Origin of the sequence: Burkholderia sp. USMB20 (assembly GCF_000949135.2) — a bacterium.
Lineage (GTDB): Bacteria > Pseudomonadota > Gammaproteobacteria > Burkholderiales > Burkholderiaceae > Burkholderia.
The window spans coordinates 401980-458107 of sequence record NZ_JTAN02000017.1 but is presented as its reverse complement, the minus strand read 5'-3'; the positions used below and the strand labels follow the sequence as shown (position 1 = coordinate 458107).

The 56128-nt window shown below is 62.4% G+C and carries 39 protein-coding genes and 2 pseudogenes (1 of these 41 cut by a window edge); 22 read left to right on the top strand and 19 right to left on the bottom strand.

The annotated features are described in order from the left end of the window. Positions 1-231: pseudogene (locus PL79_RS37220) on the bottom strand (hypothetical protein); the annotation flags it as partial. Between the two features lie 12 nt (positions 232-243). Beyond that, positions 244-546 carry a GNAT family N-acetyltransferase gene (locus PL79_RS22240; RefSeq protein WP_442861566.1) on the bottom strand — a complete coding sequence of 101 codons (303 nt, stop codon included), beginning with the start codon at positions 544-546 and terminating at the stop codon, positions 244-246. Between the two features lie 441 nt (positions 547-987). Between PL79_RS22240 and PL79_RS22235 the strand changes: the two genes are divergently transcribed. From PL79_RS22235 to PL79_RS22210, 7 genes are all read left to right on the top strand, one after another. Further along, complete coding sequence (locus PL79_RS22235; RefSeq protein ID WP_235879312.1) at positions 988-9267, top strand: two-partner secretion domain-containing protein; 8280 nt, start codon at positions 988-990, stop codon at positions 9265-9267. After that, on the top strand, positions 9227-9658 hold the full coding sequence (locus tag PL79_RS22230; protein ID WP_135801121.1) for a hypothetical protein: 432 nt from the start codon (positions 9227-9229) through the stop codon (positions 9656-9658). The genes PL79_RS22235 and PL79_RS22230 overlap by 41 nt, the downstream gene beginning before the upstream one ends. A gap of 148 nt (positions 9659-9806) precedes the next feature. Beyond that, positions 9807-10664 (top strand): hypothetical protein, encoded by an 858-nt coding sequence (locus tag PL79_RS22225; RefSeq protein ID WP_135801120.1) that lies wholly within the window; start codon positions 9807-9809, stop codon positions 10662-10664. 77 nt (positions 10665-10741) lie between these two features. Further along, positions 10742-12778 carry a two-partner secretion domain-containing protein gene (locus tag PL79_RS22220; RefSeq protein ID WP_052664776.1) on the top strand — a complete coding sequence of 679 codons (2037 nt, stop codon included), beginning with the start codon at positions 10742-10744 and terminating at the stop codon, positions 12776-12778. 4 nt (positions 12779-12782) lie between these two features. After that, positions 12783-12923, top strand: coding sequence for a hypothetical protein (locus tag PL79_RS36220; RefSeq protein ID WP_193759866.1), 141 nt, complete (start codon positions 12783-12785; stop codon positions 12921-12923). A 62-nt stretch (positions 12924-12985) separates the two neighbouring features. Further along, complete coding sequence (locus PL79_RS22215; protein ID WP_044847201.1) at positions 12986-14719, top strand: ShlB/FhaC/HecB family hemolysin secretion/activation protein; 1734 nt, start codon at positions 12986-12988, stop codon at positions 14717-14719. 96 nt (positions 14720-14815) lie between these two features. Continuing rightward, positions 14816-15664: a peptidylprolyl isomerase gene (locus tag PL79_RS22210; RefSeq protein ID WP_044847202.1), complete on the top strand. Its 849-nt coding sequence runs from the start codon at positions 14816-14818 to the stop codon at positions 15662-15664. A 57-nt stretch (positions 15665-15721) separates the two neighbouring features. On the opposite strand, the pseudogene PL79_RS22205 reads toward PL79_RS22210, so the two are convergent. Together PL79_RS22205 and PL79_RS22200 are read right to left on the bottom strand one after the other, a co-directional pair. Continuing rightward, a pseudogene (locus PL79_RS22205) lies at positions 15722-15966 on the bottom strand (hypothetical protein); the annotation flags it as partial. A gap of 348 nt (positions 15967-16314) precedes the next feature. Further along, positions 16315-17319, bottom strand: a complete 1005-nt coding sequence (locus PL79_RS22200; protein WP_044847203.1) for an AraC family transcriptional regulator — start codon at positions 17317-17319, stop codon at positions 16315-16317. A gap of 136 nt (positions 17320-17455) precedes the next feature. On the opposite strand from PL79_RS22200, the gene PL79_RS22190 reads away from it, so the two are divergent. From PL79_RS22190 to PL79_RS22180, 3 genes are read left to right on the top strand one after another with little or no spacing between them, the layout of a single operon-like run. Then, positions 17456-19129 carry an acyl-CoA synthetase gene (locus tag PL79_RS22190; protein ID WP_044847204.1) on the top strand — a complete coding sequence of 558 codons (1674 nt, stop codon included), beginning with the start codon at positions 17456-17458 and terminating at the stop codon, positions 19127-19129. A gap of 27 nt (positions 19130-19156) precedes the next feature. Next, positions 19157-19924 carry a 3-hydroxyacyl-CoA dehydrogenase gene (locus PL79_RS22185; RefSeq protein ID WP_044847205.1) on the top strand — a complete coding sequence of 256 codons (768 nt, stop codon included), beginning with the start codon at positions 19157-19159 and terminating at the stop codon, positions 19922-19924. An 18-nt stretch (positions 19925-19942) separates the two neighbouring features. Continuing rightward, a complete protein-coding gene (locus tag PL79_RS22180) occupies positions 19943-21133 on the top strand; it encodes an acetyl-CoA C-acetyltransferase (protein ID WP_044847206.1) in 1191 nt (396 codons plus the stop codon). A 120-nt stretch (positions 21134-21253) separates the two neighbouring features. Here PL79_RS22180 and PL79_RS22175 read toward each other — a convergent pair whose 3' ends face one another. Beyond that, the gene (locus PL79_RS22175; RefSeq protein ID WP_044847207.1) at positions 21254-21946 is read right to left on the bottom strand and encodes a TetR/AcrR family transcriptional regulator; all 693 of its coding nucleotides are present in this window, start codon (positions 21944-21946) and stop codon (positions 21254-21256) included. Between the two features lie 131 nt (positions 21947-22077). Further along, the gene (locus PL79_RS36215) at positions 22078-22284 is read right to left on the bottom strand and encodes a hypothetical protein (RefSeq protein ID WP_185640908.1); all 207 of its coding nucleotides are present in this window, start codon (positions 22282-22284) and stop codon (positions 22078-22080) included. A gap of 25 nt (positions 22285-22309) precedes the next feature. Here PL79_RS36215 and PL79_RS22165 point away from each other — a divergent pair, with 25 nt between their 5' ends. The 5 genes from PL79_RS22165 (at position 22310) to hydA (ending at position 29559) form a co-directional block, all read left to right on the top strand. Then, positions 22310-23590, top strand: a complete 1281-nt coding sequence (locus PL79_RS22165) for a Zn-dependent hydrolase (RefSeq protein ID WP_044847208.1) — start codon at positions 22310-22312, stop codon at positions 23588-23590. Between the two features lie 129 nt (positions 23591-23719). Then, positions 23720-25057, top strand: a complete 1338-nt coding sequence (locus PL79_RS22160) for an NAD(P)-dependent oxidoreductase (RefSeq protein WP_044847209.1) — start codon at positions 23720-23722, stop codon at positions 25055-25057. A gap of 73 nt (positions 25058-25130) precedes the next feature. Next, a complete protein-coding gene (preA, locus tag PL79_RS22155) occupies positions 25131-26447 on the top strand; it encodes an NAD-dependent dihydropyrimidine dehydrogenase subunit PreA (protein ID WP_044847210.1) in 1317 nt (438 codons plus the stop codon). Between the two features lie 99 nt (positions 26448-26546). Beyond that, positions 26547-28055 (top strand): NCS1 family nucleobase:cation symporter-1, encoded by a 1509-nt coding sequence (locus PL79_RS22150; RefSeq protein ID WP_044847211.1) that lies wholly within the window; start codon positions 26547-26549, stop codon positions 28053-28055. A 46-nt stretch (positions 28056-28101) separates the two neighbouring features. Continuing rightward, positions 28102-29559, top strand: a complete 1458-nt coding sequence (gene hydA, locus PL79_RS22145) for a dihydropyrimidinase (RefSeq protein ID WP_044847212.1) — start codon at positions 28102-28104, stop codon at positions 29557-29559. 65 nt (positions 29560-29624) lie between these two features. Here the strand turns inward: hydA and PL79_RS22140 are convergent, their stop codons facing one another. The 4 genes from PL79_RS22140 to msrB all read right to left on the bottom strand — a co-directional run bounded on the left by PL79_RS22140 (position 29625) and on the right by msrB (position 34224). Next, positions 29625-30746: an aromatic ring-hydroxylating oxygenase subunit alpha gene (locus PL79_RS22140; RefSeq protein WP_044847213.1), complete on the bottom strand. Its 1122-nt coding sequence runs from the start codon at positions 30744-30746 to the stop codon at positions 29625-29627. Positions 30747-30948: 202 nt separating this feature from the next. Further along, positions 30949-31692: a peptide-methionine (S)-S-oxide reductase MsrA gene (gene msrA / locus PL79_RS22135; protein ID WP_044847214.1), complete on the bottom strand. Its 744-nt coding sequence runs from the start codon at positions 31690-31692 to the stop codon at positions 30949-30951. Between the two features lie 92 nt (positions 31693-31784). Further along, complete coding sequence (locus tag PL79_RS22130; protein ID WP_044847215.1) at positions 31785-33656, bottom strand: cytochrome c biogenesis protein DipZ; 1872 nt, start codon at positions 33654-33656, stop codon at positions 31785-31787. 37 nt (positions 33657-33693) lie between these two features. After that, positions 33694-34224, bottom strand: coding sequence for a peptide-methionine (R)-S-oxide reductase MsrB (msrB, locus tag PL79_RS22125; protein WP_044847216.1), 531 nt, complete (start codon positions 34222-34224; stop codon positions 33694-33696). Between the two features lie 869 nt (positions 34225-35093). On the opposite strand from msrB, the gene PL79_RS36700 reads away from it, so the two are divergent. After that, the gene (locus tag PL79_RS36700; protein WP_220497932.1) at positions 35094-35258 is read left to right on the top strand and encodes a hypothetical protein; all 165 of its coding nucleotides are present in this window, start codon (positions 35094-35096) and stop codon (positions 35256-35258) included. 545 nt (positions 35259-35803) lie between these two features. Here PL79_RS36700 and PL79_RS22115 read toward each other — a convergent pair. Continuing rightward, positions 35804-36724 (bottom strand): hypothetical protein, encoded by a 921-nt coding sequence (locus PL79_RS22115; RefSeq protein ID WP_044847217.1) that lies wholly within the window; start codon positions 36722-36724, stop codon positions 35804-35806. Beyond that, positions 36725-37849 carry a type IV toxin-antitoxin system AbiEi family antitoxin gene (locus tag PL79_RS22110; protein ID WP_044847218.1) on the bottom strand — a complete coding sequence of 375 codons (1125 nt, stop codon included), beginning with the start codon at positions 37847-37849 and terminating at the stop codon, positions 36725-36727. Positions 37850-38688: 839 nt separating this feature from the next. Here PL79_RS22110 and PL79_RS22105 point away from each other — a divergent pair. From PL79_RS22105 to PL79_RS22095, 3 genes are read left to right on the top strand one after another with little or no spacing between them, the layout of a single operon-like run. Then, entirely contained in the window at positions 38689-40029 is a 1341-nt protein-coding gene (locus PL79_RS22105; RefSeq protein ID WP_207671179.1) for an ABC-three component system protein, read from the top strand. Further along, positions 40019-40684 carry an ABC-three component system middle component 1 gene (locus PL79_RS22100; protein WP_044847219.1) on the top strand — a complete coding sequence of 222 codons (666 nt, stop codon included), beginning with the start codon at positions 40019-40021 and terminating at the stop codon, positions 40682-40684. Before PL79_RS22105 ends, PL79_RS22100 begins: the two co-directional genes overlap by 11 nt. Further along, positions 40659-42986 (top strand): AAA family ATPase, encoded by a 2328-nt coding sequence (locus tag PL79_RS22095; protein WP_044847220.1) that lies wholly within the window; start codon positions 40659-40661, stop codon positions 42984-42986. The genes PL79_RS22100 and PL79_RS22095 overlap by 26 nt, the downstream gene beginning before the upstream one ends. A 275-nt stretch (positions 42987-43261) precedes the next feature. Here PL79_RS22095 and PL79_RS22090 read toward each other — a convergent pair whose 3' ends face one another. The 7 genes from PL79_RS22090 to PL79_RS22060 all read right to left on the bottom strand — a co-directional run bounded on the left by PL79_RS22090 (position 43262) and on the right by PL79_RS22060 (position 53827). Then, positions 43262-45574: an ATP-binding protein gene (locus PL79_RS22090; RefSeq protein ID WP_052664778.1), complete on the bottom strand. Its 2313-nt coding sequence runs from the start codon at positions 45572-45574 to the stop codon at positions 43262-43264. A 23-nt stretch (positions 45575-45597) separates the two neighbouring features. Then, positions 45598-45870 (bottom strand): hypothetical protein, encoded by a 273-nt coding sequence (locus PL79_RS22085; RefSeq protein WP_135801119.1) that lies wholly within the window; start codon positions 45868-45870, stop codon positions 45598-45600. 365 nt (positions 45871-46235) lie between these two features. Further along, complete coding sequence (locus PL79_RS22080) at positions 46236-47423, bottom strand: Wadjet anti-phage system protein JetD domain-containing protein (RefSeq protein ID WP_052664780.1); 1188 nt, start codon at positions 47421-47423, stop codon at positions 46236-46238. Continuing rightward, the gene (locus PL79_RS22075; protein ID WP_052664782.1) at positions 47420-50863 is read right to left on the bottom strand and encodes an SbcC/MukB-like Walker B domain-containing protein; all 3444 of its coding nucleotides are present in this window, start codon (positions 50861-50863) and stop codon (positions 47420-47422) included. Before PL79_RS22075 ends, PL79_RS22080 begins: the two co-directional genes overlap by 4 nt. Continuing rightward, the gene (locus PL79_RS22070) at positions 50860-51522 is read right to left on the bottom strand and encodes a DUF4194 domain-containing protein (RefSeq protein ID WP_052664784.1); all 663 of its coding nucleotides are present in this window, start codon (positions 51520-51522) and stop codon (positions 50860-50862) included. The genes PL79_RS22075 and PL79_RS22070 overlap by 4 nt, the downstream gene beginning before the upstream one ends. Next, positions 51519-53012, bottom strand: a complete 1494-nt coding sequence (locus PL79_RS22065; RefSeq protein ID WP_052664786.1) for a Wadjet anti-phage system protein JetA family protein — start codon at positions 53010-53012, stop codon at positions 51519-51521. Before PL79_RS22065 ends, PL79_RS22070 begins: the two co-directional genes overlap by 4 nt. Next, positions 52994-53827, bottom strand: a complete 834-nt coding sequence (locus PL79_RS22060) for a WYL domain-containing protein (RefSeq protein WP_082088681.1) — start codon at positions 53825-53827, stop codon at positions 52994-52996. The genes PL79_RS22065 and PL79_RS22060 overlap by 19 nt, the downstream gene beginning before the upstream one ends. 215 nt (positions 53828-54042) lie before the next feature. Here PL79_RS22060 and PL79_RS22055 point away from each other — a divergent pair, with 215 nt between their 5' ends. From PL79_RS22055 to PL79_RS22045, 3 genes are all read left to right on the top strand, one after another. Next, on the top strand, positions 54043-54288 hold the full coding sequence (locus tag PL79_RS22055; protein WP_044847221.1) for an AbrB/MazE/SpoVT family DNA-binding domain-containing protein: 246 nt from the start codon (positions 54043-54045) through the stop codon (positions 54286-54288). Next, positions 54285-54680 carry a PIN domain-containing protein gene (locus tag PL79_RS22050; RefSeq protein WP_044847222.1) on the top strand — a complete coding sequence of 132 codons (396 nt, stop codon included), beginning with the start codon at positions 54285-54287 and terminating at the stop codon, positions 54678-54680. Before PL79_RS22055 ends, PL79_RS22050 begins: the two co-directional genes overlap by 4 nt. Before the next feature lie 595 nt (positions 54681-55275). After that, positions 55276-56128 carry the 5' portion of a DNA alkylation repair protein gene (locus PL79_RS22045; protein WP_328592068.1) on the top strand. Its footprint extends 473 nt past the window's final position, so the window shows 853 of its 1326 coding nt (coding positions 1-853); the start codon lies at positions 55276-55278; its stop codon lies off the right edge, out of view.

Sequence of the window (56128 nt, the reverse complement as noted above, 5' to 3'; positions counted from 1 at the left end):
CGGATTCCCGTGTGAAAGTAGGTAATCGTCAGGCTCCCTAAGCCAAAAACCCCCGCCCGAAAGGCGGGGGTTTTTGCATTTGCAGCGACGAAAATGCGCGTGCAGCGAGGCATCCGGATTTCCGATCGATCGGAAAGATTTTGCCAGCAGCACGCTCGACTCCTTTTCACCGATTTTCTCGGCCCCGAGCATCAGACAGAACAGAACGGCATTCGGATCCGCTTGGATCACGAAGCTTCTGATCTATCTCCTTGCCGCTTCCTTCCGGATATCCTCCCATAGCGCGCGGGCGATGCGCCGCCCCATATGCTCCGGGTGGACGAATAGCCAACCGGGCGTCGGGCGATCTGAATCCGCTGGCGTCCGGATCCAGAATCCGATGACCGTTCCTTCGGCTTCGGCGACGTAGCCGATCGATCCTTCTATTACCTCCGGTGAGATCTCGAGATCCTGTTGCCACAAGTCGAGCCATTTCTCCGGATAGCCTGGATGCGGCTCCGAGCGAAATTCAAGTCTGAGTTGATAGAACCCAACGCAGCACCTCATAAAAATTGCAGGTGTCGTGTGAATCAACTGACACCACATATGCGTGTTACCCCCGCTGCCGCGAAAAGCCATTGCCTCTCAATACTCTCAATAGAGAGGTATCTGTCGAGTAGATTTTAGTTAACTGAAACCTTTTCTAACCTTTCTATCCGATTCTGAGGCGCTGTATGGCCGATGTGGCTCGGCATGAAGGCCACGACAGGCAGGGGCGTGCGGCGTTCCAGTCGAGAGCTTCTTTTTTCGAATAAATCAATCTCAAAAATAACCAAGCAATTTCATGTTTATCATGCTGCGGATCGTTTAAGGTTCTATGCCTTAATCGTCGTGAAGGCGCTTTGTAATAACGACGCGTCTAATGGCAGGTAATGTTATGACAATTGTTGACCATCCTTCGGTTTTGCCTGTGCGAACATCTGCGGAAAATACCGAGTGAGACCAACCATGCGCCGACTGATGCGCGAAATAGAAGCTCGGCACGTTCAACGGGGAACGGCCAAACAGAAAATTATCTTCGACCAAGCTTCGCTGAAAAGCGAAGAGCATGCGCTTTGGGTCAAGGCGACCGCATGGGTCATGTCGGTCGTGATGTATCTCAGCCCCGCAGCGCTTTTGATCGACCAAACTGCGCATGCTGCGCCGATCATCGATCCACGCGCGCCGATCCCGTTTCAGTCGACGGTGACCGCGACTAGCTCGGGCGTCCCCGCTATCAATATCCCGGCGCCGAACTCCAATGGTGTGAGTCTCGGACAGTATCAGTCGTTCAACGTGGGACCCGAAGGCCTCGTGCTGAATAACAGCACGATTCCGGGTACGCCTCTGCTGGGCGGTACGCTTGGCCCGAACCCGAATCTGAACGGTCGACCTGCGTCGTTGATCATCAACCAGGTCACGTCGAACAATATCGCGGTACTGAACGGACCGCTCGAGACCTTCGGTGCTGCGGCGCCGATCGTGATCGCGGCTCCCGGCGGGATATCGACAAACGGGTTGTCGCTGACGAATATCCCGAATCTCACGCTGACGACCGGCACGCCACAATTCATCACAGGCATCGGTGGCACACCGACCGATTTCGCACATGCGGGTGCGGTCGCGTACGACGTTCGATCCGGCAACATTTCGATCAACGGACCGGCAGGCGTAAACGGCCCGGGAACAGGGATCGAAGGGACTGTCGGGAATATCGACCTGATCGGGCAAACGGTGACGTTGGCGGCCCCGATCCGCGCGGATCAACGCATCAACGTCGTGACAGGCAACCAGCTCGTCACTCCGACCACAACGGGCAATACCGGCACCGCATACGGTACTGCAGCTAACGGCTTACCGAACAACGTCACGGCCATTCAGACGCCGAACGGCTTGGCGATCGACGCGAACCAGTTTGGATCGGTCACCGCCGGGCAAGTTTATATCGTTCAAACTGCGGCTGGTCTTGGCGCCAACATGCAAGGTCCGTTGACCGCGACGGCGGGGAACGTCGTCGTCAATTCGAATGGCGACGTCACGGTCGGTCAAACGTTTGCCAACCAGAACGTGAAGCTGACGAGCGCGGGCAACACAACGATCAACGGCACCGCGCTCGCAAACCAGAATTACACGGTCAACGCGAACGGCGACATCAATGCGCCGGGTTCGGTGTCGGCCGGGCAGAACGTCGCGTTGACCGCAGGCGGCAATCTGAATGCCGCCTCCGTTGCCGCACACGGAGAGGCCAATCTCACGGCGGGCCAGTCGATGTCGATCGGTTCGCTCTCCGCGCATGATATCGCGCTGCAGACGACCAACGGAGACCTCACGGTAGGCGGCTTGAGTGCACCGGGCGCGGTATCGGCGACGGCCGGGCGAGACCTGACGGTCAACGGTGCGGTGCAGGGCGGCAGCACGGTCGCGCTGGCGGGCGCACGTAACGCGACCGTCAACGGCCAGGTATCGGGCGTGGGCGACACCACGATTGCCGCGCAGAGAGGTTCGGCGACCGTGAATGGCAACGCGCTGTCGAATGGAGCGCTGTTGGTGACGGCAGGCCAGAATGCGGCCGTGGGCGGCACGGTGCAGGCTCTGGGGCCGGTATCGATTGCGGCGCAAGCCGGCTCGATTACGGGTCAAGGGAACGTCACGTCGTCGCAGGGCGCAGTGAACCTGAATGCCGGTCAGTCGATCGGGCTGAATGGCGCGGTGCAGAGCGGCAGCACGGTCAACGCGACGGCCGGTACGAACGCGGGTTTCGGCGGGACGGTATCCGCACCGGGCGCGGTGACGATTCAGGCCGGGCAGGATACGACGCTCGGCGGCGACATTACGAGCGGCGCAAATCTGAGCGTGACGTCGGGCGGCAATACGAACGTGCAGGGCACGGCCGCGTCGGTCGGAGACATGACGCTCGCGGCCAACGGCGGATCGCTCTCGACGACCGGCAGCATCGTGTCACTCGGTGCATTCAACGCCAGCGGCAAGGAGGGCGTCCGCTTGGGCGGTACGGTCTACAGCGGCGGCAACGCAACGATCGGATCGAGCGTGGGCAGCGTCTCGGTCGCGGGTGCGGTGTCGACGCCAGGCGCGGTGAACATCAATGCCGGGCAGGACGCGACCGTCGCGGGTAGCCTCCAGAGCGGTCAGAGCACGACGATCGCCGCTGTGCGCGATGCAAACCTGAACGGTGGTCTCGCGGTCAGCAATACCGGTAACGCCAGCGTGACGGCGGGCCGTGACATCAATGGCACGGGCGGTCTCAGCGTCGCGAACGACACGACGCTCAATGCCGGCAACAACATCGCGATCTCCGGCGCGATTCAGACCGGCAACAATCTGAGTGCGACGGCCGGTCAAGACCTGTCGGTCGGTGCGACGACGGCGGTCGGTACCAGCACGCTGACGGCGACCAACGGCAGCGCGACGATCGCTGAAGATGCCCTTTCGGGCGGGGCGACGACGATCACTGCGGGCACGGACCTCAACGCACAAGGCAGCGTCAAGAGCCTGGGCGATCTGAGCGCCAATGCGAAGGCGGGCAATCTGACGGTGGCCGGTCCGGTCTCGACGGCTGGGAAGGCGACGCTAAACGCCGGTCAGAACCTCACGCTCAACGGCCAGACGACCGCTTCGAAGGATGCGAGCCTGACGGCGACGAACATCACGACGCAGGGCGTCGCGGTCGGCGGGAATCTGACCGCAACAGCGACGAATAATCTCGACACGTCGGCGGGGCAGCTCAATCAACCCTTCAGCGCAACGGCACCGGCGTTGTCGGTGGGCGGTAACGCGACCCTGTCGGGCGCGAACGTCACGACCGCGAACGCCGTGGTGGGTGGCACGACGCAGATCACTGGCACGCAGAGCGTGACGACGGGTGGCACCGCAGCGTTCAAGGGTGACGCGACGGTCGCCGGTGGCACGGTAACGAACGTCGGCACGCAGATGGCGGCCGGCAATCTGAGTGTATTGGGCACGACCGTCACAAACATGGGCAGCCTGTCATCGCTGCAGGCGGCGACCGTCACTGCGGCAAACCTCAACAACTCGGGAACAATCTACGGGCCGACCGCAAATTTCAGCGTGTCGGGCGCGACGATCAACTGGGGTGGTTTGCTCGCGACGAATGCGCTGAATCTGACGACCGGCAGCTTGAGCAACGGGAACGGCCTCATTTACTCGGGCGACGTCAACAATCCGAACACCGCAGTCGGCAATACGACCGTGACGGTCACGGGCGGCAATGGTTCGTTCGACAATACAAACGGCCGGATTCTCGGGCAGAACGTCGCGACGCTAAACCTGCCGAACCAGACGCTTGATCCGTCGGTAGCCAGCTATGGGACCGTTAACGGCGGCAACGGGCTGAACCTGTCCGCCCAGTCGGTAAGCAATTCGGGTACGTGGACGCTGCCGGGAACGGCCGTTACGGTCTCGTCGGCCAACGGCATCAACAACGTCGGCACGATCAACCAAGGTACGGGTTCACTGACGCTGAACGGCGCGGTGGGCAACACGGGTGCAATCAATGGCAACGACCTGACGATCAACGGAACGCTCGCCAACGCGGCGAGCGGTACGGTCACGGCTAATGAGGCGTTCACGCTGAACGGTTCGGGCACGAATGCCGGAACGGTGCAAGCGGCCAATACGCTGACGATCACCGGTTCGAGCTATGACAATTCAGGAGGTACGACGAAGGCGGGCAATGGCAATAGCCCGGCCGGCAGCGGTAACGCGACGATCAACCTGGGTGGTGACCTTGGGAACGCAGGCGGCACGCTGACTGCGACGAACGATCTGTCGATCACGGCAAACAATATCAACAATACTGCCGCAGCGTCGGTCACGACCACCACGACCACGAAGACGGTCGACAACGCGGGGCTATTGATGGCCACGCAGATCGGCACCGAAACGATCTATGCGATCTATAACCTCGGCAAGGACGGCGGAACACTGACCCTTTCGCAGGCAACGCTGCCGGCCACGCTCGGCGGGCTCTTGTCGACTGGGGGCGAGCAGCCGACCAACACGACCGTTTGGTCGACACAGGTCAACCGTCTGACCTATCAGGGTTGGGGGGATCCGTCGTCACCGGTTGCGACGTCGGGATCGGTCCAGTTCGCACTCGTGCCCACGAGCAATGCTCCTCGCGGCGCCATGTGGGTGATCCAGTCGCCGTCGACGCCGGTTTCGGGCGCAACGGCGGTCCAGACCTTGGCTTTGCCGACGGTCACCGAGACCACCACTACGACCGGCGCGACCGTCACGCCTTCGATCATTGCGGCTGGCCGCGACCTCACGCTGACCGCCAATACGCTTAACAACCAGAGCGGGACCGTAAGCGCTGGCCGCGATGCCAACGTGGATGTGCAGCAGCTCCAGAATGGCGGTTCGAGTTTCACATCGTCGGTGACGGACACGGTTGATGCTGCTTCTCTGAATGCGTTCCTGACGTCGTTGCAGACATTGCAGAAATCCGGACCGATTGGCGTGGCTGGCACGGCGAATCCGGATGGCACGTACCAGTGCGTTGGGGGAAGCTGTCTGGTTGGCACGCCGACACCACCGGCCACATACACGATCGGTGCGCCGGGTACGGTGCAACTGAAAACAGTCTCGTCGAGCACTACGACGCAAGGAGCCGTCGGGCAGATCCTTGCCGGTAATAATCTGAATCTGTCAGGCGGAAACCTGACCAATGCCGGTACGCTGTCTGCGGCCAATGATGTGAACGTGAAGGCAACCAGCTTCACGAATCAAGGCTCGAACGTCGGCTCGAAGACCGTCACGGCGGGATGTGCCTCCGGCTTTTCCAACGCAGGCTGTTCGTCACTGATCACGACTAATCCGAACTCGGAGACATACAGCTACCAGCAGACCAACAGTAACGTAACGGCAGGTCACGACATCGTCATTGCAGCGACTCAAGTCAACAACACGTATGGCAATCTGGTCGCTGCACACGACGTCGTGATCGGTGGCGCGGGCACGACGGCTAATGCTACGACGCAAGCATCGAGCGTCAGCAACACCTCGGGTGCGATCGAGGCGGGTAACAACGTCACTCTCAACGCCGCGGTAGTCACGAACACGATTGCCGCGCCAGTCACGGTTCATCAGAACTACGGCACCGCTTCGCCATACACGGGATGCGGGCAGAACTGCGAAGCATATATCGAAGTACAGTCCGCCAAGCCGTCGACGATCACCGCGAACAACAACCTGTCGATCACGGCGGGCGTGTTCAGCAATACGGGTAGTCTTGTCACGGCGCTGAATACCGCGACGATCAACGCCAGCTCGAGCGCGTCCAGCGACAACCAGTATCTGCGCGCGTACTGGACGGGCAATCCGGCCGGTATTCGCACGTGGGGCTGCCAAGGTTCAGCCGCGACCTGCCAGAACCTGTACGGCGGTGCTTTCAGCCTCGGCGATGCGCAGGCTGTCCCTGGCTTGCCGTCGAACGTCGGTATGTCGGATTTCGTGCCGGCTACGATTCAAGCGGGCAACTCGCTGTCGATGAATTCGCCGACGCTCACCAACACCGGTAACGTGATCGGTCAGACCATCGCGCTGACTGGCTCGCAGCTCGTCAACGGCATCACGAATCCGAACGTCTTTACACCGCCGCCTGTCGTGTCGGGACAGGTGATTTCGTTGGGGCCGGTAACGACACCGAGCGGCTTGGCGACGTCCGTCAACGCGTTCGGACGGGTCGTCGACGCTAATGGTCAGCCGACGTCGGTGACGGGTGCAACCGGTTTGCCGGTGAACACACCAATCGGCACACGGACCGTCGGCACGCCGGTAGCGCCGATCGTCACGCAGGCGACTACGCCGCTGAGCGCGACCGTCAAGACGATCTCGGGCCAATCCACGACGGTCACGTACTTGACGAACAACCCGGCTGTGCAGGTCGTGGACACGGTTTCGTCAGCGTCGCTGATTGCCAATCTGCCGGCGAATCTGCAGCCGGGCAATGTCCCGTTCTACTACGACCCGTACACGGAGAATCAGCAGATCGAGCAGGCGGCGCTGCAGGCGACCGGCAAGAGCAGTTTCTATAGCACGACGAGCGCCACGGACAGCACGAGTCAGGCGTCGATCGCAAATCAGGACAAGGCGGCACTTTACGGTGCGGCACTGGAGTACGCGAAGGACCACAACATCGCGCTCGGCACGCATTTGTCGGACGCACAGCTGGCGATGGTCGATCATCCGATGCTCTGGTATGTCGAGCAGTCGGTGCCGGAGCCAGGTTGCAGCACGACCGGTGGCGCGACGTGCCCGACGGTGCAGGCGTTGATGCCGGAAGTGCTGTTGCCGAAGAACTTCGCGGTGGTGAACGCTGACGGTGAAATCACCGGCACCAACGTCACGCTCAACTATGCGAACAGCATCCTGAATACGGGGACCGTCACGGCGCAGAACCTGACGGTCAACACGAATTCGCTGACCAACGAGCAACGTTCGACGAACGTCGGCACGATTTCTCAGACCGGGCAGGACGGTGTGCTCCTGCAAACCACGGGCACCGTAGTGCAACAAGGCGGCTTCATGTCGGCCGCCAACTATCAGCTCAATGCGCAGTCGATCGCGCAGATCGGTGGGGCCCTGCAGCAGGTCAATGCCGACGGTAGCGTGAATCAGGCCGCAACGCAGCAGATGCTGTCGGACCTGAAGACGAAGCTCGGCGGGAATTTTACGCAGCAGACGGTCACCGATAACCTGCACACGGACGTTGTCGACGGTGACGCGTGGTACGACCAGCTCTTCATGACAGCGGTCATTACCGGCCTCTCGATCATGTCGGGGATGGCGGCATCGGCTGCGATCGGGGCGATGGCGTCTGCTGCGTCGGGGACGGCATTTGCTGCGGCGGTGCCGGCGAGCACATCGACGATCGCGATTGGCGCGACCGAAGTGACTGTGACGACGGCGGCGGTTGATGCGGGAACGGCCAACGTCGCGTTGTCGGCCGCTTTCGCCGGCATGATGAACAGCACGATGAGCCAGCTGAATGCCGGTGGCGCATTCAGTGTCGGGAAGATGCTTGAAACCGGGGGCGTTGCTGGGCTCACGGCCGGCCTGACGAACGGCATTACGTTCAAAGGCGGCACCCCGGGCTGGTCATGGAGTGCTTCGCCGAACAGTCTCGCGTCGCTGGCGGGCGTTCAGTCGGTAGGCAATACGCTCGTGCCGCAAGCTGGTGCAGCAACGGGTTCATTACCGACCACAGTCGGTGCGCTTGCCGCCGAGTCGGTGCTACAGGCCGGCGTGCAGACGGCGATTGAGGGCGGCAGTTTCCTGACCAATCTGCGCAACAGTGCAGTATCGAACGTAGCGGCAGCCGCGGCGTTCGCGATCGGCAATGCGGCAAGCGTACAAGGGTCTCCGTTCGAGGTCGGCACGCCAGGTTACTGGCTTGCTCACGCCGCGCTTGGTTGTGCTGCTGGAGCCGCATCGGGACAGGGCTGTGGTGGTGGTGCGATTGGTGGAGCAGTCAGTGCAGCACTTTCTCCGACTATCGTGGCGGCGTTGGGTGGCGCGGGCAACCTTGATGGTGGTGGGATGGCGATGCTTGCGACTATCGCCGGTTTTACCGGAGGGGGGCTGGCGGGAATAGCGGGCCAGAATGCGCTGGGTGGCGCTACTGCGGCACAGAATGAAGCGCTCAACAACTCTGCTGGCAAGCATTCGGATGAAATCGGCGGCAAGCCCGGCATGCAAATCGATGCCGAGAAGCAGACAAAGCCAATCGTTCCAGGCAATGGCGCAGGTGCTGCTGGGTTCCCGGCAGGTGCTGAACCGGTAGCGCAGACGGTTCAAGGGGGGCCGCTAGCAGCGGGCGCTGCAGGTAATGTGTCGGCTGGTAGTGCAGATGGACCGGCTTACAATCCTCAAGGAGCCGCGCGAGCTACAGCTAATAGTGGTAATTGGTCAAGTGGGTCACTCGGGCAAACGGTTCAGAATGTTGTCGGAGCAAATCCCGTCGTGACATACACGACGTCTGGCAAAACCATCTACTCGAACTCAACGACGGGCATGTCCGTGGTGTATGACAACGCGGGGAACTATTATCGGGTGCAGAATTCTGCGGGGCAGTATCTGGACCAGAGTGGCAACGCGATTCCCAACAATGTACCGCTGATCGGCCCAAACAAGACGACGCAGACAGGTATTCCGAATGGTGTACGAAATGGACTTACCCATTTCAACAATACCGATCCAGCAAAGTAAGGGGTATGTGATGCGAATGCACGAATCTCGAGTGTCAATAGCTGATGGATCAAGCGAGTTGCGGTTGTCCGGGACGTTGTCTGAGTGGCTGTTCTCGTCAAATTTTTGGTCAAACTTCAACGCGAAAAACGGTACAACATTTGATCAATTTGAAGAGGATGAAGTTGATGTGTCGATAGTGTCGGAAGTTATCGAGGCTCTCGAGGTGCGGATTCATGAATTGCAACGGAACGGAAATTGTAACATTGAATTTGTATATCGTTGGACCGCTGAAAAGCAGCCGCTTACAATTAAAGTATTGGCGGAAACGCTCATTTTGGAGTTGGAGAGTTTTCGAGGGTTTCTTGGTGCTGCTTTAAATAAAAATATTGGGGTTATATTTTCCCTCTGAATAAAAAATGAATCGACAGGAATCTATTTGGTGTTGAGGATCAATTTCAGAGTATTAATGTAGTGTCGCGAGCGGCGGGGGTTGTTTGGGTGAAACTGGCGATTCGACAGTGGCCGATAACGGTGGGTGAAAAATGAAAAATATTGGGATGAAAGCGAGAATTCAGATTCGTGGCTCCATTGCGATTGCCGTGCTGAGTTTGCTACTTGGTGCGTGCGCATCGAAACCCTCTTACGATTTCGATGCGCAAAAAATGTCAACGGTCAAGACTATTGCGGTCGATGTGTCGAGGCCCACGGCGTATTTTGCCGTTACGGCCGGGGGGCCGGTATTCGTTCCGATTCCTGGCGTGGGCCTGTTGGCTGCGGCTGTCGGCGGGGCAATCGCCGGCGGGGCGGCGGCCGTATCGACTCGTGCCAACAAGGATTTCAACGATCTCGTCAAGAGTGAGCTTGGCGATACCGGACTGAACCGCAAGTACATCGAGGCACTGGAGGCCGAGCTACGAGCGCAAGGCTACCAAGTGAAGGAAGTCAACCTTGCTCAGGCTGGCATGCCCAAAATTGCAGGAGATTGGTTGCATCCGACATTGAAGGGTGACGCGTATTCGGGAGCGGATGCGATTTTAATTGCGCCGGCTACCACCGGTTATGGCGCACAAGGGCTGGGTTGGCCATATGTTCGATCGGTTAATAGCCAAATTCGAATTTTTTCGGCGGCAACGTTTGAACCAATTTTCTCGCAGAATATATTTTTCCCGATTCCCACTCATCTAAATCCGACTTCCGGTGGTGGCGGCGTCAATAAAAATACCGGCTCTAACTCCGCCTCGAATGTCAAGGACAATGGTCCTTTTGTCTATCCTTTTTATGCCGACTTGGTGAAGGATCTGCCCAACGCCATCAAGGGAATCGATGAGGCGCTCATGAGCTTCGTGCCACTGTTCCGCACCGCGTTACTAACCGGCCGCGGAATAACGCAATCCGCCAGCGCAAGCCAGAAGTAAGAAGACGCCGGGGTGACATGATGAAAGTCAACGAAATCGGGCGATTCGTGCACGCCAAGCATTTCTCAATACTACTAATGATGTCATATCCGGTTTGGCAGAATGCTGTATTCGCCGGAACCATCGTTCCAGACGGTGGTACGGCGACGTCTGTTTCGGCGGGCGCGGGTGGTCGCCAAACGGTCAATATTGCTCCTTCGGTCGGCGGTGTCTCGAACAATACCTACTCGTCTTTCAACGTCTCGAAAGCCGGTGCCGATCTGAACAACGTCGGCATCAACGCGCGCACGATCGTCAACCAGGTCACGAGCACAAACCCGTCGCTAATCCAGGGCAACATCAACGTCCTCGGACCGCGCGCGAACGTCATTCTGGCCAATCCGAACGGCGTGACGGTAGACGGCGGAAGCTTCACGAACACTGGCCACGTCGTGCTGTCGACGGGCCAGGTGAGCTTCGCCGATGTGACGCTCGCGCCCGGCACGGTGCAGCGCAACGTCGTGCTGAACACGGATCGCGGCACAATCACGATCGGTGCTGGCGGCCTGACGGGCAATCTCATCGGTCTCGATCTGGTCGCAAAGCAACTGGCCGTGAACGGACCGGTGACGAATACTTACGACAACAAGACCGGTGTGCCCAGTTTTGTCCGCGGCACAGTCGGCAGCAGCACCACGAGCTGGAACGGGGGCATGTCGCCAACCGATAACGGCCACGACTGGCTGATCGGTATGACCTCCCCCGGAGCGGCAAGCGACTCGCTCGCGGTCGACATCACGGCCGCCGGCGGACTCACGGCCGGCCGAGTGGAACTGATCATCACCGATCAGGGCGCCGGCGTGCGCAGCCTCGGCAAGCTCTACGCGAACGCGGGCGATGCCGTGGTCACGTCTACCGGCGACGTAAAGATTGCCGACAACCAGTTTTTCGGTGCACACGACGCGTCGATCGCGACGACCGGCGCGGTAACGCTACAGGGCGCCCAACTGAGCGCCGGGATCAATGCGACGGTCCACGCCAGCTCGATTACGCTTTCGGACGATGCGGCCGGCCCGTCGACGCTGAGTGCAAACAACGCCGTCAACCTGACGAGCAGCGGCACCATTACGAACGTCGGCAGCGTGATTCAGGCGGGTACGACGGCAAACGGCACACCTTCCGGGGGCGACCTGACGCTAAGCGCGGCGGGCGATATTCTCAACGGATCGAGCGACGGCAATCAGGGCATCATTTTCTCGGCCAACGGCAAGACATCGCTGACTGCGGGCGGCAACATCATCAACGATAACGCGCGTATCGCATCCAACGGCGGCATGAGCCTGACGGCGGCCGGCGACGTGCTGAACGTCATCGACCATTCGGGTGGCACGAATGGCGGCCAGCCAACAGCCTATACGGATCGAGGCGGCAGCTTCCTTTTCTTCACGCATTCGACAACCGGCGTGAACGTTGATTACGGTACCGTCAATCGGCCCGATCAGATTGCCTATCTCGCGACGACCAGCGGGCCGTTGACGATCACCGGACGCAACGTAACGAATTCGGGCGGCGTCATTCAAGCGACTGGCGGTGATGTCGCCATTGCGGCGCAGAACGCGTTCACGAATGCGGCCGTGTTCTCGGGGAAGGCGAACTACTCGCGCAGCTGCTGGATCTTTTGTCACGCCAACGCGTCGAGCAACGTCACGCCCTACGGCGGCACGATTCAGGCGAGCGGCGATTCGCAATCCACGGCGGGCGGCAACATCTCGATCAAGAGCGGCTCAGTCGCGCGCAACGTCGGTGGCAATGTCTTTGCGACGGGTGACATCAAGGTCGACGCGCCGATCACTTATGCGCAGGGAGTGACCGGATACTCGGCGATCAATCAGGATCGTGGCTTCAAGGCATTCTTTGGCAGCACGTGGGCGCAGTTGATCGCGATGGATATCGGCGGCGGCTTCGCCGCGAATGGGCAGGTCTTTCTGACCGGAGACGGCGTGATCGACGGCGGCTCGTTCAGCGGCGCAAAGGGAGTGACGGCTACTGGCGGCATCACTACCGTGCGTGCGCCGTCGAGAACGCCGGTTTCGATCGATCAGCATTTGGGCCTGACGACGTGGTGGTGGCGTTGAGCGAATGAGCTATCGAACGAAAAATCGCCTCGAAATGGGCGTCGCCGCTGTTCTGACAATCACGGTCGTTTTCGCCGCGTCGATGAGCGGTGCCGCCGGTAACGCCACATCGGTTCACGGGTTTCTGCACGCACAACAACGATGAAAGCACCCGTCTTCCCTCGATACAAGCTGCCGCTACTGGTCGCGAGCCTCGCAGCATGGTACATGCCTGCGCATGCGCAATCGGTGCCTCCGGCGGTTCGACCGGTGCAGGACCCCGCGCAACTGATCATTGAACAGCAACGCGAACAGGCGCGCCAGCGTCAGCTCGAGCAACCGCCGCCTTCGGTGACGATTCCGCCGCCGTCCGATACGACGCTCGACGTGCCACCCGGTACGCCTGTCGACGCGATCGTCGAAAGTGGCCCGGCATTTCGGATCGGGGAGATCCTGCTGCAATCGGCCGACGGTAAGCCGTTCGAGTCGCCTGGCGGGGTGTCGCGCGCGAAACTCGATGCCGTCGTCACTGAGTTCACGAATCACGATCTCGGCACGCACCGCATCAATGTGCTCTTGAAGCGCCTGACGGATACATTCGTCTCGTCGGGTTATGTGACGACGCGCGCATTGCTTGGCAAACAGAATCTGTCGACCGGCACCCTCCGGGTCACGATTCAGGTGGGCCACGTCGCTGGTTTTCTGGTCAACGGGCAGCCGATTCATCGCCTCACGCCCGGTGAAGCGTCGGCGGGCGGCGGCTGGCTCACCGACGTTGGTTATGCGAATGCATTTCCGGTGTCGCCCGGCGATCCACTCCGTCTGTCTGACATCGATCAAGGAGTCGCGCAGATCAACCGCCTGCGCCGCAATCAGGCTGCGGTGCAGATCCTGCCGGGCCAGAATGCCGGCGATTCAGTTGTCGCGATCGACAACAAGCCCGGCGACCGGCTGTATTTCAATCTCGGTGTCGACAACTACGGCAGTTCGGCAACGGGCGTTACGCGCTATCGGGCCGGCGTCGAAGCAAACAACCTGATCGGGCTGCAGGAATCGCTGAGTCTCAACTTCCTTGACAGTCAGGACAGCAACGCACTGGTAGGATCGTTCGCCGTGCCGTTCGGGCGGAATACCTTTAGCTACACGATCGCGGATTCGGAATACCAGCAACTGATCGGCTCGACGGCGCTGCTGTATGGCCGCACGCTGTCGCATATTTTCGGCTGGAACTATCTGGTCGGCAGAACGGTAAGCGACATCACCAGCATTGACACGACGCTGTCGTGGCGGCGCACCGACCGGACCATCAACGGGGCAGACCTCGATCCGCAGCGCGTCGCCGTGCTCCGAATCGGCGGGAACTGGCTGCACAAGTTCGTGATGAACGACGCGCAGGGGAATTTCACCGTCAATGGCGGCGTGTCGCAAGGCCTGCCGTGGTTCGGTGCAAACCACGACGAGCATGGGATTGCGCGCGACGCGGCGCATAGCCAGTTCACCAAGCTCGATGCGACAGCAACGGTTACGTTGCCGCTGCCGAAGTTGAATGGCGCGGTGCTGGTGTATCGGGGCGTGTTGGGCGGCCAGTACACGAATACGGCCCTGTACGGCTCGGAGCAGCTCTACCTCGGCGGCATGGATACGATCCGGGGCTTTCGCTCGGGCGAGATCGCGGGGGACCGTGGCCTCTATGCGCGTAACGAGTTCGCGTGGGTGAACGTTCCGATGTGGAAGGACGGCCGTATCGAGCCGTACATATTCCTCGATGCCGGCAAGACGAGCCTGATCGGTGCGTCGGGCTTCCCGACGCTCGCCGGTATCGGGGCGGGCCTGCGTGCGCAATGGCAGTGTCGCAAGCAGTCGCTGTCGGGCGAAGTGTTGGTCGGTCGCGCGCTGACACAGCCGGCCGCACTGGGCAACAAGGCGACTCTGGTACTCGGCACCTTGAACTGGTTTTACTAGAGTGGATTTGGTCGTGTCCGATTGCCCCTCAGTGTCGGACACTTTGCGTAGCGACTGAGGTTGCTGTGCCTTTCTTTACAAGCAGGAGCATCAAGCATGCAAACGACGTTCAACCGAATTCTGATCGCGACGACGATTGCCTGGCAATTGGCGCTGCCTGTCCAAGCGCAAACCTCGGCGTTGCCCGAGGGTGCCGTCGCAACGGTGAACGGTACACCGATCACCAAGGCCGAGGTCGACGCCGTGCTGCAGGCATCGCGCCAGCCCGATACGCCGCAGTTTCGCCAAGCGATCAAGAATCAACTGATCGCGCGCGTCCTGATTCAGCAAGCGGCCGACAAAGCGAGCTACGGCAGCAAGCCCGAAGTGCAGGCGGCCATGCAGCTTGCGAAATCGACTGCCGAGACGCAACTGTTCGTGCGCGATAACGTGAAGCCGGAGCCGGTCTCCGATGCACAAGTGAAGGCGCGGTACGATGAAATCGTTGCGTCCCTCGGAAAGGAGGAGATCAAGCCGCGCATCATCGTGACGAAAGATGCGGCGACCGCTGCGACGGTCCTGGCCGGCCTGAAAGCGGGTCAGTCGTTCGATGCACTGGCTCGACAGTACAGTCAGGCGCCGACCGCTGCGGCCGGCGGTGAGCTGCCGTGGCTGAGCTTCAAGACGCCGGTGACAGAGGGGAATACGCAAGGGTTGCCACTCGCCGTTGCACAGGCGATTACGCAATTGCCCGCAGGCGGCGTGACGCCGCAGTCGATCGCGCTTGGCAATGACGTGAATGGCCCACGTGCGATCGTTAAGGTCGATGCGAAGCGACCGACGCAGGTGCCATCGTTTGAAACCGCAAAGGCGACGATTCAGCAGCAGTTGCAAGCGTTGGCGCTTGAGAAGGCGACGGCGAATTTCGTCGGTGGACTGATGAAGAATGCAACAATTCAACAATAAACGTCATCACCAGAATGGCGCAAAAGCGCCCGAATCGACGACCACGTAGCAAGGCTGAGCTATAAAAGTCAGAAAGCAGGTGAGCGCGATCGCCGCCGCGCACCATGCAGATGGTCCGGCACCTGCGACGAACTGGCCGGCGGCCGCGATCGCCGTGACGACCGACCAGATGAGCCACGTGAACAGATGCGGGCGAACGGTGCGCCGGTAGATCGCGAGCGCGTACGGATTGCTGCCAGCAGGGACACGGCAGATCCGGCGATACCGGGCACCGAAGCGGCACCCTGATCGACAGTCAGCATCGAAGCGCTCTTGTTCGCATGTGCCGGTCAGTATGTGGTCAGGCAGCGCAACGCGCAACTTCGCGCCGGCATGCGGCACGGTCGATTCCGCGCTGCGTCGTTGTCGATGCCGGAAGTGTTCGAGCGCCAACAAACAGCACAGTGATAGCGGGCTCGCAGCCGAATCGATTGCTTGGTCGTCGAATGAGCAGGAATCGCCTCTTGAAGCAAAGGAAGACGGTTCTTCCAGAAATTCCTTTGAAGGCCAACGGCTTGAGCAATCGCACGACTGCTGAAATTCACAGCGGTCATGCACGTCGGCCTTACCCGTCAGCGCGCTCGCATCGAGCGTGGCGCCTGCGCCCCAATTCAATGCTTCGCCTGCGCCCCATTGACCTCCCGCCGAAACGCCCCCGGGCTCGTCCCCGTCCATTTCCGGAACGCACGATGAAACGCACTGGGCTCGGTAAAACCGAGTTCCGCCGCGATTTCCGCGACGCTGAGCGTTTGTCCGCGCAGCAGCGACTGGGCCAGCGCGCCGCGCAGTTCGTCCTTGATCGACGCGAAGCTCTGCCCCTCGCTGCGCAGGCGTCGCCGCAGCGTCGCGGGCGTCGTGCCGAGGCGCACGGCCAGCGTGTCGAAGTCCGGCCACTCGCTGGCCGGCAGCGCCTTCAGTCGTGCGCGCGTCTTCGCCACCCAGCCGGTGTCGTGCCGATAGCGCACGAGCAGGTTGCCGGGCGCGCAGCGCAGGAAGGTCTTCAGCGCCTGCGCGGAGCGGATCGTCGGCAGCGCGAGGTACGTGGCGTTGAACGCGAGCCGGCTGTCGGGGCGGTCGAAATGCACGGGCACACCGAAGAACTGGTGGTAGTCACCGCGCTGGTCGGGGCTCGGGCACGCGAAATCGATGCGCTGCAGCGGAATGCGCCGGCCGATAAGCCAGCAGGCGACGCCGAGCAGGATCAGCCAGAACGTCCGGTAAGCGAACGCCGAATACGGTGCGCCTGCCTGCGTGAGGACGATCTGCGCCTGGCCGTCGGCGACCACGAGCTCGCCGTGCGGTTCGTCGAGCACGACACGCAGGAACTGCAGCGCACGCCGCAGCGCCTTCTCGAGCGTGCCCGCGTGCAGCACGGCATGGCACAGCAGCGTGAAGCTGCCGCGCCGCATCGGGCGGGCCGCGAGCCCGAAGAATTCGTCATCGATCGCGCTGGCGATCGCCAGCCACAACCGGCCGTACTGCTGCGGCGTGACGGGCTCGCGCACGGCGGCCGGCAGGCCGGCGGCACGCAGCACGGCCTCGGTCGGCATCCGCCGCCGGCGCAGGCTCTCGAGCGCATCCTCGACGAAACCCGGCGAGATCATCTGCGGCCCCATTTTTTCATGTCCTCCAGACATGGCAAAAGCGATCACGATTCTAGATTCTGTTTGTCATTGATTGCAATGTGACGGCTGTCTACCATCATCGATATACCCCCGGTTCGCCGGCGGTCATAACGAACAGGAGACACGCATGCGTGATGGAGCAACCGCCCGGGTGGTGCCGGCCTACGCCGACGCCGTGGCCGGCTTCCGTATCGAGACCGCCGCCGCACATCTGCACGGCGACCTGGAGCAGGGCCTGAACGCCTGCGTCGAATGCTGCGACCGGCATGCGGCGGCGGATCCGGATGCGATCGCGCTCGACTGGATCGACGTCGGCGGCCGGCACCGCAGCTTCACGTTCGCGCAGATGCAGGCGCTGTCGGCGCGGGTCGCGAACCTGCTGGTCGAGGAGGGCGTGAAGCCGGGCGACGTGGTCGCCGGCCTGTTGCCGCGTACGCCGGAACTCGTCGCGACGATTCTCGGCACGTGGCGCGCAGGCGCCGTCTATCAGCCGCTCTTCACCGCGTTCGGACCGAAGGCGATCGAGCACCGGCTGCGCATGAGCGATGCGCGTCTGGTCGTCACCAACATCGCGAATCGCGCGAAGCTCGACGAGATCGTGGATTGCCCGCGGGTCGCGACGGTGCGCGAGGCGGGCGACGCGCTGCCGGCGCGCGACATCGATTTCCGTGCGGCGCTCGACGCGCAGTCCGCGCTATTCGAACCGGTGCCGCGCAAGGGCACCGACCTGTTCATGATGATGTCGACGTCGGGTACGACGGGCCTGCCGAAGGGCGTGCCGGTGCCGCTGCGCGCGCTGCTCGCGTTCGGCGCATACATGCGCGACGCGGTGGACCTGCGCGCCGGCGATCGTTTCTGGAACATCGCCGATCCGGGCTGGGCATACGGCCTCTACTACGCGATCACGGGCCCGCTGCTGCTCGGCCACGCCACGACGCTGTACGAGGGCGGCTTCACGGTCGACAGCACCTACGACGTGATCGAACGGCTCGGCATCACGAGCCTCGCCGGTTCGCCGACCGCGTACCGGATGCTGATGGCGGCCGGCACGGAAGCGGCATCGCGCCTGAAAGGGCAGCTGCGGATCGTCAGCAGCGCGGGCGAACCGCTGAATCCGGAAGTCGTGCGCTGGTTCCACGCGGCGCTCGGTGCGCCGATCTACGATCACTACGGCCAGACCGAGCTCGGCATGGTCGTGAACAATCATCACGGGCTCGCGCACGTCGTCCATGCCGGTTCGGCCGGCCTCGCGATGCCCGGCTATCGCGTCGCGGTGCTCGACGACACCGGTCGCGAACTCGGCCCCGGCGAGCCCGGCAACCTCGCGATCGACATCGCGCGCTCGCCGCTGCTGTGGTTCTCCGGCTACTGGCAGCAGGACACGCCGGCGATCGCGGGCGGCTACTACCGGACCGGCGACAACGTCGAGCTCGAGCCGGACGGCACCGTGAGCTTCATCGGCCGCGCGGACGACGTGATCACCTCGTCCGGCTACCGGATCGGCCCGTTCGACGTGGAAAGCGCGTTGATCGAGCATCCGGCCGTCAGCGAGGCCGCGGTGATCGGCGTGCCGGACCCGGAGCGCACGGAGATCGTCAAGGCGTTCGTCGTGCTGTCGAAGGGCTTCGACGGCACGCCGGCGCTGGCCGACGAACTCAGCCAGCACGTGAAGCGACGGCTGTCGGCCCACGCCTATCCGCGCGCGATCGAGTTCGTCGACGCGCTGCCGAAAACCCCGAGCGGCAAGATCCAGCGCTTCGTGCTGCGCAAGATGGAAGCCGAGAAGGTCGCTCAATCCTGACTATCGAATACTGACTACGGACTGCGAATGAACATCAAGGATCGCGTTTTTCTGATTACGGGCGCCGGCTCGGGCCTCGGTGCCGCGGTGGCGCGCATGGTGGTCGCCGAAGGCGGCAACGCCGTGCTGCTAGACGTCAACGAAGACGCCGGCGCGAGCCTCGCGCACGAACTCGGCACATCCGCACGCTTCGTGAAGACCGACGTGACGAGCGAAGCCGACGGGCAGGCCGCCGTTGCCGCCGCGCGCGCCGCGTTCGGCCGCATCGATGCGCTCGTGAATTGCGCGGGCGTCGCACCGGGCGAGAAGGTGGTCGGCCGCGAGGGCCCGCATTCGCTCGAGCGCTTCGCGCGTGCGGTATCGATCAACCTGGTCGGCACGTTCAACATGATCCGGTTGGCGGCGGATGCGATGTCGAAACAGGACGCCGACGCGGAAGGCGAACGTGGCGTGATCGTCAACACCGCGTCGGTCGCGGCGTTCGACGGACAGATCGGGCAGGCCGCGTATGCGGCATCGAAGAGCGGCGTGGTGGGCATGACGCTGCCGATCGCGCGCGAACTCGCGCGGTTCGGCATTCGCGTGGTGACGATCGCGCCGGGCATCTTCGCGACGCCGATGATGGCCGGCATGCCGCAGGACGTGCAGGACGCGCTCGGCAAGAGCGTGCCGTTCCCGCCGCGGCTCGGCCGCCCCGAAGAATTCGCGGCGCTGGTGCGCCACGTCGCCGAGAATACGATGCTGAACGGCGAAGTCATCCGTCTCGATGGCGCGCTGCGCATGGCACCGCGCTGACACTGGAGGAATGCAATCATGACGACACAGGATCCGATCGTAATCGTCGGCGCGGCACGCACGCCGATGGGTGGTTTTCAGGGCGACCTGGCCGCGGCCAGCGCGAGCGAGCTCGGCGCGGTGGCGATCCGCGCGGCGCTCGAGCGCGCGAACGTGCCCGCGGAGCGCATCGATGAAATCGTGTTCGGCTGCGTGCTGCCGGCCGGCCAGGGTCAGGCGCCGGCGCGGCAGGCCGCGCTGAAGGCCGGCTTGCCGCTGGGTACGGGCGCGACCACGGTCAACAAGATGTGCGGCTCCGGGATGAAGGCCGCGATGTTCGCGCACGACCTGCTGCTGGCCGGATCGGCGGACGTGGCGGTCGCGGGCGGGATGGAGAGCATGACGAATGCGCCGTACTTGCTGCCGAAGGCGCGCGCGGGAATGCGCATGGGGCACGGCCAGGTGCTCGACCACATGTTCTTCGACGGGCTCGAGGATGCGTACGACAAGGGCCGGCTGATGGGCACGTTCGCGGAGGATTGCGCGCAGGCTTACCAGTTCACGCGCGAGGAGCAGGACGCGTTCGCGATCGCGTCGCTGACGCGCGCGCAACGCGCGATCGCGGAAGGGCGCTTCGTGTCGGAGATCGCGCCGGTGACGGTGAAGGCCGGCAAGACGGAAGCCGTCGTGTCGATCGACGAGCAGCCGGGCAAAGCGAAGCTCGACAAGATTCCGACGCTCAAGCCGGCGTTTCGCGAAGGCGGCACGGTGACGGCCGCCAATTCGTCGTCGATTTCCGACGGTGCGGCCGCGCTCGTGATGATGCGCCGCTCGGAAGCGGACCGGCTCGGCCTCGCGCCGAAGGCGGTGATCGTCGGGCATTCGACCTACGCGAACAAGCCGGGCCTGTTCGCGACGGCGCCGATCGGCGCGATCCGCAAGCTGTCGGAGAAAACCGGCTGGAGCCTGCGCGACGTCGACCTGTTCGAGATCAACGAAGCGTTCGCGGTGGTTGCGATGGCCGCGATGCGCGATCTCGACCTGTCGCACGACAAGGTGAACGTGCACGGCGGCGCGTGCGCGCTCGGCCATCCGATCGGCGCATCGGGCGCACGCGTGATGGTGACGCTGCTAGCCGCGCTCGAAGCGTATGGGCTCAAGCGCGGCGTCGCGTCGCTGTGCATCGGCGGCGGCGAGGCGACGGCGATCGCGATCGAGCGCGTCGCGTAGCCGCGTAACGCGAACGCATTGACGCGTCACGCGCGAGACGGCACGCATGCCGTTTCGCGATGCGGGCGGCGGGCAGGGTGCCCGTCGCCCGTTCTGCTTTCCGGAGCGCGCGCGATCGCGCTACGCGTTCGCCTCCGGCGACACCGCGCCGCACGCGCGGATCACGAGCTGCACGACCTCTTCGGTCGTCTCGGCGAACGCCTTCTGCGTGAGCGCACGCTTGCCGCTCAGCGCGCGGATCTGCGCATCGAAATCCGCATAGTGCTGGGTGGTCGCCCAGATCAGGTACATCAACGCGTGCGGATCGATCGGCGCGAGCAGGCCGCGCGCGATCCAGCCTTCGATCACCTTCACGCGCGTGTCGAACCACGGCTTCACGCGCTCCGACAGGATGTCCTGCATGTGCGCGGCGCCGTGGATGATCTCGTTCGCCCATACCTTCGAGCCGAGCGGGCGCCGTCGCGACAGATCCATCTTCGCGCGCACGTAGCTGGCGATCGCTTCGACCGGATCGTCGCCGGTCTCGAACGATCCGGCCGCGCGGTGCCAGTCTTCGAACAGGTCGTCGAGCACACGGCGGTACAGCGCAAGCTTCGTCGGGAAGTAGTAATGCAGGTTCGCCTTCGGCAGGCCCGCGCGCTCCGCGATCATCGCGGTGCTCGCGCCGCCGAGCCCGCGCTCCGCGAACACGGCTTCCGCGCAGGCCAGCAGATGCGCTTCGTTGGACTCGCGAATGTGTGCCTTGCGTCGCCGCAAAGGCGTGCCCGTTTCGTCGTCGCCGATGGTGTCGGCGGCCGCCTGGTCATGTCTCATCGTTGCCCTCGCGCGGCATGCATGCCGCGTTGGGCTTCATTCTAGCCGCTGGTTCGCATCGAACGCACGCGCGAACACATCGGTGCGCGCGCGGTGCTGCGATGCGGTGGCACGTTTCTCGCTCGATCGATTCACGCAAGAAAGACATTGCGCTGCGCATTTTGATCGTCTAAAACCTGTCCAATCGGACAGGATTCGACGAGCGGCGGAACGTAGTGCCAACCCTGACGCCGTTTGATCGGACGAATCGCGCGAACGATGCGCATCTGCACCTCGCAGGTGCGGGTTTGCCCCGACGGCTGCAATGCGCGCACCGGCATCGGCCGGGATGACGGCATGACCGACCCCACAGGAGCGATACGAATGGACACGGTATCGGAAACAGTGAAGCGGGCAGGATTCGATACGTCGATCAAGGTCGACGGCAGGCGGTTGTGGGACAGCCTGATGGAGGTCGCGAAGATCGGCGCGACGCCGAAAGGCGGCGTCTGCCGCCTCGCGCTGACCGATCTCGACAAGGCCGGCCGCGACCTGATCGTCGGCTGGGCGAAAGCCGCCGGCTGCGCGGTGACGGTCGATACGATGGGCAACGTGTTCATGCGCCGCGCGGGCCGCGTGGCCGACGCGGCGCCGGTCGTCACCGGGTCGCACGCGGACTCGCAGCCGACAGGCGGCCGCTTCGACGGCATCTACGGCGTGCTCGGCGGTCTCGAAGTGATTCGCACGCTGAACGATCGCGGCATCGAGACCGAACACCCGGTCGAGGTCGTGATCTGGACCAACGAGGAAGGCTCGCGCTTCGCGCCGGCGATGGTGGCGTCGGGCGTGTTCGCCGGCGTGTTTACGCTCGAGTACGGGCTGTCGCGCAAGGACGTCGACGGCAAGACGATCGGCGAGGAACTCGCGCGCATCGGCTACGCGGGCGACGTGCCGTGCGGCGGCCGCAAGCTGCACGCGGCGTTCGAGCTGCATATCGAGCAGGGGCCGATTCTCGAGGCCGAGTGCAAGACGATCGGCGTCGTGACGGACGCGCAGGGGCAGCGCTGGTACGAGATCACGTTCACCGGCCAGGAAGCGCACGCGGGGCCGACGCCGATGCCGCGCCGCCGCGACGCGCTGCTCGGGGCGTCGCGCGTGGTGGATCTCGTCAACCGGATCGGCCTCGATCACGCGCCGTTCGGCTGCGCGACGGTCGGGATGATGCAGGTTCACCCGAACTCGCGCAACGTGATTCCGGGCCGCGTGTTCTTCACCGTCGATTTCCGTCATCCGGACGACGCCGTGCTCGCGAAGATGGACGCCGCGCTGCGCGACGGCGTCGCGCGCATCGCGGGCGAGATCGGGCTCGAAACCGAGCTCGAGCAGATTTTCTACTACGAGCCCGTCGCGTTCGATCCGGCCTGCGTGGCGGCCGTGCGCGACGCGGCCGAGCGCTTCGGCTACTCGCATCGCGACATCGTGTCGGGTGCGGGGCACGACGCGTGCTACCTGGCGCAGGTGGCGCCGACGTCGATGGTGTTCGTACCCTGCGTCGACGGCATCAGCCACAACGAGATCGAGGACGCGACGCCTGCGTGGATCGAGGCCGGCGCGAACGTGCTGCTGCACGCGATGCTGTCGCGTGCCTGCGAGCCGGCTTCATGACGGACGGGATATAGCGCGGCCGGCAGGCTGCGCACTGCGTGACATTGGCATTCCAAAGCATGACCGCCCCGACTGTGCATTCGCGGCCGGCGGGGACGGCTTTGTCTCCACCCAGTCGAAGGAACGCGTATGACCACCCAGCCAACCGGCGATATCGCCGCGCATCGCCTGTCGTCCACGCAACTCTCGTGTGAATTCGCCGATATCGCGCCGCTGCTCGATCCGACAGCCGCCGCGGCCGCCGCCAGCCGCTGCCACTACTGCTACGACGCGCCGTGCGTGCAGGCCTGCCCGACGCAGATCGACATCCCGGGCTTCATCCGCAAGATCGGCAACGGCAACCTGAAGGGCGCCGCGACCGACATCCTGTCCGCGAATCCGCTCGGCGGGATGTGCGCACGCGTGTGCCCGACCGAGATCCTGTGCGAAGGCGCGTGCGTGCGCAATCACCAGGATGCGCAGCCGGTCGCGATCGGCGCGCTGCAGCGCCACGCGACCGACTGGGCGATGGCGAGCGGCGCGGTGCGCTTCACGCGTGCGCCCGATACGGGGCGGCACGTCGCGGTGGTCGGCGCGGGGCCGGCCGGGCTCGCGTGCGCGCACCGGCTCGCGCTCGCCGGGCATCGCGTCACGCTGTTCGATGCGCGACCGAAGGCGGGCGGCCTGAACGAATACGGGATCGCCGCGTACAAGACCGTCGACGATTTCGCGCAGCGCGAAGTCGAGTGGTTGCTGTCGGTCGGCGGCATCGCGCTGGAGACGGGCGTCGCGCTCGGCCGCGACGTGACGCTCGACGCGCTGCGCGAGCGGCACGACGCGGTGTTTCTCGCGATGGGCCTCGGCGGCGTGCGCACGCTCGCGATCGACGGCGAGCAATTGACCGGCGTGATGAACGCGGTCGACTTCATCGAGCAGGTGCGCCAGGCTGACGGGCTGGAGAACGTGCCGGTCGGGCGGCGCGTGGTCGTGATCGGCGGCGGCAACACGGCGATCGACGCGTCCGTGCAGAGCCGCAAGCTCGGCGCGCAGCGCGTGACGATGGTGTACCGGCGCGGCGTGGACGCGATGAGCGCGACCTGGGCCGAACGCGAATTCGCGCAGAAGAGCGGCGTCACGCTCGTCACGCACGCAAAACCGGTGCGCATCGCGGGCGCGAACGGGCACGTGACGGGCGTCGAATTCGAGGCCGCGTCGGGTGAGCGCTTCACCGTCGACGCGGACATGGTGCTGAAGGCGATCGGCCAGACGCTGTTGCCGGACGGTGTCGCGGCCACGCTGCTGACCGAGGACGGGTCGCGCATCGCGGTCGACGCGGACGGGCGCACGGCTTTGCCCGACGTGTGGGCCGGCGGCGATTGCGCGGCGACGGGCGGCATCGACCTGACGGTGCAGGCCGTGCAGGACGGCAAGCGCGCGGCGGCCGCGATCGACGCGGCGCTCGCGCAGCGCGACGCCCGGGCCGCGTGAGCGCGCGATACGCACCTGCACCGCGGACCTCGCGCGCACCACGATAAACGCTCTCACCGACACGGAGCCGAACATGGCCGACCTTCGCTGCACCATCGCAGGCATCACTTCGCCGAATCCGTTCTGGCTGGCCTCCGCGCCGCCGACCGACAAGGCATACAACGTCACCCGCGCATTCGAGGCGGGCTGGGGCGGCGTCGTGTGGAAGACGCTCGGGCTTGATCCGCACGTCGTCAACGTCAGCTCGCGCTACGGCGCGGTGCAGTGGAACGGCCAGCGGATCGCGGGGCTGAACAACATCGAACTGATCACCGACCGGCCGCTCGACGTGAACCTGAAGGAGATCGCGCAGGTGAAGCGCGACTGGCCCGACCGCGCGCTGATCGTGTCGCTGATGGTGCCGTGCAACGAGCGCGACTGGAAATGGATCCTGCCGCTCGTCGAGGACACGGGTGCCGATGCGGTCGAGCTGAACTTCGGCTGCCCGCACGGGATGAGCGAGCGCGGGATGGGCGCGGCGGTCGGCCAGGTGCCGGAATACGTCGAGATGGTCACGCGCTGGGTCAAGGAAGGCACGAAGCTGCCGTGTCTCGTGAAGCTCACGCCGAACATCAGCGACATCCGGATGGGCTCGCGCGCCGCGTACAAGGGCGGCGCGGACGGCGTGTCGCTGATCAACACGATCAACTCGATCGTCGCGGTGGATCTCGACCAGATGGCGCCGATGCCGACCGTCGACGGTAAGGGCACGCACGGCGGTTATTGCGGCCCGGCGGTCAAGCCGATCGCGCTGAACATGGTCGCCGAGATCGCGCGCGACCCGGAGACGCCGAACCTGCCGATCTCCGGCATCGGCGGGATTTCGTCGTGGCGCGACGCGGCCGAGTTCATGGTGCTCGGCGCCGGCAGCGTGCAGGTGTGCACCGCCGCGATGCATTACGGATTCCGGATCGTGTCGGATCTCGTCGACGGGCTGTCGAACTGGATGGACGAGAAGGGCTATGCGACGCTCGACGACATACGCGGCCGCGCGGTACCGAACGTCACCGACTGGAAATACCTGAACCTGAAGTACGACATCAAGGCGCGCATCGACCAGGACCGCTGCATCCAGTGCGGCCTGTGCCATATCGCATGCGAGGACACGTCGCACCAGGCGATCACCGCCGTGAAGGACGGCGTGCGGCATTTCGAAGTGGTGGACGCGGCGTGCGTCGGGTGCAATCTTTGCATGCATGTGTGTCCGGTCGAGCAATGCATCACGATGGAGCGGGTCGATGCGGGCGACTACGCGAACTGGACCACGCATCCGAACAACCCGGCGCGGGCTGATGCGGGTGCGAGCCCGGCGGAACCCGCAAAACACGAGAAGCACGCGAAGGCGGCCTGACCGACGTCCGGCGGCGCGGTATCGCCCGCGCTGCCGCTTGTGTCCTGTTCTGCCGGCATCGCACGATGCCGGCGTCGACGTTTACGTGGAGCGCATTCGATGAAACCAGCAGCGATTCCCGCCGAACCCGACAGCGCCGCGGCGCCGGCCGGCAGCCTGTACAACGACGACCTCGCGCCGACGACGGCGGCGCAGCGCACGTGGCGCTGGTATCACTTCGCCGCGCTGTGGGTCGGGATGGTGATGAACATCGCGTCGTACATGCTCGCGGCCGGGCTGATCCAGGAAGGCATGTCGCCGTGGCAGGCGGTGCTGACGGTGCTGCTCGGCAACCTGATCGTGCTCGTGCCGATGCTGTTGATCGGTCATGCGGGTGCGAAGCACGGGATTCCGTACGCGGTGCTCGTGCGGGCGTCGTTCGGCACGCAGGGCGCGAAGCTGCCCGCGCTGTTGCGCGCGATCGTCGCGTGCGGCTGGTACGGCATCCAGACCTGGCTCGGCGGCAGCGCGATCTACACGCTGCTCAACATCCTGACCGGCAACGCGCTGCACGGCGCCGCGCTGCCGCTCGTCGGCATCTCGCTCGGGCAGCTCGCGTGCTTCCTCGTGTTCTGGGCGCTGCAGCTGTACTTCATCCTGCACGGCACCGATTCGATCCGCTGGCTCGAAAGCTGGTCCGCGCCGATCAAGGTCGTGATGTGCGTCGCGCTCGTGTGGTGGGCGACGTCGCAGGCGGGCGGCGTCGGCTCGATGCTGTCGGCGCCGTCGCAATTCGTCGCGGGCGGCAAGAAGGCCGGGCTGTTCTGGGCGACGTTCTGGCCGGGCCTGACCGCGATGGTCGGCTTCTGGGCGACGCTCGCGTTGAACATTCCCGACTTCACGCGCTTCGCGCATTCGCAGCGCGACCAGATGATCGGGCAGTCGATCGGGTTGCCGCTGCCGATGGCGCTGCTGTCGGTGGTGTCGGTCGTCGTGACGTCGGCCACCGTCGTGATCTACGGCAACGCGATCTGGGATCCGATCGACCTGACGAGCCGGATGACCGGCATCGGCGTGGGCATCGCGCTCGTGATCCTCACGCTCGACACGATGTGCTGCAACCTCGCGGCGAACCTCGTCGGCCCCGCATACGATTTCTCGAGCCTGTGGCCGAAGGCGATCTCGTATCGCGCCGGCGGGATGATCACCGCGACGATCGCGATCGTGATGATGCCGTGGAAGATCCTCGCAACGACGGACGGCTACATCTTCACCTGGCTCGTCGGCTATTCGGCGCTGCTCGGGCCGGTCGCGGGCATCCTGATGGTCGACTACTTCCTGATTCGCGGCACGCGGCTCGACACGCGCGCGCTGTTCGACGAGCGCGGCGACTTCAGCTATGCGCGCGGCTGGAACCCGGCCGCACTGGCGGCGCTCGCCATCGGCGTGCTGCCGAACCTGCCCGGCTTCCTGCACACCGCATTCCCGGCGTCGTTTCCGAACGTGCCGGCGTTCTTCAACACGCTTTACACGTATGCGTGGTTCGTCGGCCTCGTGCTGGCGTCCGGCGTGTACGGCACCTGGATGAAGTGGCGTGCGGCGCAGCGCGCGCAGATCGCGAACGCGTGATGCGCGAACGCATGCGGCACCCGACAGTCAACGAGGAGGCAACGACATGGCAATCCTGATTCGCGGCGGCACCGTGGTCGATGCGGACCGCACTTATCGCGCGGACGTACTGTGTGCCGACCCGCAGGACGGCGGCACGATCCTGCAGATCGCCGAGACGATCGACGCGCCGGCCGGCGCGACGGTGGTCGACGCGCACGACCAGTACGTGATGCCGGGCGGCATCGATCCGCATACGCACATGGAACTGCCGTTCATGGGCACGACGGCGAGCGACGATTTCTATTCGGGTACGGCCGCGGGGCTGTCGGGCGGCACGACGAGCATCATCGACTTCGTGATCCCGAGCCCGAAGCAGCCGCTGATGGACGCGTTTCACGAATGGCGCGGCTGGGCCGAGAAGGCGGCCGCCGACTACGGCTTCCACGTGGCCGTCACGTGGTGGGACGAATCGGTGCACCGCGACATGGGCACGCTCGTGCGCGAGCACGGCGTGTCGAGCTTCAAGCACTTCATGGCGTACAAGAACGCGATCATGGCCGACGACGAGGTGCTCGTGAACAGCTTCTCGCGTTCGCTCGAACTCGGCGCGCTGCCGACCGTGCACGCGGAGAACGGCGAGCTCGTGTTCCAGTTGCAGAAGGCGCTGCTCGCGCGCGGGATGACGGGGCCGGAGGCGCATCCGCTGTCGCGCCCGCCGGAGGTCGAAGGCGAGGCCGCGAACCGTGCGATCCGCATCGCGCAGGTGCTCGGCGTGCCGGTGTATATCGTGCACGTGTCGTCGAAGGACGCGGTCGATGCGATCACGCGCGCGCGCAGCGAGGGGCTGCGCGTGTTCGGCGAGGTGCTGCCGGGCCATCTGGTGATCGACGAGGCCGTGTATCGCGACCCGGACTGGACGCGTGCGGCCGCGCACGTGATGAGCCCGCCGTTCCGCTCGGCCGCGCATCGCGAAGCGCTGTGGCGCGGGCTGCAGGCCGGGCAGCTGCATACGACGGCGACCGATCACTGCGTGTTCTGCGCGTCGCAGAAGGCGATGGGCCGCGAGGACTTCACGAAGATCCCGAACGGCTGCGGCGGTGTCGAGGACCGCATGTCGGTGCTGTGGCATCACGGCGTGAATCAAGGCCGCATCACGCCGAACGAGTTCGTGCGGATCACGTCGACGAACGCCGCGCAGATCTTCAACCTGTATCCGCGCAAGGGGGCGGTGCAGGTCGGCGCCGATGCCGACCTGGTCGTATGGGACCCGGCCGCGACGAAGACGATCTCGGTGAAGACCCATCACCAGCAGGTCGACTTCAACGTGTTCGAAGGGATGGCGGTGCAGGGCGTCGCGACCCACACGCTCACGCGTGGCGCGCTCGCGTGGGCCGACGGCGAGCTGCGTGCGGTGCGCGGTTCGGGCCGTTACCTGAAGCGGCCGCCCGCGGCCGGCTACTACGAGGCCGCGCGCATCGCGAACCGGCTGCGCGAGCCGCATCCGGTCGAGCGCGCCGGCTGAACGCGCACGAAACCGGCTCGAGGCCGGTTCGCAACGGGTTCGAAACGGGCACACGCGCTGCGCAGTCAGCGCGCGTCGCCCGTGTTTGCCTCGCGGATCGGAATCACGGTGCGCGCGCCGCACTGGCGCAGCAGGTCGCGCAGTTCGTTGATGACCGGAAACACCTCGTGGTTCCAGTCGGCACCTTGCCGGTCGTGCGCTTCCTGCTCGCGCTCGACGATCCAGCGATCCTCGCGGAAGATCCGCTCGGTGAACCAGACCAGCAGCGGCCACGCGAGATCGAGCGCGAACGGGATGCCCGGCTTGTGGATCGACAGCAGTCCGAACGTGCGGTTGGTGCGCTGTTGCGCGTCGAGCGGCACGTAGACGATCCACAGGTCCATCACGAGCGTGCCTTCGCTCGAGCGGATCTGCAGCGTCTGGTACGGGTAGCCCGTGCGCACCGTCATCACGCTCTTGTCGGCCTGGTCGGTCGGTTTCTTGCTGGCGCCGAACACGAGCGCCTCGCCGACCGGCTGCTTGCCTTCCATGCGTGCGAACGTGTAGTCGACCTCGACCCAGTCGTCGCCGCGCCGGCGGCCGACGCTGCGTGCGCGCATCTGTCCCATCTGCTTGCGATGCAGGAACTGATGGTTCATGTCCATCAGGTTCTCGTGCATGAACGAGTAGTGGCACTTGACCTCGCGACCGAAGCGGCGCGTCTTGTACGCGGGATCGTCCGCCGATTCCAGCGCGGGGAACGGGCGTTCGTCCGCGAGCGTCGCGTCGCCGGGGAACACGAAGATCAGCCCGTGCGCCTCGCGGCACGGATACGCGCGCACGCCGTTGGGCAGGCGCTCGCGGCCGAGGTACGGCACGTCGACACAGCGGCCGCTGTCGCACGCGTAGGTCCAGCCGTGGTAGCAGCAGCGCAGCGTTTCGCCGCTCACGACGCCCGCATGCAGCGGCACCTGGCGGTGCGCGCAACGATCTTCGAGCGCGTAGACGGCGCCGGATTCGGTGCGCACGAGCACGATCGGATCGCCGGCGAAGCGCACGCCGAGCGTCTTGCCGTGCTTGAGTTCGCGCGACCACGCGAGCGGATACCAGTGATCGGGATGGATGGGCACGCGGCGCAGGTCGCGCACGACCGAGCCACTGGACGGTTCTTCGAGAGCACTGCTGTCAGACAAAGGCACTGCGCGCATGCGTGACGCCTCCTGGCTGGCTGGAGAGTTCCGAGCGCCGCGCGGTGCGCGGCGGGGGACTGATCTGGAGAAGTCTACGCGAAGTTTGCCCGCGAAGCTGACCCGATGCGGGTTTGCCCGGCCCGGACAGCATGCGTTTCGTTGATGCAGCGCAAACGCGGCCGGCGGCGCGCACACCGGCCGCCGCGGCGCCGGCGGTCCCTCACAGGCCGGCGTCGCGCCACAGCACCGCGTCGGCGCGGTACAGCGCCGGAAAGCGCTGCTTCAGCCCGGCGACCTTCGGCAGGTCGTTGAACGCGATGTACGGCGCGTCGGGATGCAGCTCGAGGTAGTTCTGGTGATAGGCCTCCGCCGGATAGAAGCCCTTGTACGGCTCGACGCGCGTGACGACGGGCGCCGGGAACGTGTGCGCGGTGCCCAGCTGCGCGATGTAGGCGGTCGCGACCGCGCGCTGCTGCGCGGTGGTCGGGAAGATCGCGGAGCGGTATTGCGGCCCTTCGTCGGGCCCCTGACGGTTGAGTTCGGTCGGGTCGTGCGCGACCGAGAAGAACACCTGCAGCAACCGGCCGTAGGTGACCTGCGTCGGGTCGTAGACGATGCGCACCGATTCCGCATGGCCCGTCAGCCCGCTGCCGACCAGCGCGTAGTGCGCGGTTTCGGAGGCGCCGCCCGCGTAGCCGGCCGTGACCTGCTTCACGCCCTTCACGTGCTCGAACACGCCCTGCACGCCCCAGAAGCAGCCGCCGGCGAGCACGGCCGTTTCCTCATGAGAGGCGCCCGGGGTTTCGTCGAGCGTCGGTGCGGGCACGGTGCGCATCGGTTCCGCGGAACTGACGACGCGCTGGTAGCCGAACACGGCGGCGGCCGCGATGGCGATCGCGCCGATGCGGCGCAGCATGGCCGCCCGCCGCCGCGGTGCGGAATCGCGAGTGGATGTCGGAATCATGAGTTGCTCCTTCGAAATGCGGGACGGAATGAGGTGGACGCGAGGTGGACGGGAGGCGGCGCGCGTGACGGCGTCCGCCACTGCGTGCGCGTTCAGCCGAACGTAAACGCATAGGCATCGACGCCGGGATCGAGAAACTCGATCGAGAACGTGCGGTCGGCGATCGCGCCCGGTTGCCGGACGAGCTGGTACAGGCGCTGGCCGGTGACGGTGCCGTAGCCCTGTGCATCGACGTCCGTGCCGTGTGCCGCGCCGGGCGCCGCGCCGTCGAGCGTCACGCGAAAGCGCACCGGCCGGCCGTTCGCGCCCGGGCCGAGCACGAGGTGCAGGTCGCGCGCATGGAAGCGGTAGACGATCCGGCCGGACGGCGCGGCGAGCGTCGCGCGCTCCGCACCGACCTGCCATGTGCCGGCGAGGCCCCAGTCGTTCAGGTCGGGGTGCGCGGGCGCGTCGTAACGGTGTGCCGCGTCGCGCACGACACCGCCGGGCGACGTGAAGTCGTCAGCGCGCGCATAGCCGACGTAGGTTTCGGGCGAGCGGACGTCCGCGCTGTCGGCCGCCGCGAGCGCGCCCTTCGCGGGGGCGCCGGCGAGCCCGAGCGGCACGTTCAGCGCTTCCGGGTGGCCGGCTTCGGCGAGCAGCGACTGGATCGCGCGTTCCGACTGCGCGTATTCGCCTTCGCCGAAGTGGTGGTGGCGGATCCTCCCTTGCGCGTCGACGAAGTAGTGCGCGGGCCAGTACTCGTTGCCGAACGCGCGCCAGATCGCATAGCCGTTGTCGATCGCGACCGGGTAGTCGATGCCCAGGTCGTGCACGGCCTTCTTCACGTTGCCGATGTCGCGCTCGAACGCGAACTCCGGGGCGTGCACGCCGATCACGACGAGGCCGTACGGCGCGTACTTGCGCGCCCAGGCGGCCGTGTACGGCAGCGTGCGCAGGCAGTTGATGCACGAATACGTCCAGAAATCGACGAGCACGACCTTGCCGCGCAGGCCGGCCGCGCTCAGCGGCGGCGAATTCAGCCACTGCACGGCGCCGTCGAGCGACGGCAGCGTGCCTTCGACGGGCAGCGCGGCCGGTGCCTGCGGCGCCGGCGTCGTGCCGGCGGTGCGCATCATCGCGCCGCCGGCCGCCGGTGCATCACCGGACGTCGCGGCCATCATCGCGCCGCCGGCCGCGGCACCGTTGCCGCCGGCGGTATCGCTGGTCGCGGACGTCGCCGCCGGCGCGCCATGCGGGCGAGCGCCGAGCCGGTCGACGAGCTTCGTCTCGAGGCCGCCCGTCGTGACGGTCGACAACTGCGCGAGCGCCCCCGTGTCGAGGCCGAGCGCGATCGCGCCAACGCCGGCCAGCAGCGCCGCGCCGATCCCGCGCTTGATCCATTCGCCGGCGCCGAGCGAGCGCTTCATCGCGGCGAACACCTTGCCGCCGATCACGAGCGCGACGCCGAGCGACGTCGCCGCGCCGGCCGCATACGCAACCAGCAGCAGCGTCGTGCCGACGCTCGCGCCGCGCAGCGCGGCGCCGGTCAGCACGAGCCCGAGGATCGGACCCGCGCACGGCGCCCACAGCAGGCCGGTCGCGACGCCGAGCAGCAGCGACGACGCGGGGCCGGCCGGGCGGCCGTCGCGCTGTGCGAACCCGGTGAGGCGGTTGCCGGCCGCGACGAGCGGGCGCGTCAGGTGCTCGGCGAAGCGCGGCAGCAGCAGCGTCAGGCCGAACACCGCGAGCAGCACGATGGCGAGCCAGCGGCCGGCCTGGTTGGCCTGCGCGACCCAGCCGCCGCCGACGGCGGCGAGCGTCGCGACGACGGCGAACGTGAGCGCCATGCCGATCAGCAGCGGCAGGCCGGTACGCACGAACGGCTGGTCGGCGCGCGCGAACACGAACGGCAGCACGGGCAGGATGCACGGGCTCAGGATCGTGAGCACGCCGCCGAGATAGGCAAGGACGATGAGCAGCATGGAGCGGTCTCCGGTCGTTCAGGAAGGCGGCGGCCCGTCAGGCGGCGGCTGGGTGGAAGGCGAGCGCGAGCCCGTTCATGCAGTAGCGCAGGCCGGTAGGCGGCGGGCCGTCGTCGAACACGTGGCCGAGATGGCCGCCGCAGCGGCGGCAGTGCACTTCGGTGCGCGACATCCCGTACGACGGATCGAGCGCGGTCGCGACCGCGTGGTCGAGCGGCTTCCAGAAGCTCGGCCAGCCGGTGTGGCTGTCGAACTTGGTGTCCGACGAGAACAGCGCGAGGTCGCAGCCGGCGCACGCGAACGTGCCGTGGCGGTGCTCGCCGTTCAGCGGGCTGCTGTACGGCGGCTCGGTGCCGGCGTCGCGCAGCACCGTGTATTGGGCGGGCGTGAGGCGGCGGTGCCATTCGGCGTCGCTGCGGGTGATCTCGAACGGGGCGGCCGTCGGTCCGGCGGCGGGCGGCGCGGCGAACGCGCGGCCGACCAGCGCACGACGGGCCGTGGACGACAGCGCCGCGAGTGCCGCAAGGCCGGTCGCGCCGGCGAACAGCAGATGTCTGCGGGTGGGCATGATGGGCTCCTGGAAGCAGGTCCTGAAAACATGCGCACAGAGTAGGTGGCAGGCGGTGTCGAAGTCCTCACGGAAAGTTAAATGAATCGTGATATCTGGGGTGTTCCATAGGGGGGCGGTGGAATCCGTCGATGCTCCAGCTGGCAAGGGCCTTCGAGCGGGCGAGCCGCCCATGTTTACCGAGCACCTGTTCGCGCCGCAATTTTTAGTGTCTTTTTAGTGTTCGTCGAGAGCCGCGGCGAATCCGGAGTTTGGCTTGCCGGTCGGATCGGACAGGGACACGAGCGTTGTTTGACTGCGGTCATGCATCACGCCGAGCGTGTGATGCGCGTTGATAGACGGATGAGTTTGCAAGCTAGCGCGACCGACGTGTGGTGCGCGTGTGGACGCGGAAGTTTGACAGTTTTTTCGTAGCAACTTCAGGGGGCGAGTTAGGACGTGCGCGGTTGTGCAGTGAAAGAGGGGCGCAATGCGCTCCGCCGAAGTGGTCCATTTCGAGGCAGGATCCGGCGGAATGAAGGAGAACCTAGTAAAGGCTAGGTTACCCTTCATTTCGGGACAGGCATGCGCCTGCGACTGATTTCGTGACTCGTTTAACTACTTTTGTATCTGCCGCAGTGGGAGCGGCTGCTGCGGACACGGCAAGTGCGTATACCCGCCCGATCTCGCCGCCGGCAGCCGGAAGATGACGATGGGCGCATTCTCTCCGCGGCGCGGGGAGAATGCGGGAGCGCGCTCGCCAGGGTTCCGCCGCTATCGAGATTCCGATAACGTGGCCATGGCTTGGCGCTGCCTGCCGGCACCGATTTCTTCGATCCTGATAAGGCGACCGAGCTGATCCTGCTTCCCTGGTGGCTGACGTTCACCGCATGGTCAATGCCGCGCGGGCTGGCGCGACGGTCGCCGTCGATGCTGCATTGACGTTGCTCTACTGGCAGATCGGCCGTCATGTTCGGGAAGATGTGCGGCGCGGTGAGCGCACCGGCAATTCGCAACAGACCGCTCCGGCGCTTGCCCGTGCGCTGACCGCCTAGTATGGAAGTGGCTGGAGCGAGCAGCAGTTGCGTCAATGCGTGGGTGTGCTTAGGTCTTTCCTGACGAACCAATTCTCTCCGCAGTGCGGAGAGAATTGAGCTGGACCCGCCTGAAGACACGGATGTATCTCGACGTTCCGCTCAAGTGCGACTTCTGCATCGAGCTCTGCCGCCTGGAACGCTGGTCGGGCGCACGTTTCCGAGGTAGGCGCCCTCGCGTTGATACTGGACACTGGCCTCGACCACGTGGTCAGCAAGTCCTATTTGAACGGCTGGGAAGAGGCGCCGGCGTGCCTGGCCAGATGTTTCACACGATCTATTCGACGTCATGCGAGCAGGGGCGGACCGTGGCCTGCGTCTCGATGATGCCGGTGCGGTTGATAGTGGTGCCGTTTGTGATCGGAGGGGTACGCCGTCTGAGCCTACCGAACGTTGTGTGCGTCAAGTTCCGCAGCTACGCCTTACACATCGCCTGCCGTGGGCGGGTAGTCGGTTTCCTGCATCGCCCGCGAAGTTCGGGTGATTCCCCTAGAAAGCGAACGGCGTCAAGTCTTTGGCTGGCGTTCGGCGAGCTTGGCGTTGAATTCATCAAGGAGCGCTTGAACGAGGCCCGACGCAAAGCGCTGGTCTCGCACCAAGGCATCATCGTCGGCCTGGTAGTGGAATTTCGCGTAACCGACTGATCCGACCTTTTCGTATCCCTCGCCATGTTCGTCATCGCAGAAGCGGCGGTGCAGGGCCGAGAGTCCTGCTTCGATCGCGCCGGGATGGGTCTGCGACAACGCGCGCTGCACGAACTGTTCGGCAACCTCGTCGATCTTCCCCGCGTACCGCAGCACATGGATGAGGTCGGCCGCATCCTTGTTTTCCATGCGGTCGTCTAGCGCCAAGGCCTTCAGAATGACGAAGGCAGGCACGTCGGCAAAGCGAACCAGCTCAGTAGAGATACCTCCACCGTCCAACAATTTGCCCGTGATCTCCCGTTCCTGAAACCATTCATGCACGATGCCGGCGTACTTTACGGCTAGCGCGGAGACACGTTCACCGTCGACGTTTACCGGTTTCCCGGGCTGCGCGTCGCCAGCGTCGCGAAGGAACTCAACGAGCACAAACATATGCTCGTTCACTCGCCGCTGCCACCGCCACGAAGACGGCTTACCGTTTTCAGGATTCACGTGCCGCTCGAATCGACGCGCAGCAAGCTGGTCGGCCAACGCAGCGTAGCCATCGCCCTGGGCGATCACTTGAATGTTGAGGACGACGTCGACGTCAGAGGTTCCAGCGTGTGCGGGCACGTCAGGCGGCGCTTCAGGCGTAAGGTACCGTGGCACCAGACCGCCCACGAGCCGCAACGTATTCTTGAGGCTGCCGAATGCGCCGAGCAGGGTGAGCAAGGTGCGCTCGCATGCGGCTGTCACGTCTGCATCGTAGCCGATGGCGTTGGCTGGTTTGGCTCCATTGGCCATTTATAACTCCAGTCGTTCTAGAACGTGTTGGGCCAACTCCTTGTTTCTGCCGCGGCCGTCGAGCAGGTCGAGGTAGAGGATGAAAGGACTGGCGAAATAGGACGGATACTCATCGGGACGTACGCCGCGTAAGTCGCGAAACAACAAGCTCGCGCCGGTGCGCTCGACCAGAGTGACATTTGCGCCCTTGTCGGCTGGCTTGAGCTGAAGCGTTTTCGCAAGCTGCTCAGCGTGTCCCGGCGAGACAATGATCTCGGCGGTATCTACGCTGGTAAGCAACGGAGCGTAGAGGTTTGCGGCGGCCGTGCCAGTAAATGCGTAGTCGAACGAGACCCCGCTCTTGCTGAGCTTGTGCGACAAGTGCGTAAGCAGCACCTCGGGGCGATCCGCAAAAGAGTACCAGCGGGTGCGTTGCTCCTCGCGCTTTGTCCAGTGCTCGGCCCATGCGTCCAGCAGTTGCCTCGGTCTAATCAATCGTCGTCGAATCGTGCGGCCAGCACCAACGGACTCGCACCATTCACGCCGCTCCAACTCCTGCAGCACCACGGAGCACGTATAGGAGGAGCTCTTAGTCATATAGGCGAGGTCGCCCCCGGTAATCCATTCGTTTCGGTGCTCCAGCAGCGCGTGAACGACCATTTCACGTGCGTCGGTGAACAGTGCGGTGACCGCCTTCCTTGCCGACGCCTGCTCCGGGCGCTCGATGTTGATGAACCAATTGCGCCAACGCAGAAACAGGTTGCCATTCCGCTCGAAATAGCCAATCCCGCGCTTTCGGAGCATGTCCCTTGCGCCAGGGCTCAGCGACTCAGCAGCAACCATGGTCAGCAAGTCCTGCGGGCGCTCGGACGCGAGCTTGTATTCGTCGAGCCTCCAGATCGCCTCTCGGATATCCCGCGGATAGGCGTGGCGAAGCGTTTCCACGGCGATATCGGCCGATTTGCCGCCGGCAAGAAGCGTGATCAGGGGATCGAGCCTCAATCCGTCTCCGGTCGGCTGTTCGGCTTGGCGGGTGACGATCTGCCCATCTGTGGCCTCTGCGAGAGCGGCGCAGAGCTCGTCCGCGACCTCGGCCTCGTAGGCGAGGCGGGCCGTCACCTTCTGACTCTGAGCGGGCTTTTCCATGGGCGTAAGCAGGGATGGTAATTTTGCTGATCAGCATAGGATAGAGCAAAGGCTATAATTTAGCAAAATTAGCCAATTTAGCTGCACAGCTAAGAAAGGTGGACGGGCTAAGGTAATGCACATTAAGTGTCCCTATTTACCTGAAGCCTGGGTAAGGGGGGACGAGCGCTGCGCCCGAGCCGTCAACAAATCGGGCTTCCATGTCGGCACGAGGAAAGCACAATGGAAACTGTCGTTGCGATGGGCAGAAACATCTTGTTACACTCGCCAATCCTAGAACAAGACAGAGAGAAGACACCGGCGACAGCAAGTGGAGGTTAAAGCAATGCACGCACGAGCACCAGCCAACAGCCGTGCTGCGCGTGACCTGCCCCCTTCAATAGAGCCAATGGGCTTCTAGCAAAGTCCCTTTTGAGCGGCCCCTAGTAAACAGTGCCATGATGTAAGCGAGTTTTCGTCGGGCCTATCCTCATCTGAGCGGGCGGGAGTGCGACCCGTGCTCCGGTCTCATACCGTCGCGCGGTGCCATCTGGGTTGAGCGCGGCAGCACACTGCAGGCCAGGCAGCGGGGGCGGCCCGCCGCGGCGATCCCTCCGGAAGTACGTTGCCTGCGGTGCTTGCTCCCGGGACTAGGTGCGCCGGGCTGCTGCCCGCAGATCGGACGGAAGAGCGCTGGCACGGAAGAACCTGGCATAACCGCACCTTGATCGCGATTGCGCAAGCACTTCAACCGGTTTCCGCCTCCTGCTTCAGGCGCCGGGTCCATAAAAAGGGCTTCTCTCCGATCTGGGCGAAGTCGTATCACGCACGGCTTACTTGGACGATGTGACGGCGATGCAGTGCTTGATCTGCTAGCCAGCGAGGATCGGGATATCAAGGCTGAAAAACACTTCCGGTTCGTGATATTTTCATATGGTAAAGGGGTATATGGCGGCATGCACGGGGCCGGTATGAACGAAAAAGACGAAAACTATCCAGATAGTGCCATTTCATCCTGGAGCGGTTTTGTATATCAAGGGAAGATTGCGCTTTATCACTGTCTTACCCTCATCCTCCAAGGATGCGTTGACTTTGAGCTTCAGCTCGACAGTACTGATGATTTCGCAATCTACAGGCAGGGAACATTGTCCAGCGCTCACCAGGTCAAAGCGAAGGTGGGAATTTATCGGTCAAGCTACGCAACAGCGCTCGAAAAATCGGCAAAAATCGAACTTGATCGAATCTCGGGGACTGTGCGCTATTTTCATGTCTCGGTCGCAATTTCAGACACGACTGATCACGTGGATGCGAATGGTGAAATTGTCAAGTTCTATTCGTACGGTGACGACAAATATTGTGCACTGGATGGTATTGAAACATTAACCAAGGCATTGATTTCAAAAATCTGCGCAAGCAGATCGATTGAATTAAGCGATAATCTACTCGATTCCAATTACTGCGTGCTGTCGGAGAGGATCAGTTCCAAGGCCATCGAGATTCACAAGAAAATTCAGGTCGATGGCGACTCGGAACGAAAGGCCGCATATACGAACCGGATATCCGGGGAAAGCATCCTTCAGGATATCCTGAACAGGAATCCGTACGATGACACCGTGTACTACGCGATCGAATTGAAGAGCCGGCTTCATGCTCATTTGGAAGCGAGGCTGGAGAAGGCCCTGCCTGATATGACCGACGTAGCCTATCAACGGGCAAGGCGGCTGTATGAGCACATCCGGGATACCAGGGCCGATGAGCTGAAAACTCTGTGCCAGATGATGAAGCCATCAGAGCGCTTTTCGCACATACAGAAGGAAGATATCCGGCGTTACGCGGACCTCATCCAGAAGATGGGTGTCGAGCCGATTCTCGAAACGCTTCCTCACTACCGGGACAAACAAAACAAGTTCTATGTCCCTACCGCGCTGAACCTGCACGAAAGCGAGGAGCATGACGAATGCGCCGTGAACATTCGCGGGGAGATGAAGAGCAATGATCATCTGCTCAAGCTGCTATATGAGTACAACAACCTTATAGCCGCGATGGCGCAAAGAACATTTTTGGTCGACACAAAATACACTGTCAGCGCGGACCTCGATGAACAGGAGACGCAGGAGCGCATCGACAGTAATATCACCAAAACGCTATGTATCAGTATTGTGACAAAGCAGGATGCGGAGGCCAGGCTCAATGATCATTGAACTTATTCATGAGGCTCTCATCGCACATCACTTCATCAACGTACTGGAAACCCCATCCGCCCGATTTTATTGTCGGGAATCAAGCTCGGCCGTCCGGTTCGTAATACTGCACGAGCTGGAGGAGCTTATAGATCCGTCCAGGCTTAACGCAGCGATGAACCAGTTGGTGCCCCAGGTCTTTTCAAGCAATCCTTCATTCAGGAAGAATTGCGATCTGATATGTGTGCATCATCTGAAGCAACTGGCTGATTTTAAAAATCACGAAGAAAAAATATTTGCCATCGAGGAAGATCCCCACTTCTTCAAGAAATATGTGCTTTATTACAGTGATGCTGAGGACGGTACGCTGCGCGATCAATCCTATAAGGACATTCAGGCGACTATTGCCGATAAGGCACTGTTCGACCAGTATAAGGACCAACCACTGACTGCGACGCAGTATAGCGTGGCGGCCAAAATTTTTATCAAATTGCCTTTCCTTGAACTGCCATTCGTCAAACGCGAACTTGTCCCGTTGCGAATGCAGGCACAGGGAGCGGTGAGTGAGGTTGGTTTGACGGCAACCTACGAGAGCATCCAGAAATTGAACAAAAATAATCTGGAAAGTTTGATCAAGGGAATGATTGACGATGAGCTGGAAAATATCAAGGATTGAAGTTTCGAGCTTCAAGGCGTTCAAGCACATTTTGCTGGACATCGACGGCTCATCGCTCGTGACGCTCGATGGTCCAAATGGGTTTGGCAAGACCAGCATTTTTGATGCGATCGAGCTGCTGCTCACGGGGAAGATCAAAAGGATCAACAATCTTTTCTTGAGGCTGATGACCGCCTACAAGAAAAAATACGAAGACAATCTCTTCTGGAACGTCCGGACCGGGGAGAGCGATCTGCTCATCAAGATTGAGTTCCTGAACGATGATCGCACGCTCGTGCTGGCAAGATATGCTGCCGCCCAATCGTTAAAGGATCAGGAACTCAACCGTGCGGATAGCTTCTCCCAGTTCGGTTTGTTCGAATTGTCAGATTTTTCGTCATCTGATTTTTCTTCAGAAAATCAGCGTGACGATAAATATATCGATGAACTTTTTGGAAGAAATTTTAGGGAAAATTTTGGCTTTCTGAACTACCTTGAGCAAGGGCAGAACCAGCTGTTGTTCACACGGGTAGATCAAAGAAGGGATGTGTTGGGGAGTCTATTCAACATCACCGATATCCAGACGGAGATTGCGAACTGCAAGGAATTTGAGCGCGGATTTGTCAGGTATCTCAAGGATTCAACGCGTCAGGACCGGGAGCGTGAGCTAACCGCTGAATGTGAAGCGCTCAAAGCCATCAATCACGCTGATCAGGGCAACGTCGAATACAGGAAGCTGTCGACGGCTTCCCCGCAGCCTGGCTGGGACGCGGAGAATCCCTTTCCGGCCTATTCGTCCGATCTCTTTGACCAGTATCAGGAATCCATCCGGAAGCTGCATGAGCTCCTTCCCCTCAAAAACGCTGTCCGGGTGAGGGTGCAAAATGAGCAGATCGAGGCGGATGTGACGCAGAACATGACTTCCTTGCGAAGTCTTGCCCAATTCGGAACGGATATCAAAAAGCTGGATGCGCTGGACAACGTGCGGAAGGAACTCGATCTGTTAGCCAATGCGAAAGCTGTTCTCCAGCGTGGCGCGACGGTTATCACGCGCGGAGAGGCGCAGAGACTCCCGGGCTGGGACGCGGAGCGCTTGAGAGTGTTCGACGAGCAAATTGCCGCGCGTGATAGCTTACGCCAGCTGGATCAGGCAAATGCTGCTGTCGCGGCTGAACTGACTCGCCTGAAAGCTGAACTGCTCGAGGAGCATGCCAAGATCTATCCCGAAGATCAGGCTTGTCCACTGTGTGGTGCCGACTGGAAGGCGCACCTCGCGATGGTGCAGGCCATTGAGGGCAGGTCTCAGGCGGTCGCCAATACATTGAGCGTCAATGGGAAGGCCCTGGTCGAGTTGACCACCCGGATGACCGAAGCGCTGGCGTCGATCGCCACGCACGTGAGCACCCAGGAATCCTTATTGTCTAGTGGCTACAATGAGGCGCTGCACACGGCCCTAACCCGAGAGCGGGTTCGCCTGCCCGTCATTGAGCAACTGGCTGAGAGACTTCTGGGTACCGGCACGTCGGCCAGCTATGCGTTCACCGCGAATGCGGAAGAGGTGGACACTCGTCTGCAGGATTTGCTCACGTCCATGCGCAGCAAAAGAACCGCGGAGACCGAATCCTTGCCCGAGGACTGGCAGCGAATCCTCACTGGTAGCTTCGGTGACGTTCAGGATTTTTACCTTGTCGAGCAGCAGGCACTGGCAGACAAGCGTCGCTACGTTTCCATCAAGGCCAACGAAGCAAGAAATGCCAGATTGCAGAAGTCTCTTGAGTCGTTGAAACAAATCCAGAGTGAGAATAGCGCTGCTGCCCGGGCTAGCGAAAAGGTGCGCAGGCTGCGTAACACGCTCGAAGAGGTGGAGCGTACCTATGCGGACCATACCATCTCGGAAATTGAGCTGATCTTCCATATTTACAGTGGGCGCCTTATCCAGAACTACCAGCGTGGTCTGGGCCTCTTTATCGAAAGTCGCGATGGCAAGCAGCTAAGATTCGTCACGGCCGAAAAGTCGGACCATGATGCGGTCCTTGCCATGAGTTCAGGGCAGATTTCGGCCCTGAGTTTGGCGTTCTTCCTTTCTCTCAACAAGGTCTACGCCGGTGTCCCTCTGATCCTGATTGATGATCCTTCCCAGTCTCTGGATGAGGTCAATGTAGCCTCACTCACTGATCTGCTTCGCTGCGAGCTTAAATCGCGTCAACTCATCGTATCGTCGCATGAGGAAGACATTTCATCCTATATGCGGTACCGCTTTAACAAGGCCGGCCTGAGCACCCGCTCGCTGAACATGCAGCTTCTGGTGAAGGGCGCGTCCTGATCGCTATCGTCATTGCGTTGTGCTTTTGCAGGCCTAATCGCGTGTCATCCTCGGATGGCACTACAGTCCCACAACCAGAAGCAGAATCAAGCCCCGAAGCGACCGCTCCGTGGGCTGCGACTGGCAAACTAGGGTGCCAGCCTCTTTCTATGAGGCGTATGCTGGTCACGAGCGCGATGAATTTTATATCCATTTGATAACCAGTTCAGAGCAGCGAGATGCGCTCACGCACGAGCACTCGTTCGGGCTGAAAACGACATGTCCAATCGTTGTGCTCATGATCCGTCCAACAGCAGTGTCTGGAACATGCTTTTGACTTCACTCTCGTTTAGCGAACTTCGGGGGAGATTCTGGTTAGGCGATCCAGTTCCGCGTGTGGGTTCTTCTGCTTGATCCGCAATGGCGGCAATCTCGTCGCGAGCTTCACGTAGCGGCGCCGCGAAGAATCGTGACCGCTGCTTGCGCTGCGCCAGCTCGGACAAATTTTCAACCAGCTTCTGCCTGTCGTACAAATCTTCGCAGCCCTCAAGATCATTTCGCCAGCCTCCGTTCATGTACGAACGTAGGCCCTCAAAGAACTTCTGCCCGTTGCGTTGCTGCCAGCCCCAGGTGGCCTCGGGGAGGTCGATCAGCTGTCTCCAGTGGCTGGACCGGGCATGTGGTAGCGCATCGAGCAGCTTCTCCAGGACGAGCATCCGAATGGTCGCTCCGCGGCCCGCAACGAACCGGTCCAGCGTCGCCATCTCCTGCACAAGTGCTGGCGTATCCCAAAGAGTGACCCACTGCGGACGCCAATCGGCAATCAGCCGCTCCATGGTGTCATATAGCTGATCGAGGCCCGGCTCTGCATGCTCGACATTGCAGAATTCCGCGAGGAATCGCAGTCGTTCCACCGCACCATAGTCAATCCGATGGCCAATGTCCTCTCCCTCTTCAGAGGGGATCCAAACGTAAGTTGGACCATCTGCCAATGCAGCTAGCCTCGAAATGAAGGCTGCACTGTTAAGCTGCGAAAGCAGTTGCTTCGACGGTGATTCGATCTCCCTGCTCAGCCGCCAAAGCGTAGCAATCTGTTTGAAGCGGATCGCTGAGTTAAAAATGTCAGCGTAGGTTTCCGGGTCGCCCAGAATGACCGATCCGACATACCCTTTGATCGACGGATTCAAGAAGCCGACACCTCGGGTTCCAATCGCCACGAATCCCCCCTCAAGGATCTTGAGGTGCGTCTTGAATTCATTCGGCTCGGTTTGCTGGTTGTACCTTTTGGCCCTCGCACCGCGTAGCTCGGAGAAACAGAATGACAGTCCGTGAAGACTGGCGCCGCCATCCGTGTACAAGGCCAGCAGGAGGCACCGCCCAGCCTCCGGAATCTGCGTGCGATAGGCGTGATCCCAGATCCTTTCCGGGTTGTCGAGCAGGTCTTCAACGTAGCGTTGATAGTCCGCCGCCGGTACCGATCTGACTCGACTCAAGTCCGCCAACCACTCGATCAGCCGGGGGTTAAAATGCGGATGACGGATGACTCGCAGGAAAAAGTCTCCGCGGAGCATCTCGCATTTGTGCGCCTTAGACAACTCGCTGAAGTAGAGGTGGTTGTAGAGGATTCTCGCACGGTCACCAAAGCTGTAATCTGCAAGCTCAAGCACAATTCGGTCACGGATTACTGTGCTGCTGTCGAGCCGCTCAGATAGGTCGATCGCGCTGCTAAGGATGTGCTCGCGCGTAGTCAGGATGAACTTGGAGTCCGACGACCGTTTAACCATTTCCATGAAGTCGACCACGGCCCTGTCCTGGTTCTGACCGAAGTACTCCCGACGGTCGCCGAGGAAGGTTTGGCCAAGGAAGTCGTCGTAGTAGAAGATCTGACGGGACTCACGTCGATACAACCTCTTCCCCTCAGAAATTTCCGACTGAATAACCACGGGCTCGTAACCTTCCTCCAGACTTGAGTAGAGGAGCATCTCCGCTAGCGTCGTCTTTCCAATTCCTGGTGGACCGGAAATCACAAGGATTCGGGCCGTCTCCAGGATATCTTTCGCCCGGGGATACGCTTGATTTTGAACAAAGCGCGGGAGCCTCTGCCTGATCCGCTCCACTTCGAACTCGGTTTGGCACACTTCCGCGTTGTGCAAAATCCGACCGATGACACTGGCGCTTGTCAGCCATAGCTTGAAATTTGCTCGCTCGACATTTGGGTGCTTCGCAAGCAGCCCGTCGAGATCGTTCGCACCGAAAACATCCGATGGTGACTTCACATAAGGGCTGAGCGCTTGCAAGATCGACTGCTTGTTGCCGGGTGTAAGCCCCACTGTCGTCACGATGACATACCGGTCTGGATTCAGGTTCGCGATCTTAGGCCGCTCGGAGTCTGCCAGGTGACGAAGCAGCGCAGCAAAGCCTGACTTGGCATAGTGCTTGCACTGCACGATCACCGTATTGCCAGGGGACGTGGCATAGCGCAGGTCGATGCCACCGTCGCGACCTTCCTTGAAGGCTTCCAACGCGACATTCCATTCTGCCTGCAAGAGATCCCGCGAGACTTCCTCAAAGTCCTGAGGTGAGAGCGCTTCGTAGTTATAGTTCGGCATGTGCGGTCTTCTTCTGCATGTCTTCAAAAGGTCTTGACCGGCATCGCCGACTCACGTGAGCCGTGGAGCGCGGATTCGTGTAATGCACTGTCCCAACTGATCTTCAATCCGCGTGATCGATGTAGTAGTTGACCCCTTGCGGCATCGGCCCGATGATCGATGTCCCAGTGCGACAGGGTCACCGGCACGGGGGAATCGATGGTGGTCTGTGGCGCTACGGGGTTCAGTGCGGCGCCGGCAGGATTCCATAGTTCCACGCTGCCGGTGCGCCAAAAATCGAAGAACAGATTCACCACGGGCGGTGAGGCCGGGCAGTAGATGGTGTCGAATGGCTTCGTTTTTTTGACAAAAATTATTGTGTTGCAGATTCTATCTGAGGGCAACACGGACGATCAAACCTGCATCCGGCGCATATCGTCGCTACCAGACCGGACGGAAAGGCCGCTATACAAGGATCCCGCGTGCCGATTGACAATCGAGTGGGTATCAACAACTCAAGCGTTAGATCATCAAAACCGGATTTCCCGCCGATCGTCGCGATTGACGGAAGCCACTCCTGAATCAGAAGCGATTGCGATTCTTTGCAACCCAAACCACGCTTTTGCGACTTGAGGGCGGGAAACGACCTTGTTCCAAGCCGAGGTACTTCGCTTGTACCAGCTCAGCCTTCTTGCTCGGCGACAAGCTTCGCTTCCGCCAACTCATACGCAATACTGTCCCACCCGGTCTCCCGAGCGTATTTGACCATCCTATCGACGGTGTGTATCGGTGCAGCCCGGCGCATCGACTCAGGAACTTCTAATGGACTCATCTTCCACGGCAGGAGGGTATGGCCGGCCTCGGCTGCACAACGACTCAGGACGGCGGCGATCCGAAAACCGCCTTCGTCAACGTCGCCCCAATGCAGCACTGGAGTTGAATCCGGGAGCTTGGAGAGCAACCGGAGGTACATTGCCCGCCATGCGGGGGAGGGCATTCCAGCCGTGTAGAGGCACAGCACATCTGAGTCACAGTGCTGGCGCGCCCACACGTGGAACGTTGTCTGGTTCTCGATGGTCAGCACCTTGCTGGGTATTGACCCGAGCCCCAGGACCGTGGACGGAGGCAAGGCGCAGTAGGGGCAGTCCAGCGGGAACGAACCGCGCTCCCGGCGGACCACGATGTTGCCGGCCAGACGCGCTGGCTGCGGCTCGCGGTAGAGGCCGAGCTCCTGCAATACTTCAGCATCCGGGCGCGCGTCGTCGTCGATGTTGCTCGCCAGCAGTGCATCGAGGCAAGGCACGAGGGACTCGATACACTTGCTATTTTTGAACAGGCGTGCGCTGGCGTCCCTCACCGGCGTTTCAGTGGCGCCGAGCGCCACCTGAGCCTGGCAGTATGTGATGACGTCGCAAGCCATTGTCCAGTTGGCGGCAGCGTCGGGCCCCGTGCCACGGACCTTCTTGAGCCTCTCCCAACTAGACAAGACGTCGTTCAAGATCGGGTGCTCGCCGAGGTGCGAGGCGAGAGCCTGTCTTGCCGACTGGACTCGCACCGCATGTGGCACCTTGCCCAAGATCGAAGCCAGTTTGTCGACGTCAATCAGTTCGACGCGCTCAATGAGCCCCTGGGGATCCCTCCGAGGGCGCAGGACCATGATTGCGCCCTCGGCCTGAGCGTAGGCCATCACCGCCTCGAAGTCCTCTTTGGCCTTTAAACCGCGCAACTCGTGGTACTCGGACAGCGCGGAGTCCGTCAGGGCGGGCCGCCGCACGGCTGCGCCGGCTGCGTGCTTGTCAGCAGACTTTAGTAGTCGCTCCAACGCCTTTCTGGCCAGCGGATCCATCTCGGTCTGGTCTTGGCGGCTCATGCTGCGGCATCTTCCGTCGAGTCGGCCTGCGGTAGGTATTGCCTTCTGATCTCCGCTTCGATCAGTTCCCGGTTGAATTCAGGCAGGTCGGCGCGGAACATCTCGCGCGTCTCGGGGGATACGTCGTGGCCCTCCAGTACCACCACATTGCTCTCGGCATCGCGCATGATGTCGTAGTAGCGATCAAGGAAGGCGGTCAGGCTACCCAAGGCGTCGCCTGTGCTGGCCATGAAGACCTGCAGGCCAAGCTCCTCGAAATAGCGCATGGTGGCTACGATATTCCTCGGGTCCATCTTGATGAAGGCCTCATCAATCACCAGCAGCCGGATACCGGTATCGTCGCCGCGCTCCAGCCGATAGGCTGACGAAAGTGCGGCACCCGCGATCACATACAGCGGAGCGCGATGCTCGCCACCAGAGCCGGACCCGACACGTTTGCTAAGCCAGCCGATGTGCTTGGTCGTGCCAGTGGAGGTCTCTTCGCGGAGTACCTCGATGTCGAAGTCGAAGAACTCGCGATAGTCGTCCAGGGGGGACTTCATCGCGGCCGCCCCGGTGACCGTCTTTTCGCGCATCAGCTCTTCGAACTCCTTGGGCAGCTCTCCGGCACCGCCGAGCAAGTCCTCGGTCGGGCCGTATTGGGCGACATCCTTGATGAACTTCAGCAGCACGGCGAAAGCAGGTCGCACATGTGAGCGGAACTGGTAGCGTTCGTTGTTGGTGAACATCGGCGCCAGGCGCAGGGCCTCGTTCATTCGGTTGACGGTGTCGCTCAACCACTCAAGGTGCTCGTGCAGAGCCACCGCAACGTCGTTGCGGAAGGTGCTCTTGGCGGCGCTCAGGGCATCTTCCATCCGAGCCTTATTTTCGCGCAGGCCCGTCTCGGTTAGGACTATGACCCGTGCGTCCAGCCAAGCGCGGGCGCTGCGCCAGTCGTCCTGGGTCCCGGCAGGCATGAACTCGTTATGCCTGACAAGGAACGCCGACAGCTTCTGCATGGCACTGGACCATTTCTGACGGGAGTCAGTCTCAGCGCGGTTGCCGCGGTGTTTGCAATCGGCGACGATCTCATTGAAAGACAGGCCCTGGCGTGTCAATAGCCTTTCCCATTGGTCTGATGCGTAGTCGGCGTCGTAGCCGTCAACCGCACGTGCTGCTTCAGCGATTCCGTTCTGGGTAACGGCCCGGGTCTGCTTCGTCTTGGTGTCTTCGCGCTTTTGCTGACATGCTGTCTCTGCTGCACCGACCGCCTTGGCAGCAGCAAGAAGTTGTTTGCGCACATCGGCCAGGGTGGCTTCTGCTGCTTCAGCTACCTGCACCAACTGGCGATACTCGTCAGTATCGAGGGCTTGCAGACGCTGCGTCAGATCCTCCTCGTCGGCAGCCTCTTTGATCACCCGATCGAAGATTTCGAGAACCTCATGAATCTTCTCCTGCTCTCCACCCACGAATGGGCCAAGGTTATTCAAGAGCTGCTTGAGCTTGGCGTACCTTTCCTTGAGGTCATCAATTTTCTCTTGGAGCTGACGGGCTTGTTCGGCGATAGAAGTGCGAGTCGCTGCAGAGGTCGGGCCGATCTTGAAGAGGGCGGGATTCCCCGGCTTCTTGCGTACCATCTCGCCATCAGCCAGCAACATGCCGTCCTTGGTCAATGCGAAGCGATGAGCGAAGCATTCGTCCTCAGTTTCCGCCCGTTGCGTGTCACCGAACTTGGATCGCAGGTAGTTGACCGCTGCGGCGCTGTTACCACTGATTAGCTCTGCCACGGCACCGCGCCTGGGGCTGCTGCGACCGGAGAATTTGCTGGGCATCACGACCTTCGCATCGTAGATCGCAGCCTGACGCGACACCCGGAATGCCTTGCGCTCGTCGGTCTCGTCAACTAGCAGGGCTTGCATGTTTGACGTACCCAGATAGGACTCGATGGCAGGTTGCCAGTCTGGGTCGTCGACACGCACCAGGTCGCACACCGGAGTAGCGTCCACGCCAGCGTTGGCTAGCGCGCGTTTGAGCGCCGCAGCCGGCCCCTCCAGAGGGGGCTTGCCCTTGGCGATACGCTCCTGGTTATCTTGGACGGCGGCGAGCTCGGCCTCGGTTGCCGTCTGCACGCGACCAACGGACTGCATCTCCTCGAACACCTCGTTGCTTAATAGCTTGGCTGCGCGCAGCGCCTTGCGGACTGTCGCCTCTACTGCATCGCGTCTGCTGATGTTATCCCCGTCTAGCAGTGCGTGGACGTCCTTGAGCGCCAGTGCCGTGGCCTCGTCGCTGTTGGCGACGAGCTTGCCAGGGATCTGCGCGTCGATAGCCCTACCGATGGCTTTGATGCTGCGATGCAGTCCGGTCCTTTGTTCAGTGAGCCGGTTTTGTATCTTGGCGAGGCTTTCCCGCAGCAACGCAGCGTCCGCGTGGGACGCGTGCTTGTCCCGAGCAGAGGCGCTATCGCGCGCGTGTTGTTCGGCCGCTTCGACCTGACGGTTGATTTCGTCACGTCGCGCATTGGCGGCTTCCAGTGCTGCTGATGCCCGGCCCTCGGCTTCCTCTGCGGCGGTCACCGCCTCGTTGGCAACCTCGAGTTCTGCAGCTTGGGCCAAGGCAGCGAGCGAGACCGAATGGCTGTTGCGTCGGTGTGCATCGGCGAAATCCGTCTCGATCAATTCAGCCTCGTCGAGCTTGTCCTGCACGTTGCGCACGAGGGCGGCCATCTCCTGGAAAGTGTGTAGCACTTCCTTGAATCGCTTGATGTTGGTCGGCCGGGTCTCCAGCACCTGCTGGCGGACGATGTCGTCGACGCTCCTGTCGAACTTCATGCGCAGGCCGAAACGGAACGCTTGGCGATAGGCATCCAAGCGCGGCGCACCACGTGTGCCCCTTAGCCGGAACAGCATCGCGTTGACGAAGCGCTCGGAGTCATGGAAGAGCACTTCCTCGCCGTGAGCACGTTGTGAGAGCATCTGTCTGAAGCTCGCCCATGGCCGTGGCCGATATTCGCCATCGACCAGTTCCAGATGGTCGCTAAGCGCGATGTCCGCGGGAAGAATGTAGCGACCCTGCACGTCGGACTTCTCGCGGTCGGCGCTCACGTAGATGCTGACACCGGTCGAGACAATTTCCTGAGTCGTCGTGTCTTCCCAGACTAGGGTGATGTAGGTGTTGGCACTGTCGCGAACGCGCGCATCCGGTGAGTCGCCGTACTGGCCTAGGCAATAGCTGCGGATATTGCGGCTGTTGTGGTTGGACTCGTCCGCTTGTGCATTGAAGGCGACGCCGGCGCTACCGCGGCTCTCGTTGGCCCCTAGCATCACGATTTGCACGGCGTCCAGGAGCGAGGATTTGCCGCTGCCGTTGGCGCCGAAGATGCCGCAGTTTGTGCCGACTTCGACATCACGCATTTCGTACAAGAAAAACTGGACTACTCGGATCCGGATCAGCTTCTTCATACGGCACCGCCTTCTTCCGTGGTGGAGGCGACCGCAGGGGTCACGCTGTCCACCTCGGCGTCGGGGCTGGTGAACAGGGCGATGCGTGCCAGCGCCGCCTCTCCTAGGACCTCGGCGATGCCGGGGCGGATGATGACCACGTATGGTTGATCCGTATCGTGACCGAACTGGTTGCCGTCCTCGTCCGACACCCGGGCGAGGCCCCAGCGCCGCATCCACTGGATCAGCGTGGCGAGCTTCCCTCCAGTGGCCAACTCGCGGCCCCCGGTCATTTGCTTGTACTTGAACTCCAGCGTGACCAGATCACAGGCCACCTCGCCGTTCTCATCATGGTGCCCGGATCGAGTCTCCTCGTCGAAGATTTTGCGTAGCACCAGTGCGAGCAGCGTCTGGTCCACGGTGACCGGCGAGGCCTTGGCGTGTTTGGGGATAGCGCAGGCATATCGCAGTTGGCTGTTGACACGCACGATGTAGCCCAGGGGTTCCAGAGCCCGCTTGAACTCACGCTCGAAGTCGCGGATCAGCCCGTAGGCCACCTTGCTGGCGCGATCCGCGGCGTACAAGACCTGTTCGGTGATTAGTCGATTCGCCGCTGCCTCGAAATCATCCTCGGTGACGACGTTCTTGGTGGCCGTAGCCGCATCCGTCCAGAAACTCATTGGCTTCCTCCCTTGGCAGGCTTGATTGTTCTTGCGATCGTGAAGGGCAGGTGAGAGATGCCCTGGCTCTGAACCTCCGCGCCTTCCATCCGGACCGTGGTGAATCCGCTGCTCATTGCCCGTGCGTTGGCGCGCAGCACCTTGCTGGACGTCGCGTTCGCTGTAGCAATCGTGCACAAGACCTGTAGCGCTCGGATTGACTCAACGTTATTCACTTGGAGGGCGGTGCTGGGCACTGCATCAGCCTCGCCTAGCTGTTGGCGCACAAACGCCGCGAGCTTTGGCAGCGACATAGTGCGCCGGTCCCGAGCCATCAGGGCCAGGCGGGCCCTGGCCTCCTGCTCCGGGGACATCGTTTGTTTGCGTAGTCCGCCGGGCGGCGGACGCTTGGTCTCGACGCGGGGCGAAGCGAGCCGTTCGCCACCGATGCAGTCTCCGGGAGCAAACGGTGCCAGTGCCGCCGCCTTGGTGCCCTGCTTGACAACGGTGTCGATGGCTTGATTGATCAATTCGTCGAGGGGGCGGGCGGCCCGAAGCCGGTAGTCTAGGTAGGCCAACGCCAGCTTGTTGGCGCGCCGGATTTCGTCGTCCAGCCGATCCAGGTATTCGTCGATCCGGCGCAGATCCTCTACCTTCTGGATGTCGCGCTCGAACATGGCTTCAGCGCGGGTAGGGTCGCGGCCAGCCTGCTTCTCGAGGTACCACTGGATTAGCCGAGCGCGCAGGTCTTGCGTCTGCTGGATATGGGCCACCATGCGTAGGATCTCTTGGCGCCGGGCCAGGGGATGCTCGCGTGTACGCAGTTCCTTGTAGTCGCCGATGAACATGCGCTCGACGTAGTCGTCGAAGAAGCGTCGCACGAACTCGCCGGTGGCGTCGACGCGACCGATCTCCAACATCAGATCGCGCACATTCGTACCTGCAATGCGGACGTGTTCAAGTAGGGCGCGCGACTGGCGGGCTGCCTCCTGTAGCGAGGCCCCATCTGTACTCTCGTCCAGAAGCAGCTTCAGGTTGGCTTCGATGCTGCGGACTTTGCCAGAGACGAATTCCGGGCCGGTGTGAGCGAACTCGACTAGGCGGTTCATGAACTGGGCGACGGCGGGTGCCATCGTCACCATCTCGCGCACGCCCACTCGGTCCACGCGAATCCACCCCGCATCGCGCAAGCGGTTGAAGACCATGATGGCTCGGATCGCCAGCGGTGTGGCTGGCGTCACGTCATCGCCTTCCGGAGTCCAATCCTGGTACTGGAGTTCCTCGGCGATGTCGGCAGTGATTTCGCGCATCAAGAAGCCGGTGCTCGGCGGCAATGGGGCCTCCGGTCCGAAGCGTTTGGCGTGCAGCACGCACAGCAATGTCCAATATTGGAAGCGATTGGCTGAGGCCAGCGGCGCGAAAAGGCGGTCGGGCAGGCGTTTGAAGAGCGGCGGATAGCGTTCGGCCACCTTCTCTTGGCGAATTTGATCGGTTAGGTCATGAACAGCCATTGCTGGCACTCCTCCGTGTTCTCAACCGCCATTTGATAGTCGGGGGGCATCTGTCGATTGATGTCCGTCGCTGCCATGAGTTCCTGCACCATGTATTTCAGGAGGGCTGCTCTGCAGCTTTCGATTCGCGCCGAGGCCCCATTGAAGTATTCATTTCTGACAACCAGTTGCTGCGATGGGGCTAGGCTAGGGTGAGCGGTAATCCTGACCTGAAGAACTGTGGACCAGGCGACGTCGGTCGAGACATCTATCAAGCTGGGATCTGAGAGCAGTTTGATATTGCTCATTCGCCCTAATACGAAGTCACGGAAATCTTGCCGATGCAGACAGTAGCCGCGAACATGCCACCGTCGTCCCGCTCGTAACAGGCTGTGAGGCTCGACGATTCGCTCGTGTGGCTCCGGGTTATTCATGGAGCAATAGAGGAACTTCACTCTGAGGTGATCCGCGATGGCCAGGCTTAACCGGGAGAAGATACGTGGCGAGGTGTGGGCAAAGTCCCACGAAATTGAAAGTGGCTTGCCCGGCGCGTTCAGGGCATGTGGGGCCAGCATGGCGCTAATGGCGCTTGACCGCGAGGCGTGCGCGGCGCGTTCGGCGTCAGAGTATGCCATGGAGGTCGCCACGTCCGCCTTGCGCTTGCTGTCCCAGGTCACCCAATCCGGATAGGACTCACGGAAGTCGCGAAGCCACTCGCTGGCTCGTATAGGACTCAATCCAAACTCAGTGACGAGCCTGCCGCGACTGACCCGACCTTCCCAGAGAAGGATCCGGCCAACTTTGGCCTCTCTTTCCTGACGGCCCTCAATAGACATGTCGACGTTGCCTCCTACTGGTCATCGATATGGTATGCAAAAACATATGATATGTAAATCCATATCCTGTATGACTGGAGAGTGAGCGATCTAGGCATGGAGGTGGAAATAATGATCCAGGCCGAGGATTTAGGGTTGGCGGTCCGGTACGTATGGAAGTCATTCTTGCTTTTTGGTTTTCCTTACCATAAAGTAAGGAATCAGGAGGTGTCACTATGACAGCAGCAACTATTACTTCAAAGGGGCAGGTCACGATCCCGGTGGACGTGCGTAATCAGCTTGGCTTGGAGGCCGGCGACCGGATCGAATTTAGCTTCAATGAGGCGACAGGCCGGTACGAGGTCTATCCAGCGACGCGCTCGCTCGTGGAGCTCAAGGGCGTTGTGAAGAAGCCTGAGAAACCGGTGTCGATTGACGACATGAATCAGGCCATCGCCGAGCAGGGGGCGTCAGCGCGATGATCGGACTGGATACAAACGTGCTAGTTCGCTACTTCGCGCAAGACGATGAAGTTCAGTCGAAGAAGGCGACGGCACTGATGGAGTCCCTGTCGCCCGAGCGGCCGGGATATGTTTCGCAGGTCGCATTAATCGAGGTCGTCTGGGTACTTGGGCGCTGCTACGGTGTCGAACGAGAGCAGATGAAGGACATCGTCGAATCAATGATCGGGACCAAAGAACTGGTCGTCGAAAGTGCTGACACGGTACGTAAGGCACTTCGCGTTTTCGCATCTTCAAAGGCGGATTTCGCGGACTGCCTGATCGAGCGTTCCGGGCATGTAGCCGAGTGCGAGTACACGGCTACTTTCGACGTGTCTGCCTCGAAGGTCGCGGGGATGCAGTTGATCAAGTAATCGTACCGATCACTCATACACGACGAGTAGTTCGGATGCTGCCGAGAACGCTGCCGACTTCCCGCGCTCGCCGGATCTGGGGCTTCGTCGCGGCTGCTTTTTAGTGTTTTTTTAGTGTTCGACTGGGGTAAGGGAAGTTCGATTTTTGGGGGCGGAGCGTAAAGCCTTACTGGCATTGCCTCGGGACACAGCCATGATTCAAAGTTATATGAATTGCGATTACTTTCCGGGTGATCCGGCCGGGGCCGCTGAAATCCGTCAGAGCCCCGTCTGACAAGGGTTTTCCGGAAATGGATGATCCGACCACTGCCGCGGAAATCCTCTCCGAACCGCAACTTTTTCGTGTTTTTCAGGGTTCGTGGTGTGGGGGCGGCTCTGCTCGGGAGGCGTGGGCCGATCGGGGCACGATATCGATGGAGGACGATCACGAGTCCGTTGACGGTCAGGCAAATCGAGGCTGCGAAGGCGACCGGAAAGCGGTCTTTCCTGTCGGACGGCGCGGACCGTCCCTGCGCGTGGGGCCGGCCGGCGGGAAAATCTGGTCTGTTCGTGTCAGTATCAGTGGCAAGCAACGCGACAAGCCGTTCGGCAAGACGTGGGCGCGCTCGACGACCGACGCGCGGTCATCGCCAATAGCCGCGCGATGCCGTCGAGCGTGAAACCCAGTGCGCCGATGAGCACGAGTCGGCTGCGTCCCGCGCGAGCGTGTTCCGGCCGGTCACGGTCTACTGACAGGAAATGGCATGGGCTTCGGCGATACTGTGCGCTTTCGTATCCATCGATCAGTGGCGCACCGCGTCTCCCTTCCGTCATGACCACCACTCAAGTTCCCGTCCTGCTGAAAGATTCGCTGTCCGAGCAGCGATTCCGCACGCTGTCCGACGTGCTGCATGCGATCGAACCTGCGTTCGACCGGGAGGCATTTCTGGCGACGGCGCTTGACGGCCTTGGCGACCTGACGCTGATGGAGCGTGTGAGGCGCGCCAGCGTCGCGATCGACGCGGCGGCGCGTTCATTGCCCGGCGGATACGACGCCGTGCTGGCGCTGCTGCAGGAGGCGGCGCCACGATTGGGCCGCGGATTCGTGTCGCTCGTCGCGCCCGACTATGTCGGGCAGTACGGTCGGCACGCGTTCGACCGTTCGATGGACGCGCTGAAATGCTTCACGCTGTTCGGCACGTCGGAATTCGCGGTGCGCGAATTCCTGCGCATCGATACGGCGCGCGCGCTCGCGACGATGGAGGCCTGGTCGCATGATGCGGACGATGCCGTGCGCCGGCTCGCCAGCGAGGGAAGCCGCCCGCGCTTGCCGTGGTCGTTCCGTCTGCGCGAGATCGAGGCCGACCCGGCGCTCGCGGCACGGATCCTCGACACGCTTCGCGCGGACCCGAGCGCATACGTGCGCCGCTCGGTCGCGAATCACCTGAACGATGTGGCGAAATCGCATC

Coding starts and splice junctions, on each gene's coding strand:
- PL79_RS22215 (WP_044847201.1), top strand. CDS start 12,986: ATGCCTGCGCATGCGCAATCGGTGCCTCCGGCGGTTCGACCGGTGCAG.
- PL79_RS22185 (WP_044847205.1), top strand. CDS start 19,157: ATGAACATCAAGGATCGCGTTTTTCTGATTACGGGCGCCGGCTCGGGC.
- PL79_RS22150 (WP_044847211.1), top strand. CDS start 26,547: ATGAAACCAGCAGCGATTCCCGCCGAACCCGACAGCGCCGCGGCGCCG.
- PL79_RS22165 (WP_044847208.1), top strand. CDS start 22,310: ATGGACACGGTATCGGAAACAGTGAAGCGGGCAGGATTCGATACGTCG.
- preA (WP_044847210.1), top strand. CDS start 25,131: ATGGCCGACCTTCGCTGCACCATCGCAGGCATCACTTCGCCGAATCCG.
- msrA (WP_044847214.1), bottom strand. CDS start 31,692: ATGATTCCGACATCCACTCGCGATTCCGCACCGCGGCGGCGGGCGGCC.
- PL79_RS22200 (WP_044847203.1), bottom strand. CDS start 17,319: ATGGGGCCGCAGATGATCTCGCCGGGTTTCGTCGAGGATGCGCTCGAG.
- PL79_RS36220 (WP_193759866.1), top strand. CDS start 12,783: ATGAGCTATCGAACGAAAAATCGCCTCGAAATGGGCGTCGCCGCTGTT.
- PL79_RS22115 (WP_044847217.1), bottom strand. CDS start 36,724: ATGGCCAATGGAGCCAAACCAGCCAACGCCATCGGCTACGATGCAGAC.
- PL79_RS22050 (WP_044847222.1), top strand. CDS start 54,285: ATGATCGGACTGGATACAAACGTGCTAGTTCGCTACTTCGCGCAAGAC.
- PL79_RS22110 (WP_044847218.1), bottom strand. CDS start 37,849: ATGGAAAAGCCCGCTCAGAGTCAGAAGGTGACGGCCCGCCTCGCCTAC.
- hydA (WP_044847212.1), top strand. CDS start 28,102: ATGGCAATCCTGATTCGCGGCGGCACCGTGGTCGATGCGGACCGCACT.
- PL79_RS22160 (WP_044847209.1), top strand. CDS start 23,720: ATGACCACCCAGCCAACCGGCGATATCGCCGCGCATCGCCTGTCGTCC.
- PL79_RS22080 (WP_052664780.1), bottom strand. CDS start 47,423: ATGAGCCGCCAAGACCAGACCGAGATGGATCCGCTGGCCAGAAAGGCG.
- PL79_RS22140 (WP_044847213.1), bottom strand. CDS start 30,746: ATGCGCGCAGTGCCTTTGTCTGACAGCAGTGCTCTCGAAGAACCGTCC.
- PL79_RS22240 (WP_442861566.1), bottom strand. CDS start 546: ATGAGGTGCTGCGTTGGGTTCTATCAACTCAGACTTGAATTTCGCTCG.
- PL79_RS22070 (WP_052664784.1), bottom strand. CDS start 51,522: ATGAGTTTCTGGACGGATGCGGCTACGGCCACCAAGAACGTCGTCACC.
- PL79_RS22180 (WP_044847206.1), top strand. CDS start 19,943: ATGACGACACAGGATCCGATCGTAATCGTCGGCGCGGCACGCACGCCG.
- PL79_RS22095 (WP_044847220.1), top strand. CDS start 40,659: ATGAGCTGGAAAATATCAAGGATTGAAGTTTCGAGCTTCAAGGCGTTC.
- PL79_RS22210 (WP_044847202.1), top strand. CDS start 14,816: ATGCAAACGACGTTCAACCGAATTCTGATCGCGACGACGATTGCCTGG.
- PL79_RS22055 (WP_044847221.1), top strand. CDS start 54,043: ATGACAGCAGCAACTATTACTTCAAAGGGGCAGGTCACGATCCCGGTG.
- PL79_RS22225 (WP_135801120.1), top strand. CDS start 9,807: ATGAAAGCGAGAATTCAGATTCGTGGCTCCATTGCGATTGCCGTGCTG.
- PL79_RS22075 (WP_052664782.1), bottom strand. CDS start 50,863: ATGAAGAAGCTGATCCGGATCCGAGTAGTCCAGTTTTTCTTGTACGAA.
- PL79_RS22065 (WP_052664786.1), bottom strand. CDS start 53,012: ATGGCTGTTCATGACCTAACCGATCAAATTCGCCAAGAGAAGGTGGCC.
- PL79_RS36700 (WP_220497932.1), top strand. CDS start 35,094: ATGGTCAATGCCGCGCGGGCTGGCGCGACGGTCGCCGTCGATGCTGCA.
- PL79_RS22220 (WP_052664776.1), top strand. CDS start 10,742: ATGATGTCATATCCGGTTTGGCAGAATGCTGTATTCGCCGGAACCATC.
- PL79_RS22190 (WP_044847204.1), top strand. CDS start 17,456: ATGCGTGATGGAGCAACCGCCCGGGTGGTGCCGGCCTACGCCGACGCC.
- PL79_RS22175 (WP_044847207.1), bottom strand. CDS start 21,946: ATGAGACATGACCAGGCGGCCGCCGACACCATCGGCGACGACGAAACG.
- PL79_RS22130 (WP_044847215.1), bottom strand. CDS start 33,656: ATGCTGCTCATCGTCCTTGCCTATCTCGGCGGCGTGCTCACGATCCTG.
- PL79_RS22060 (WP_082088681.1), bottom strand. CDS start 53,827: ATGTCTATTGAGGGCCGTCAGGAAAGAGAGGCCAAAGTTGGCCGGATC.
- PL79_RS22090 (WP_052664778.1), bottom strand. CDS start 45,574: ATGCCGAACTATAACTACGAAGCGCTCTCACCTCAGGACTTTGAGGAA.
- PL79_RS22100 (WP_044847219.1), top strand. CDS start 40,019: ATGATCATTGAACTTATTCATGAGGCTCTCATCGCACATCACTTCATC.
- PL79_RS36215 (WP_185640908.1), bottom strand. CDS start 22,284: ATGCCGTCATCCCGGCCGATGCCGGTGCGCGCATTGCAGCCGTCGGGG.
- PL79_RS22230 (WP_135801121.1), top strand. CDS start 9,227: ATGGACTTACCCATTTCAACAATACCGATCCAGCAAAGTAAGGGGTAT.
- msrB (WP_044847216.1), bottom strand. CDS start 34,224: ATGCCCACCCGCAGACATCTGCTGTTCGCCGGCGCGACCGGCCTTGCG.
- PL79_RS22235 (WP_235879312.1), top strand. CDS start 988: ATGCGCCGACTGATGCGCGAAATAGAAGCTCGGCACGTTCAACGGGGA.